Source organism: Legionella gresilensis (assembly GCF_900639865.1).
GTDB classification, from domain to species: domain Bacteria; phylum Pseudomonadota; class Gammaproteobacteria; order Legionellales; family Legionellaceae; genus Legionella_C; species Legionella_C gresilensis.
Genome location: NZ_CAAAHX010000004.1, coordinates 180,851 through 238,521, shown reverse-complemented (window position 1 = coordinate 238,521; position 57,671 = coordinate 180,851). Strand labels below are relative to the sequence as shown.

Genomic DNA, 57,671 nt, shown 5'->3' with positions numbered 1-57,671 from the left:
ATAAAAAAGTTAATTAGCATACTTATTTTTTAATATTCGCTTGCCCTAAAAACCTGATCGAAATTAATTATATTTAATATTTTGTTAAGCCAAAAATTGTACAATATATAAACACCCTTTAATCATGTTTTAATTTATGCCTCTAACTAGAAAAAAATTTGTTGAATTATGCAACCAAGCAATTTTCTATACACGAGATCACATTGCAATCAATAATCAAAAAAGCGGTTATCAAAAGTTTCACCGTGAAATTAAAGAAAATAATTATTTTTCAACTATTGCTCGTCCCCCTCTAAAGAATTCTCTGGAACATGCATATATTTATCGACATGATTTTATTGAATATACAGGTATAGGAAATTGTCATGAATTAGCAGACTATCTTCTAGTTGAAATCGGTAAGAGAATTGAGGCATATAATGCAACCGCAAGACTGCGTGTTGTTAAATCAAAAGAAGTCGACCATGTCTACATTGAAGTTCTTATTCAATTAGAGAATGAAATTGAGTTTTCTCGCTGGGAAGTCGATGCTTGGGATCCGCGCATTATAGATATAAGTACTCGCCCTGATGGGTCAATAAAAAATTCAGAGTATCTTAATTATGGGTATGAAGTTTCTGTTAAAAACTCAATTTATACCGACGAAATTAATTATAATCGGAAATATACCTTCTTTCATACGCCTAAACCCATACCAGGGCCACCTAATCAAGACGCAACACCAGAAAGAGAAATTCTCACTAAACACCCTGGCCTTTATAGGGATTACACTCTACAGAAAGCAATTGCGGCAGGAAAATTAGATGAAGATGGAAAAATTCACTATCTACAAAAAGCATCAGATTGGCAGTACTAAAGAAGTAATAAGATAGTTTAATTAATGAATAATATATTTATTGAAATAGTCTCCAGCCTTCCAGCTTGATGTGTAAAACACGCGCAAAAACATGTATTTTTAGAGATTATAAGGGTAGCTCTTTTTGGCGCCTTAGCAGGTGCGTAAATTATGTAGAGATAGAAGATTTTTGCTCTCACCATCGCGATATCCTCATAAATCCTTTCAATAAATATAACCTCTTTTCTGCTTCTATTAGCCTACTTCTATTACAGCAATCGCTTTCACCGGAGACTGCCTATTAATTTTTTGTCCTGCGCAAAGCTAAAAAAATTATTTTAATACTCAATATAAGGTAATAAATGCGTGATTAGTTTATCTTAATTAGTGACGGTAAAAGGGTAAACAATGCATTTTTTAGAGATTTAAATCAGAAATTAAAGTTTATCTTATGATTTTCTTATTTTTTCAATACAATTAGCAATAAAATATCTATTTAGTGGAGATAAATTAATGCAAGTAAAAGCAGCTGTAGCATATGCAGCAGGACAACCGCTAACTATTGAAATGATTGATCTTGATGGCCCTAAAGCGGGTGAAGTTCTGGTAGAGATTAAGGCAACAGGCGTATGTCATACCGATTTATTTACTTTGTCAGGTGATGATCCAGAAGGGCTATTTCCAGCTATCTTAGGCCATGAGGGTGCAGGCATTGTGGTAGAGGTAGGCACAGGCGTCACTTCCGTAAAACCTGGTGATCATGTTATTCCTTTATACACACCGGAGTGCCGTCAATGTGAATATTGTCTTTCTCAAAAAACAAATCTTTGCCAAGCAATACGTAGCACTCAAGGACAAGGGTTAATGCCCGATGGAACCAGTCGTTTTAGTATGAATGGTAAAAAATTATTTCATTACATGGGTACATCAACCTTTGCTAACTACACAGTATTACCAGAAATAGCTGTAGCAAAAATTCGTGAGGATGCTCCTTTTGAGAAGGTATGTTATATCGGCTGCGGTGTCACTACAGGTATTGGTGCCGTAATCTACACAGCCAAAGTTACGCCTGGTTCTAAAGTAGTCGTTTTTGGCTTAGGTGGTATTGGACTTAATGTCATTCAAGGAGCACGCTTAGTCGGGGCAGAGCAGATTATTGGTGTTGATATTAATCCAGAGCGTCAGATTCTAGCAAGAAAAATGGGCATGACTGATTTTGTCAATCCTAAAGAAATAGGTAATAAAGATTTAGTTGCCTACCTTGTTGAGCTTACTAAAGGTGGCGCTGATTATAGTTTTGAGTGCGTTGGAAACACGACTTTAATGCGCCAAGCCTTAGAATGCTGTCATAAAGGTTGGGGTGTTTCCACCATTATTGGCGTAGCTGGCGCAGGCCAGGAAATATCCACTCGACCCTTTCAATTAGTAACGGGTAGAGTATGGAAAGGTTCAGCATTTGGGGGCGCACGAGGACGTACGGACGTACCTAAAATTGTTGATTGGTATATGGATGGGAAAATTAATATTGATGATTTAATTACGCAGGTTATGCCTATAGAACAAATTAATGATGCGTTTGATTTAATGCACCATGGAAAATCAATTCGTACGGTAGTTACTTTTTAAATTTTTATATTGAGGTTGCATTTTAATGACTATGGAGCTTATTGAAGAACATTTTTGTTTTGGTGGATGGCAGCGTGTTTATGCTCATCAATCTATAACCACGCAATGCACTATGCGTTTTGGACTTTTCTTGCCGCCTCAAGCGACTAAACATCAAGTGCCAGTCTTATATTGGCTTTCCGGGTTAACCTGTAATGAGCAAAACTTTATTACCAAAGCAGGAGCGCAACGAGTTGCAGCTGAACTGGGTTTAGCACTTGTTGTTCCTGATACTAGCCCTCGCGGGATTAATTTACCTGGCGATCAAGACAATTATGACTTTGGTGTTAGTGCTGGATTTTATCTTGATGCCACCCAAACACCATGGTCAACATATTATCGCATGGCTACTTATATTCAGGAGGAATTACCTAAGCTTTTGCAAGCCTATGCGCCACTTAACGAAGAGGCCTGTGGAATTTTTGGTCATTCGATGGGAGGTCATGGCGCACTTACCTTGGCTTTAAAAAATCCAGAGCAATATCGTTCTGTTTCTGCTTTTGCGCCTATCTGTGCGCCAAGCCAGTCCCCTTGGGGACAAAAGGCATTCACCGGTTATTTGGGAACGAATAAAGCAATTTGGCAAGAATATGATGCCTGTGAATTAATTATGGCTAGAGGATGGCCTCATCAAGTTATTTTAATTGATCAAGGAAAACAGGATCCTTTTTTAGAAGAACAGTTAAAACCAAACCTATTTCAAGAAGCTTGTAAGCAGGCTGATGTTACGCTTAATCTACGGATGCAAGAGGGTTATGATCACAGCTATTATTTCATTGCTAGTTTTATCGAAGATCATTTACGTTTTCATGGAAAAAGATTAAAAGAAAAGTAAGCAGGGTTAAGTTAGCTGATGTACTAGACTTCTTTCGAAACTCGCAAGTGAAGTCCTTCTGATTTTCACTTGCTTAAAAATAATAGTTCAATATTGCTAATTAGCATGAGACTTAGCTTTAGAAGGTTGTAACGCCATTTGAGCTACCAACAATAACTTTGTCAGCTAAACGCTGAGCAAATAACCCATTTTCGACCACGCCGGGAATGATTTTAATTGCTTTTTCTAACGTTTGAGGTTGATTAATGGTTAAATTGTAAATATCTAAAATAATATTACCATTATCGGTAATAAAACCCTCACGATAAACCGGATCGCCTCCCAATGCTACAATTTCGCGTGCTACGAAACTGCGGGCCAGAGGTAATACTTCAACCGCAACTGGAAATTTACCTAGCTGTGAAACTACTTTTGCTTCATCAACAATACAAATAAACCGCTCGGCAGCAGTTGCTAAAATTTTTTCACGTGTTAAAGCGCCACCTCCACCTTTTATTGTTTCTCTTTGCTTATTTACTTCATCCGCGCCATCAATATAAAGTGGTAGTTCACCAGCAACATTTAAATCAATTACGGGAATACCAATAGCTTTAAGGCGAGTTTCAGTCGCTTTAGAGCTTGCAACACAGGCATCAATACGATGTTTAATATTTGCAAGTGCCTCTATTAAGAAATTGACGGTAGAACCTGTCCCTACACCTAAAATACTATTGTCCTCTATATAATCTAATGCAGCTATTGCAGCTTTTTGTTTTAATTCATTCATAATTATTACTACTATTAAAAATTTTAATTGTGTTTATACCAGTTATGGTTTTATTTTCCTGAAAGTCTACCAGTATAATATTTTTTTCCTAACTCAGATATTATACTGGTTATTAATAGCTACTGTAGTATTTGATTAATAGCAAACACTATAAAATAAATTATATCTAGTTAAGCGCTTACTGAACTGCAGGCGTCATTGTAGGTACTATTGGCGAATCTAAAGCACTTCCTGCTGTAGTACTTGCCTTAGGCGCTGTCATGGCTGCAGAACTTACACTGGAATTGCTAGTATTACTAGTATCATTAGATGTAGCTGCTTGTGCCGCATTTGTTGTTGTGTTAGCTGCCCTAGTCCTTATAACTGATGAGCCGTAAGTTGGATTACTTTCAACTCTAGATGTTCTCTTATTATATTTATAATTATTCTGAGAATTAATATTCTTAGGATTTGAATAATAAGGTCTATTATTATCGCCCCATAGACTTGGTAATGCATCACAACCTACAAGCAACAGTGGCGCGCCAAATAAAGCAGCATAAAAAGTCCCTATAAATAAATGATTTTTTTTCATAGTATCATCCTTGTTATTATTTATTTTAAAGTTTAGTCCTACTGTTAGCAGATGTAAAATTACGAATAAACTATAATTTATACTATCTACTTAATAGTATAAAAATGAGCTAAAACACAAATGTAAAAAAATAAACGGCTGGCTTTTATAACGGCATTTATAACGTCATCCACTAAGCTTTAAATAAGGCGCAAATGAAACAAGGCAAAGGATTGTACATAGGAGTACTGTACTTCGCCGAATGAGCTTGCAACGTATTATAAAGCTTAGTGGGTGACGCTATACTTCAAAGAATAAGTTTATAAGGGAAGATTATGTCATCGAACAAATATATTGATTACTTAAAAGATCTCTATGCAAACTATAGTGAAGATCGGATTGCCGTATTTGCTGCTGCCCTAGCTTATTATACTGCATTTGCATTAGCCCCCTTTCTAATTATTTGTACCTCCGTAGTAGGCTTAGTTTATAGTCATGATGCAGCCCAAGGACAAATAATTGATCAAATTCGTTCATTAGTAGGCAAAGATAGCGCTGATTTAATTCAAACAATGATTGTCAATGCTAGTAAGCCTAGCTCTGGCATCACAGCACAAATTGTAAGTATTATTCTTTTAATTATTGCAACTTCAGGGGTATTTGGACAAATACAGATGGGTTTAAACTATATTTGGGGTGTTGAGCCTAAACCAGGACGCGGCGTATGGGGAATTATAAAAGATAGATTTTTATCATTTACTATCGTATTAGGTGTCGCTTTCTTATTGCTTGTATCACTGATTTTAAGCGTTGTAATTACTTTTATGAGTGATTATTTAAGCCACATATTACCAGGAGGCGATTTAATTGCCTGGGGTTTAAATTTTGCTATTTCGTTAGCTGTAATTACTCTTTTATTTGCTATGATTTTTAAAATTCTACCCGATGTAGAATTAACGCTGCGCGATGTTATTTGGGGCGCGTTTTGGACAGCTGTTTTATTTACTATTGGTAAGACGTTATTAGGTATTTATTTAGGACAAAGCCATGTTGCCAATGCTTTTGGCCCGGCCGGCTCACTCATTGTTATTCTAATTTGGGTTTATTACACAGCTCAAATCCTTTTTATTGGCGCGGAATTAACCAAAATGCATGTAACTAAACATGGAAAAAAGGTTAAGCCTGATGTTGATGCTTATGTTAAAGAAGAAGAAAAACAACATTTAACAAATAATTCATAAAAGTTACTAATTTTAATATGCGGCAATCTTTTTGACCGTTATACTATTTTTATATTTATTATTCATGGTCCAATTATGATTTATCAAAATATTCTTGAAACGATAGGTAAGACGCCAATAATAAAAATTAATCGACTCAGCGAAGGACTTGCCTGCGAGCTTTATGTAAAATGTGAATTTTTTAATCCAGGTGGTTCCGTTAAAGATCGGATTGGCTATGAAATGGTAAAACAAGCTGAGCGTGATGGTGTCATCAAACCAGGTGATACTTTAATTGAGCCAACCTCGGGTAATACGGGAATAGGCATTGCGTTAGCAGGCGCTGTTTTAGGGTATAATGTGATTATTACTATGCCTGAAAAAATGAGTCAGGAAAAACAGTTTGTTTTAGAACGCTTAGGCGCAACGATTTATCGAACCCCTACTGAAGCTGCTTGGAATGATCCTGATAGTCATATTTCGCTTGCAAAAAAATTACAACAAGAAATTCCTAACGCGCATATTTTAGATCAATATGCCAATCCCTATAATCCTAATGCCCATTATTATGGTACAGCTCAAGAAATTATTGATGATTTTGGTACTGATTTACATATGGTTGTTGCAGGTGTAGGTACTGGGGGAACAATCACCGGTATTGCTAAGCGTTTAAAAGAATTTAATCCAGATATCAAAATTATTGGTGTTGATCCTATAGGTTCAATTTTAGGAGGAGGCCAAGAAGTTAAACCTTATCATGTAGAAGGGATAGGTTATGATTTTTTTCCTGAAGTATTGGATAATAAATTAATCGATGGGTACATTAAAATTAATGATACAGATTCTTTTATAACTGCTAGACGCCTAATTCGTGAAGAAGGCCTCCTCATTGGTGGCTCAAGTGGCGCTGCAATGTGGGGTGCTTTGCAAGCCGCTAAAACATTAAGTAAAGGCCAGAAATGTTTAGTAATTCTGCCGGACTCCATTCGAAATTACATGTCTAAGTTTGTAAGTGATACTTGGATGAAAGCGGAAGGTTTTTCTGTTTCTTAAGTTTAGCCCTGATTTAGCATAGATTTATGTGGCGCTCTTTCTAGGGAATCGGAAATAGAATCTGCATTTAGCTGGCCAATACTAATTGCTCGTGCTAACGCATGAATAAGGCCTTGGGTAACAGAACTCTCAAAGTTATATGTCTGAGTGGTGTCTTTAACTAAGCCTTTTTGTTTCTGATGCTGCGCATTTTTTATTGCACTAAAGAAATTTTCATAACCATGTTCTATACCAATATATTTACTATTAATACGACCCTCTAAATAGTCACTATGTTTCATTCCTTCAATATAGACATCTATTAATTCATCTACAGAGATTTCATTGTCATTAATGAGATTTTCTAACCAGACTTTATTCTTTTCAAAATCCTGTATTAAACGCTGATCTTCGGCATTAATACGCTCTAAAATAGTTTCTAAAGGGGGATCCATTACTTCATATTCTTTTGGCTGTAATGGATTCGTATCAGCAGGAAGGGCTTGAAACCTATTAATATTCCGTAAATAAGGCTTATAGTGCTTTTTTTCTACCTGAATTATAATACCTTCAGGCTGGTTCAATTGCGATCTTGGACCATATTCTGTTTTTAGAGCTAATTTTTTTCTCCATCAACAAAATTCACGGTAATAGAAATATTTAACGCTTCTGCTAAAGCAGCAATAGCGGTTTCATCAATCCAAGTATTTGGTTGGCGCATTTGTTGGGCAGTAGCTGATATATCTCCATCGTCATCTATAAATGCACCACGATACCGCTCTGGATTATTAGATATTTTATCTACAGCAATCTGTCTTAAAGTATAAGCAAATTCGGTTAAAAATTTTGACATTGCGCTAGGTCTATCAATAAGCTGCAGTAACCTTTCAATCGGCGTTAATAAGCCTGCTGCCTGCGGTAAATTAAAATATTTACTATGCTGCTCTAAAATTGCAACGAGCAAGGGTTGGTTTAACCTACGTCGAGTTAAGACATTATCGATAATGGCTGCAGCTATAGCACGAAAGCCACAATCTCCGTTTTTACTGCCAACGTCGACAAAAGCTCGATGTGGAAAAGTTCCCTGACTTATGAAAAAGTTAGTTGCCATAACCCGCTCATTATAAAAGTTATATCTATATTTTATTTCATTAAGATTAAGAAAATATTAATTCTAATCTTTTTAATACCTTTTAAAAAACAAACAAATAGATTATTTTCTAAATAAAATCATTACCCTTGCACTTAATTTATAGTTAAGAAGTCTTAAAAAGACAATATTTGTGCATAAATTTGTTAATTATACCAAAAAATTGTTCATCCCAAAGATCATTGTGCCCTCTTTTTTCAATATCTATAAATTCTTTAGGCTCATTGGCTTTTTTATAGAGCTCAAGCCCTTGCGCGTAAGGCACGATATTGTCTTGTATACCATGCAAAATGAGTATAGGCGCCGTGATTTCATGAATCCGCTTAAGTGAATCAAATTTATCCCATACAGGAAGAGGAGACCAAGGATAATGGGCTTTCGCTAAAGCCTGAAGACTTGTATAAGGCGACTGTAATATTACTGCACAAACTTTATATTGGGAACCCATTTTAGTAGCTATACCTGTACCTAATGATTCACCATATAAAATTATTTTTGCAAGCAAAGTACCCTGTTCTTGTAAAAATTTAATTGCCGCCTGCCCATCTGAATATAAACCTTGTTCATTAATTCTGCCTTCATTACCACCATAGCCTCGATACTCAACCAGTAACACGCCATACCCTTCATTTAAAAAATAACGAATAAATGGCATGCGATAACCGATATGTCCTGCATTACCATGATAATAAATGATGGTCGGCATGCCTGGTTCTGCCGGTTTATACCAAGACAGGAGATTTAATCCATCCTCAGTATTTAAATAAACTTCTGCCATATCATTAGCAGCAAAAAATTGGCGAATTGGCATTAGTCTTGCTGGAAAATAAATAAACTGACGCTGAAGCAAATACATACTTATCATTGCTACAATGATAAAAGTTATCAAAAAAATAAGCGTTTGCTTTAGCATAGTTTTCTCTTTTAAAGGAATTAATCATCCGTCTTCATGTAAATAATAAGACAAGAAAAGTTTAACTTTTTAAAAGATAGATTATTAATCTGCAGGTAACAAATATAATTTCATGGCACTATTAACAATCACCCTAAGGTATTAACACTAAACAACAATAGGAGAAGAATTATGGAAGCACTTCATGATTCTGATATATCAAAATTAAAAGAACTATTACGTCACTTAGGGGAATTTATTGCCTATTTTGAAATAGCTGAATCTAAGATGATAGCCTGGCAACAAGAACTAGAAACCCATGCTCATAGACAGGAAAAAAAAATAAATTATCAACTGCAACACTTACACCAAGAACTTGAAAGCTTACAGGAAATATTAACTCATGCAGGGGTGGCAAGGTTAAGATTTAACCTTGAAAAAGCATTAAAGGATGGTGAATCACATCTTGGGTTATTAGAGAAAACTAGCCAAGAAATCTTAGCTAACTTAGATTTAAAACAGCAAGAAGTTAGCAATCTCATGATATTAGGACATAAGCAAATAGAGCAGTATACTTTGCAAGCACTCAAACAGATTAATAGTCAATTAGCAGCTTATGATATTGATCATTTTCGGCGAATCTCAAGTGAAAGTTGTCTTCATGTAGAAAAAGTAGCTACTTTAACTATGCGTAAAAGTGCTGCTCTATTAAAAGCTTTTCAATGGCGCTCAATTGCCTTGGCTTTAGCGACTACTTTTATAACTGCGTTTGCAATTAGTTTATATGTAAGCAATGAGACACCTTGGGAAAGCCATCAACAGGCGCTAAGTGAGCGGCAAGCAGGACGAGTTTTAATGAAAGCTTGGCCACAGCTTTCTCATCAAGAAAAAGATAAAATCTTAGCTAGCTATATGCAACAAAAAAGTTAACATGTTAATTATTTTAATCAGCATAATACTAATAAGTCTTATTCTGCTATTTCTTTATCAGAATAGAACAAGTAAAGCGATAAAAAAGTGGCAACGCGCACTCCAGCTTCATATTCATCAGCCTATCTTTGATAAATTATATGAAGATGTTAATGGTTTTGTCCTTTCTAAAGCAGCGCGAGCTCATCATGATGCTATTGAATATACCTATGGCGAGATTGAATTCGAATCATTTATTGCTCTATTATCACTGTGTAAGCTGCAACCAAATACCGTCTTTTATGATCTTGGTAGTGGTACAGGTAAAGCTGTTATTGCCTGCACTATGGTATTTGATATTTGTAAAAGCTATGGTATTGAATTATTTTTGCCTCTCCATAAGTGCGCTCAAAAACAACTACAACGCTTAGCTCAAATAGAAAGCTACCAAGATAAAGCTAAAAAAATAATTTTAAAACACGAAAATTTTTTAGATTCATCTATTCAAGATGGAACTATTATTTTTATTAATGCAACGACGTTCATTGCTGAGCTTTGGGAGCAAATAAGCAAACATGTTGAACAAGTCAAACCAGGTACATTAGTCATTTCAACGAGCAAGTTACTTACCTCAAAATGCTTTGCTGTAACAAGGATTGTACCGCTTAAGGTGAGCTGGGGAGTTATCAATGCTTATATTCAACAACGTATAGAAGATTAATAAATTTCCTTATATTTAAAAAACGCTTTAACATTAATAAACAGTTGGATTTGTTTATTGTGTAGTGAATCTTGCTCAAATCCTGCGCATTTTATAGGATAACATTGGTTTAGCGACATAAAGAGCCTTTAGCTCATTTATAACGAACTTACGTTAATTATATTGCAATAATAAGCAAAGTATTGTTACAGTTAATTGATAAATTGAATAATTTTGTTCTGAGTCTATACTAAAGATATTGATAACTGCTATCTACTATGGTGTCTTAAGGGATAGCGATATGAAAACGCGGCTAACCGAGGTGGGTATGATTAAATCTGAACTCATAGCAAGCCTTGCTTCCAAAATGACACATCTTCCTGAAAAGCAAGTCACAGATAGTATTAATCGCATACTTGAATTAATGAGCGATGCTTTAGTAAACGGTCAAAGGATTGAAATTCGAGGATTTGGTAGTTTTTCTCTCCATTATCGTCCTCCGCGTAATGCTCATAATCCTAAAACAGGTGAGAAAGTGGTTACTGAGGCCAAATATAGTCCTCACTTTAAGCCAGGGAAAGAGTTACGTGAACGCGTTGATGCTTCACGTGATAAAATTGATTTAGAGGCTGAAGAATAGTTTTAAAGCCATTAAATTAGAAGAAATCCTATGGCAGCTATTATGCTAGCGCATAATCAATCACGGGTACTTTAGTACCTTGGTCAAGGATTGGACTTGGGAGCAGGTTGCACGAAAATAATTTTGAAAAAGCACAGCATAGCTATCTATATGAGCATCCCTATCTACAGGGGGACAAGCTTTGAGGGGTTATTTTCGTGCAAGATGTACTAACAGCTCTTCGATAGTAAGAGCTGGTCGCTGATACTAATATTACGTATATTACGTACGGGGCAAAGTTACACCTGTCTGCCCTTGATACTTGCCACCCCTATCTCGATAAGAGACAGCACAAACTTCGTCTGACTCTAGAAACAACATTTGAGCTACACCTTCATAGGCATAAATTTTTGCGGGCAATGGTGTCGTGTTAGAAAATTCTAAAGTAACATGCCCCTCCCATTCAGGCTCTAAAGGTGTAACATTCACAATAATACCACAACGTGCATAAGTGGATTTTCCTAAACAGATTGTTAAAACATTTCGGGGAATCCGGAAATATTCTATCGTTCGTGCTAAAGCGAATGAATTAGGAGGTATGATACATACATCAGACTGAATATCCACAAAACTATTCGCGTCGAAAGCTTTAGGATCAACAATAGCAGAATTAATATTAGTAAATATTTTAAATTCATCAGCACAGCGTACATCATATCCATAACTAGATACACCGTAGGAAATAATACGCCCCCGGTCATTTTCACGTACCTGACCTGATTGAAATGGAGAAATCATTCCATGTTCGCGAGCCATTTTTTCTATCCAGCGATCAGATTTAATTGTCATATCTACTCCATCTACATAATTAACCTAAAACTATCAACTAGACATTGTATTTCAATGAATCAAGCGATAACGGTAAACAGACTTAAGCAAATGTAGCCATCTTTCTATTTAATATTTACTATTATTTAAGTCGTTACACTAAGCTTAAGCCCCTTATACAATCTAAAAGTATACACCTATCTGAGCAACTACCGCATCAGAAGCACGACCAGTTCCGAAAGTATTAGCATTGATAACGCCTGGTGGTGCAGCGCCATTTGCATAACTATTGGCACCATAATCTATATCATGACGATACTCAATACTTTCAACAGTATCCTTCCAAATTGATATATTAAATACACCACTAATGCGTTGCTTCGGTAAATTTAGTGCCAACGCTTCTTTTGATCGTTGATAACCGATTGCTACTGATGCTGGTTTATCAAAGGCCCTAAAAGTCATGCCTGCTTCAAGCTGGAATGCTTGCGGTTTAGCCCCGCGTCCATTGTAACTTAAGTCCTGTACCCTAAATGACTTAGCCGCTCCTACCCACTCAGCAGTTAGACTATAGCGATCAAAGCTAACATTGCCATGTAAATTTAAACCATTAACTTTTTTAACATATTCAGAGCCATTTGTAGCCGATCCAAAGCCACCAAAAGTAGTCAGTGGAGGCGAACCATTAATTTGCATTCCCTGTGAATCATTCAGAGAGCCAATTAACCCAGCGCCAAGCTCACCAAGGAAATCCCCCTCACCAAATATATAACCTAAGTTAACGCCACCTACTCCGTCATGACCCCGTGTCGTATCAGATACAAAACCATAGGCTGCAGCATAAGGCCCAGGATCATTTTGTGATTTATAACCTAAAATAAAGGGCCTAGTTTTAGTGCGCGCCAAAGTCATTGTAAGTGGTGCGCTAATCATGGAGCTTGCATATTTCCCAAAGGGTGCATAGAGTTGTCCGGCAGTAAAGTAAAAAGGTGACTTATCTAAATCGCCAATATTAACGAACCCTAAGTTTAAACTAAATGCCGAATTTGTAATTCTCGGCCCGCCTATGGCAGGTGGGGATTCGTCATATGCAATTGATATGTACGCCTCTACGTCTTTATTTAAAATTGCAGCAACGTCCAACTCGCTAGAGCCTAAGTTAAAATCACCTTGAGAATTACCACTTTCTGTTCTATTTAAAGTAGCAATTGGTTCGGATTTGCCGCTAACAGCAATAATCGGAATATTTGGGATAGGATAACCTATTTGCTGATAAGCACGAAATAAACGTCGGCGTTGTTGCATTAATCGAATATCACGATTAATACTAGAAATATTGACAATATAATCAGAACCATCAAAAGCAGGCCTGTCCCCTAAATAAGGCGATGTTACAACAGGAGTTCCAGCTATATAGGTAATAATACGATTATCGGCTATTAAAGCGGTTGGATAAAAACTAATTGACTCTGGATGCGACTCAAGCGTATGGACTACAAGATGACTTTCTTGAAAATTAACTATCTTATTCCCTTTAGCTTTAGTTTGCGCCTCCGGTGCAGGAGATGTTGCCTTATTAATTGGAGCAGATAAATCTTGTGCATTTTTACGCGATATGGATTTTTTTACCTGTCTAGGCTCAGTACCATTTGCATCAGCAGATTTTTTTACTAGATGTTTTTTTAAATCCTTTAATTGAGTCTGTAAAGTTTCTGTCTGTTCTTGCAACTGTTTAATCTTTGCTTGCAGTTGATCTGAGTCGGCAGCAATAAGTGTTGAAGAGAAGGGAATAGTGGCTAAGGCCAAAATAATTGCTTTAGGTTTCACGCGCTATACTCCTGACTTATTTTTTTACTTCTTGGTCATTGCGCTTGCCAATTGATTGCTTTCTAAAAATATGACTTATACATATTTTGGTTAACTAAACAAATTTTTAACAAAAACGCCGCTAGATTATATACCTGATAATGCCAGTTGTGCGAGTTTTAGTCGCTTATTTTAGAATTAATTTATTAGTCGTCATTGCTCACATTATTTTTTAGACCAAATACAAATGTAATAAATAGAGAATATGTCATCGACTTGACAAAAGATTTGATTAAAACCAGGTTGAGCGAAAATAATGTTAAAAATGGACAGCATAATTACCTATATGAGCATTTTAAAACATTATTTTCAAGTAAGAAGCCGCAAATACAGCCAGTCGGCGGTGGCGCTAATACTTTACTATCAAATTGATTGAGTGACCTAAGCATTAAATTAATTAAAGTTTGCACTCAACCATCAAGATATTAAGTTATGTAAGAATTAGGCAAGACCTAACCATTTAACACCAACGTAAGGGCCATGCAATCCAAAATCACTATTGGTAAGCAATGTCGGTGCTACCAATGAAGGACCTTGTAATGCATTGAAATAGTTCAGAGCTTGATAACCACCTTCAATCTTTAATAAGCCTTGAGCAACGGGGTAATTATATGCCGCTCCAACTTTAGCTTCGAGGCTTGGTACTACTTGCTTACGACTTGCATACATAGAACCGACAATTAGACCATTGTTGTAGATATTCATCGATTCAATTCGAGCTGTTCCATATAAAATAGAGCCAGATGCATTTGCAGTGAGACTAAATCCATAAGGTAGTATATATGCGTAATCAACACCTATGGTGGGTCCAAAACCATTAAAGTCTGAATTAACAGGGCCTCTTACACCGCCAATTGCAGCAGCAAAAATTGGGCTAATATTGTAAAAACATTCTGCGTCAGCTTGAATATCAGAGTACTGACCACCTGCATAGAAACGGATTTTCTTAAATAATCCGAAATCGACATGCTGACCCAAAACTAGATTAACTTGTTCTAACTTATTAGAAACAAAACCCCTAAAACTAGCTGGAAGTACTACAGCCGAACCAGTGGACAGCAACTGCACATACTGACCACTAAAAGTACCTAAGTTATCATCATCAACATCATAATGTAACCAGTTCATAGTAATATCATTGCCAGTACTAAAATGATAGGAACCTTCAACACGATAGCCCCACCCTCCATTTGGCTCAACAGCTTTTAAACCGCCAGGAGCAGGTAAGTACGCGCGAGAGCCATTGTACTCAGTTTGTAAATATAAAGCTTGTACTCCAAAATTCCATAAACTAGCTTCACAAGGTACCGTGACATCACCTGGAACACAAGTAGGAACAGGAGGAGTAGAATACATACCAGCCGCGGCAATTCCACTTACCGATAAGCCTAGTATCATTAAAGATAATTTCTTCACCATTTTTACTCCCTTGGTAAAAAAAAACCCATCAGCAAGTGATGGGTTAAAAAGCTTTTAAGTTAGATTAGACGTTGCCAACCCATTTTAAACCAGCGAATGGACCATGAAGAGCAAAGTCACTAGTTGTAAGAGCTGTATGTTGAGCGTTAAAGTAGTTAATCCACATATAACCTACGTCTAAAGTCACATCACCTTGTGGCATTGCGTAAGTATATGCAACTCCTAATTTAGCTTCTAATTCAGGAACTAATGCATCTCTTTCACCATAACCAGCGCCAGAGAATGTACCTAAAGTAGTAACGCTATCGCGGAACTTAGATTCGCCAATTAAGAGGGCGCTAGCACCTTTACCATATACCGCTAAACCATTACCTAGGTTGAAAGTCATGTCCGCACCAATTCGAGGACCGAAACCGTCAAATTTAGTGTAGCCAGCAGCAGTTGCAGCTGGGAAAGGACTAACTGCAGATGGGAACGCAGCTATGCCAAGCTCATGCTTAATACGAGCGAATTGAACACCGCCATGGAAACGAATGTCTTTAAATTCACCAAAGTCTACATGTTGACCTAATTCAACGTTAACAGCATCCCATGAAGGCTCAGCGCTTACACCAACAGGATAGTTACCAGCAGCGATAGGTAAAGTACCAGGAGTACTTATAATTTCTGGGCTGTAAACTAAATAGCTTGAGCGGTTATCATCGCTCTTGAAGTGGTACCAGTTCACGTTAAGATCGTTACCAGTTCCGAAGTGATAAGAAGCTTCTAATTTAAAGCCCCAATCCCAATCTGGCTCAACTTCATTATAATGACGGCCACCTAATGGGTCTAAATAGTAACCTGCATAGTGATCAACAACAGGTTGGAGGTACAATGCTTGCACACCAAAATCCCAAGCCATTCTTTCGCAAGGAACAGTAACACTGCCGGGGGTGCATACAGGACCCATTGTTCCAGCAAATACTGCACTGCTACCTAAAGCAAGGACAGCTACTGCTGTTTTTTTTAGATTTAACATGCTTCATCTCCACTTTTTTATTATTAATTTCCGGTTTTTATTGCCAAACCAAACATGGTGTTGACCGCAGTACGCAATCATCGCTCTAACCGAGAACGTACATGGGCAAATTATCAAACGCCACTTTCGCAAAGTCAACACTATTTCGCTTGAATTTCATCATAAATTTAATTAATTAGATATTGCAAGCCAATATATGTCTCTTTTATGCGCATAGTTATTAATTGCCCGCCATCTATAAAATTTACATCTAACTAAAAGTAAGCTATTTAATGTACAATCTCATATTTTAAATTCTTAAATTAATACTTTTTAATTTAAATAAAAATACAAGTTGTTGAAAATTTGGTATTATCTTTTCTTCATGCTATAAGAATTTATAAAAGATTAATTTAAATTAGTAAATAGAAATTTTTAAATTAATGAAAATTTTTTTTAGCAAGGTTTATTTCTTAACATATAGGACTTACGAAAAATAGCCAGATCAAGGCAAAAAATAGATTTAATGAGGGATTTTAGATTAATGACCGAATTAAACCTGTTTTTTAACGAAAAGAGGGCTGTTTTCCATAAGTCCTATAATAAAAAAATTAATAATTCTTTTAATATTAGGTAATAAGTTTTATGTTGCAACTAACTATTAATCGTCCTGATGACTGGCATCTGCATTTAAGAGATGGGTTAGCTTTAAAGGATACAGTCTTAGCGACTGCTAAATATTTTGAGCGCGCACTAGTGATGCCTAATTTAAAACCGGCATTAACATCACTCAACAGTCTGTTAGCTTATCGAGAACGAATTTTATTAAATACCCCTAACAAGTATCGCTTCACGCCCTTAATGACTTTCTACCTTAATGAGGAAGTAAGACCCGAAGATCTTATTGAAAGTAAGAACTATCCTTTTATTACTGGAGCAAAGCTTTATCCTGCAGGTGCAACAACAAATTCAGAGGCTGGTGCACGTTCATTAAAGAGCCTTTACCCCCTACTTGATCTTATGCAGCAACTTGACTTAGTTTTGCAAATTCACGGTGAAATAGTGCATGGTGACATTTTTGAACGCGAAGCTAATTTTATAACAGAACAGTTGCAGCCCATTATTGCAAATTTTCCTAAATTACGGGTCGTTTTAGAACATATCTCTACCCGAGAGGCCGTTGACTTTATTAATACTGCGCCGAATAATGTGGCAGCAACGATAACGCCACATCACCTTCTTTATAATCGAAATCAATTATTAGCTGGCGGCATTAAGCCTCATTATTACTGTTTACCTATTTTAAAACATGAGAAAGATCAAAAAGCTCTACAGCAAGCAGCAGTAAGTGGAAATCCCAAATTTTTTGCAGGCACTGATAGTGCGCCTCATAGCCAACAATCCAAAGAAACTGCCTGTGGGTGCGCAGGTATTTATTCAGCTCCTTATGCTGTAGCACTTTATACACAAATTTTTGAAAAATTGGATAAACTTGACAAGCTTAATACTTTCATGAGTCATTTTGGTGCTAATTTTTATGCTTATCCTATTAATAATCAAAAACTTATACTTGTTAAACAAACGCAAAAGGTGCCAGACGCCTTGCCTCTAGGTGACCAGCAAGTTATTCCTATTGCGGCGGGAAGTACTATACCTTGGAGTATCCTAGATGAAAGGGCATGACAGTAAAGTTAAGCGAACTTTAAAACGGCGTTTCCGAGGGTTCCTACCTGTAGTAGTAGATATAGAAACGGCTGGTATTGATCCATTCAAAAATGCATTACTTGAAGTATGTATTGTTTTAATTAACAGAAATGAGCAAGGCTTGTTTAATCGAGAAGCGACTTATTTCGAGCATATTATTCCTTTTGAAGGCTCAGAGTTAGATGAAAAATCTCTAGCCTTTATTCAGGTTGACCCTTTTCAACCTTTACGATTTGCTATTAGTGAAACGGAGGCTTTGCAAAATCTATTTGCACCTATTGAACAAGCGCTAAAGTTAAATCAATGCCAACGAGCTGTTCTGGTTGGACATAACGCTTGGTTTGATCTCCTTTTTTTAAAGGAAGCGATTAAAAGAACTAATATAAAATCGCCCTTTCATGCTTTTACCTGCTTTGATACAGCAACCTTAGCAGGTTTTATGTATGGTCAAACAGTATTAGCTAAAGCGGTAGAAGCTGCAGGGATTCCATTTGATAAAAGTGAAGCTCATTCTGCTATTTATGATGCTGAGAAAACGGCTGATCTTTTCTGTGCCATGTTAAATGCATGGGAGGAAAAATTTTCTTGAATACTTGACTAATATAAATACCATGTTTAAAACATGGTATTTACTGGCTTTAAGAGTCTACGTCGTCTTTATTATAATTCTTCAGAGTAAGTCGTTAAATATTCAGCTACGCCTTTAGGAGAAGCTTTCATGCCTGCCTTTCCTTTTTCCCAACCAGCAGGACAAACTTCACCATTTTCTTCAAAAAACTGTACCGCATCAATGATTCGAATTAGTTCGTCAATATTACGGCCTATGGGCAAATCATTAACGATTTGTGAACGCACTATACCTTTATTATCGATAACAAAAGCACCACGAAATGCAACGCCTGCGATTGGGTGTTCAACTCCATAAGATTGACAAATATTATGAGTAATATCTGCAGCTAAAGTAAAGTTTACAGGTCCTATACCGCCATCCCTTAAAGCTGTATTACGATAAGCATTATGCGTAAACTGCGAATCAATAGATACTGCGACCACTTCCACATTACGACTTCTAAATTCTTCCATACGTCGGTCTAAAGCGATCAATTCGGATGGGCATACAAACGTGAAGTCAAGAGGATAAAAGAAAATTAACCCATATTTATTAAGTAAAGCAGTATGTAAATTAAATTTATCAGTTATCTCACCGCTGGCTAGTACAGCGGGCACAGTAAAATCAGGGGCCTTTCTGCCAACTAAAACGCTCATCTTATCTCCTGGGTTAAGTGCAAATTGCACTTTACAACTTAAAACAATTTATAGCTTTTGCTTATATAAAGATATAAAAACGATGGATTTAATCTATTTAAGTAAATGAATTAATAATCAGAGAGCCACAGCTTCACGTAATATTAATTCTAATTCACCTTGTTGATAAAGTTCAGTAATAATATCAGAACCCCCAATTAATTTACCTTTAACATAAAGCTGAGGAAAAGTAGGCCAATCGGCATATTGAGGTAGCGTTTGGCGAATATCTGGGTTAGCTAATATATCAACATAAGCAAAGTCGACACCGCAAGCATCAATACACTGAACTGCACGGGCAGAAAAGCCGCATTGCGGTAGTTTTGGCGTACCTTTCATATAAAGTAATACTGCATTCTCAGCAATTTGCTGTTTAATTTTATTAAGTGTTTCCGTTGTATCCACTGAAGTCACCTCTACGATTAAATGGTCCTAATTATGGCGAAAATACGAACAATTCGCAACTAAAGATTGGCTACGAAGCTAAGCTACATACTTGAAATTGACTGAATGAAGATTCGATACCACCCTCTTATTATAGAATAAATTAAGTTATTTTTTTATTACAACTCTTCTATTAGACTTGTTTCGCAACTCGCTACTTATCTTTATCTACATTGAATATGTTTAACATCCTGCTAAACTTAACACTTTAACTTTTATTGGAGATTCTTTATGGCCTTTACTCTTCCTCCTCTGCCTTATGCAATGGATGCTCTTGCACCTCATATTTCTAAAGAAACACTAGAATATCACTATGGCAAGCATCACAATACCTATGTGACGAATTTGAATAAGTTAATCACTAATACTGAATTTGAAAACTCAAACTTAGAAGATATTATAAAAAATTCAAAAGGTGGCATATTTAATAATGCGGCCCAAGTTTGGAATCACACTTTTTACTGGAACTGTTTAAGTCCAAATGGTGGTGGTGAACCACAAGGAGAACTTGCAAATGCTATTACTGAGGCGTTTGGATCCTTTGATGAGTTTAAAGAGAAATTTACCCAAACGGCCATTACCACTTTTGGTTCTGGATGGGCTTGGTTAGTTCAAGATAAGGAAGGAGCACTACAAATTATTAGCACAAGTAATGCAGATACACCTATGACTAAAGGCCAAAAAGCATTACTTACTTGTGATGTCTGGGAGCATGCTTATTATATTGATTATCGTAATGCAAGACCTGATTACGTAAAAGCTTTCTGGTCTCTTGTGAATTGGGATTTTGTATCAAATAATCTAGCTTCATCTTACTAATATAAGGCATACCGTTTAAATCTATTTAAAAATAAATATTGATTGATGATAGCTTTTTGTATATAAAGGAGTTGTAATGACATTGATTACGAGCTATAGCCCGCTTCCTATTACTTTCACTCATGGTGAAGGTGTTTGGCTTTATGATGAGCAAGGAAAAGCCTATTTAGATGGTTTAAGCGGTATTGCAGTATGTGGTTTAGGACATGCGCATCCGGATGTTACGCGTACAATCCAACAACAGGCAGCTAAACTACTTCATACTTCGAATCTTTTTCAGATCAAAGAACAACAACAGCTAGCTGAAAAATTAACTTCACTTACTGGAATGGAGCAGGCTTTTTTTGCTAATTCCGGCGCTGAGGCCAATGAAGCAGCCATTAAACTTACCCGACTTTATGGACATAAAAAAGGAATAGAAACACCATCTATTATAGTTATGGATAGAGCTTTTCATGGACGCACAATGGCAACATTAACTGCCTCTGGAAGCCGTAAAGTTCAGGCGGGTTTTGAGCCCTTAGTACCAGGCTTTATAAGAGCACCTTTTAATGATATTGAGGCATTAAAGATAATTGCACAAAATCGCGATGATATTGTTGCTATCATGATTGAACCCATTCAAGGTGAGGGCGGTATTTATGTAGCTGATGATTCCTATTTACGTGCTGTAAGAGAACTATGTAATCAGCATGAGTGGCTTCTTATTTTAGATGAAATACAAACAGGTAATGGTCGTACAGGAAAGTTATTTGCCTACATGCATAATAATATTTACCCTGATATATTAACAACCGCAAAAGGTCTAGGCAATGGAATACCTATTGGCGCCTGTTTAATGCGTGATAAAGCTTGCAATCTTTTTAAGCCCGGAAATCATGGTTCAACATTTGGTGGTAATCCTCTAGCTTGTGCTACTGCTCTTACCGTTTTAAACGTTATTGAGCGTGATAATTTATGTGAAAAAGCGAAGCACAATGGTAACTTAATTAAAGAAAAATTAATGCAAGAATTAGGCTCAAACTTATGTGCAATTCGTGGTCGAGGTTTAATGCTTGGCATCGAACTTGACCGACCGGCAGCAGATGCAAGGAAGATTGGGCTTGAGCATGGAATTATTTTTAATGTTACCGCTGATAATGTTATTCGCCTATTGCCACCTCTTATTATTAGCGAAGAAGAGATTGATGAGCTCGTAAAACGTTTGACGAAAACTTTGCATCAATTTCTGGAACTTTAACTAGTTTAGATAGTGCTACTTACGCACTTTAGAGTGAGCGTATAAGGTAGAATTTGGTAGCACTATATTATTCTTCTTTAAATATCTCATAATAGTTACTGATAGCAATCATTAAAGCTCTTGCAAGAACTCTATTTAAAATTAAAACTTTGACCTCTAGTTACGAAGCCCAGGAAACCGTCCGCTTTAGCATCAGGTAAAGCTTGCACATTATTATAATGATAAAGCCACATTTTACCCTTAATCTCAGCTGGTAATTGTCTTAACTCACTATAATGCGCATGCACGCCAGACTTAATTTCTTGAGTCTCACAATCATGAAAAAACAAATCTACCTCTTTATTTAATTGTTGAATTAAATAAGGGTTATATTGCGTATCGGCTGAATAAAATATACGAAAAGAACCACAAGAAAATAAAAGTCCATAACAAGGTAATAAGTGATAGTCACTATATACATGAATAGCTTGTATTAACTTAAATTTAATTTTCTGCCAAGTAAAAGAATGCTCCTCACCGATAGCTTGTACATTAAAATAAGTATTTAAAGAAGCTTGTTGATAAGCTAAGGTACTAAGTCCTCCAGCCAGAGAACACCAAAGTGCTTGCATTAATTTTTCTTCAACAATCAAAGTTGGTTTTCCTGGATAAGCGTCATCAAAATAAGTGGCTAATGCAAGCCACTCTAGGCCGCCAATATGATCACTATGTAAATGGGTAATATAAATATTACGAATATCGTGATAATTGCGATTTAATGCAAAAAGCGAAAGACGTAAATCAGCACCCGCATCAATTAATAAAGAATCGCCATTGCTTTCCAACAGTACGTTTGATTGGAAGTTATCATCTCCTGTAGTAAATGCTGATCCTGTTCCAAGAAAGGTTATTTTTAATGGCATAATTTAATCCTATTTATAAATAACTAATCCTGTATATGTTTAACTTAGTTATTAGTTATATTAATCTGGATCCCGTACAAATGCTTCGCATTTTACGGGATAACGTTCGTTTAGCGACACAAAAGCATCTTTGTCTCTTTTATGCCGAACTCACGTTAAACAGAAAAGCATCATAACAATAGCTAGGCTCAGATAGTTAAATCAGAAGTCCTAAATACAATTTCATCATTTTCAAACCAAGCCTTAGTAATTGAATACTCAGGCAGCTCAATCCAAGTAGTCCTATCAGCAGTTAATGGTTCAGAAGCAAATAAGATATTTTGCCGTTTGGTACTACCAGACATTTTATAAATACCGCCACTACTACCATAAGACTCCCCAAAAGTAGCCCATAAGCTGTGATATCCTAAGTGAGCTTTTTGTACACTATTTTCATTATGGCCAAAGTTATAAACAAAACGAGTGACAATTAAGTAATTGCCATTCGTTAAAAATAAATTAACCGGTGAAGCAATTTTAATACCGCATTTCTTCCTAATATGGCGAACAATAGCTAAGGTTTTAATAACCGCGTTAAAGGCTTCATCTAAAGTAACCTCAATTGTATAGTCGGTTAATTGGGATAAAAATAAAGCATATAGCCATTCGCTATCTGTTGTACCTCTTATTTGAGCAAAGATAGAAGGCTTCATTTCTTGACTTAAGGCATATTTCATTTCAGCCATATTAGCCAAACTACCATTATGAGCAAAAGCAATTTGTGTAGTCTCTAATTTAAAAGGGTGTATGTTTTGCTCCGAAATAACTTCGCCAATACTATATTCAACCCCTCTTACATGAGCCAACAAACAATTAGCCCAAATTTTCTTAGATAATCGGTATAAATTCTTATCAAAAAAAGGTAATGATGTTGTTTTATAATAGAAAGGAATAAGTGGCTCAGGCGGGCTAGATGACCATGCGCAAAAACCTAAACCAGCTAAATTTTGAATATGTTGCATTAATTTAGGCGCATAGCTCTGATGAGCCAAAGCGTTATCAGGCCCATATAATAAATCATATAAGGGCACCTGTTGTTTACCTAAATAAATAAGAACCCTACACATTTTACCCTCATGAAATGGAATTCATGTATTCACAATCAATTCTTATGAACTGCCGATTTATCATATAAAGCGAACGCACAAAAGCCGTATGAATGTATTGGCTTAGTTTATAAAAAACTTCTTGATCTAAATGCCTTAATTGCTGATATTGCTGAATATCTAGCTCTAAAATGATACTTTCCTCACATGTCGCAAATTTAAAAAACGACTTTAAATTTTGCGCCAATAAGGGCTGTAAAAATAATTCACCTATGCTCACAATACCTATTGATTTAACTAATTTAGTTTGATTAGTTAAAAAAAACATTACCGCGCCTGAAAAAACTAAACTAATCTTTCCTAAGCTTTCTTGATCTAATTGATATCCTTTTTCATATAAACGCGCTCGCATTATTATAAGAAGTTCGTCAATTTGTGTTTTGGTTAGTCTGTTTAAAAATGCTAACTTATCTAAAAGCTGCCTATTTATAGAGTTAATATTTAAATCCTGATAAGTCGCTTCTTTATTTATCAAGTATTCTGTATGATCGGCGCGTAAATTATGCTTAGCTTGCAAAGTTAGAAGAAAATTAACTAATTTTTTTCCATTGTTAATAATTTTTTCATTAGTTTGCTTAACAATAGCGCATTCAATTTTAAAAGAAATTTCTGGGTGAGTCAGACGTAATGCTTCTAACACAGAACGTTTAAGCAAAAAGCAATAAACCGGTGTTTTAGCGACAATAGTTGTAGTCATTAATTCACTACTAAGAAAAGCTTCTTCGCCAAAAATTTGTGGAGCAGTTAAAATAGAAGTAGGTTTTATAAGATCACCTGGCAAAGTAATAAAAACATCAACGCTACCTTTTTCAATAATATAAATGCAATCACCAACACTACCCTGTGAAATAATTAAATCGCCCGGATCAAATGATTTCCTACTTATAAAATTAACAAGAAAAATTAATTCTTTTTCCGTAAAATTTTGGAAAAAAAATTTAATTCTATTGATTTGACTTACAATCCCCATATTAGATAGTCCACCGTGCTATAGGTAATTCTTGATACTGATTATTCAGATAGCTATCTAGCATATTGTGAAAATCGCAACCGTATTTATTTATAAATTGGCACTGCCAAGCGCTTCCATTCATTCTTGTTGTAATACGTTCATCTATAATGTTTAAATATAGCTCAATATCAGCATAATTTATGCCTAATGCTAATAATCCTTGGCGAGCTAGGGGAATTAATTCTTTTAATAAAAGCGAGGCATTAATCTTTTTTCCTAAAAACCAAACAAACTCTGCATTAAAACCGTATCTTGCTGCCTCAAAGAAATTTTTCTTTGCTAAATAAAAAGGTAATAAATACTCTATAGGCGTCGCCTGTAAAGAAAAATAACTTAATAAACCATAAAAGAAAGCCGCATTAGCAATCATATCTACAATTGTAGGCCCAGATGATAAACCCCGATGCTCAATTCGTAAGTGTGGTTGACCTTTATCATTAAAATCGATGACTGGCCTATTCCAACGATAAATGACTCCATTTTGTCGCCTTACATGAAACATTTTATCTTCAGACGATTTATAAGAGATTTCCGGTATAAGCCTCGGAAAAAAATGATAATTTTGATCAAATAATTCGAAGAAAGAATTTTTTAAATAACCAATCCCAAAAAAACAGCATTTAAAACCGGAAGCCCTATCAAAACGAGGTAAGGTCATCGCTTGCTCGAAGAGAAAAACGCGAGAATCTGCCCAAATATGTTTACCTAAAATAAAGGGGCTATTACACGCTAAAGCTAGCATTGGGCCTGCAATAGCTTGAGCAATATTATAATATTTAACGGATTGACTTAATCCAATTTGAATATGTATTTGAAATGCTGAAATCAGTCCATTAACAGTCAGAGAATGCAAGGGAAATTTAAGTTGTTCAGCACCGACAAGATTAATTAAGATTGGCTGGCCTGCACACTGATCTTGAATACTATCATTAATAAGATGATAACGCTTTTTATTGGTCATGTATTTTATATCAAGATGTTTTTCGGTTGCTGTAGGTAATGTGCCTATTAACGCTAAATGATATTGATTTTGGCGAGCAATATTGCAGCATTTTCGCCATAAATCTAAAATATCTTGATGTAACTTACTTAAGCCATCTGTATATAGATGTACATGACAAGAGTTAATTTCTAGATGAGAGGCTCCTACTTCTGGAATAAGTGCCGGTTGGTTAACTTTTTTAATAAAATTTAAATTATTAGGCGCTGGATTGTACTGATTATCTAATAAAAATAACTCAATTTCTGATCCAGCTTCTAACTCTCTTTCAATAAAAACTTGCTCAATAAACCATTGCTCAAGGAGATTAGTTTCAGCAAGAAGGCGCTTGTCAAATTCCTGATACCGTCTTTGATTAATATTTATATTTCCAAGCTGGGTCATATTAGCCTTTTATTAGTATTATATATACTTAATGTACTCACAATAGGCCTCTTTCTAAACTAGTATTGATAGCCAATCACAACCGAAAAAATGTCTTCAAAGCTTGTCCCCATGGAGATGGGGGCCTGTCCCCATGTAGATGGCGATGCTCCTGTACACTGTACTTTTTCAGCCCTTTTTTCGACCGGCCTTGCCTTATTACTGATAATTTGGAAAGAGGTCTAATAACTTAAAGTTAAGCTATGCTTGAAATTATAGTATATTGCTAAGGAACAAGCTTAATAGAGTACGTGACTAAATTTCATTTAGACAGTACGTTGACGAACTACTTCATATAAAGAAACGCCAGCAGCTACAGAGACATTCAAGCTTTCTACATTTCCTAACATAGGGATAGAAAATAACTCATCGCAATGTTCGCGTGTTAAGCGGCGCATCCCTTGCCCTTCAGCCCCGAATACCAAGGCAATAGGTATTTTAAAATCCAGCGTGTAAATCGTTTTGTTAGCTTCGCCAGCAGCCCCATAAATCCAAACACCTTCCTGCTTTAAAAATTCTAAACTGCGTACTAAATTTGTCACACGTACTAACGGTATCGTTTCAGCAGCACCACACGCTACTTTACTTACTGCTGGTGTCAGGTTTGCACTTTTATCTTTTGGCAAAATAATAAAATCAACGCCTGTTGCATCCGCAGTGCGTAGACAAGCACCTAGATTATGTGGATCAGTAATAGCATCTAAGATTAATAACAAAGGTGGCTTTTTACTTTTTTTTAGTAAGGAAGACAAGTCATTATCACTAAAAGTAGGCAATGCCTCTACATAGGCCACAATACCTTGATGAGTAAATTGAGCAAACCGTTGATTCATCTGTTGAGCTGTTAATCGCTCAATAAAAATATGACGAGCCGTTGCTAAGTCAAGTATTTGCTGCAGACGTTGGTCACGGCGCTCCATATTCAATAGAAGCTTTTTTACAGGCCGTTGCTCTTGCTTTAATAGAGCAGTTACAGCATGTATGCCATACATAATTTGCTCACTCATTATTAGCGTCCTCAGCTTCAGCTAATTCAAAATCAATTTTTCGCTCATCTAAATCCACTCGAGATACAAGTACAGTAATTTTGTCGCCAAGTCGGTAAGTTTGGCCACAGCGCGTCCCTCTTAAGCGATGTTTAATAGGATCAAATTCATAGTAATCATTTTTTAAAGAAGTTACATGCACCAAACCCTCAACAAATATTTCATTTAATTCAACAAAAATTCCAAACCCGGTAACCGCTGAAATAGTCCCCTCAAATATTTGTCCAAGTTTATCTTGCATATATTCACATTTTAACCAGGAAATCACTTCTCGAGTTGCTTCATCCGCTCGTCTTTCAGTCCCTGAACAGTTCTTACCAAGTCGACTCATATCCTCCTCAGTATAAACAAATTCTTCAATCGGTTGATTATCAATGAGATGACCAATAGCGCGGTGAATAAGGAGGTCAGGATAACGCCTGATAGGCGAAGTAAAATGGGTATATGCAGGATAGGCTAGCCCAAAATGGCCATCATTTTTTTCAGCATACTGAGCTTGCTTTAAAGAACGTAAAATAACTGTTTCTATTAGATGCTTTTCAGGTTTATCACCAATAGAAGCAATAGTAGCTTGGAAATCTTTTGGATGCGGTTTTTTGCCACCACCTAAGCGCAAACCTAATTCTCCTAAAAATTGCCGTAATGCCATAATTTTATCTTCATCAGGCGTAGCATGCACCCTATATAACGCTGGCACACCTGCTTTCTCCAAAAAACGAGCCGTTGCAACATTAGCAGCTAACATACATTCTTCAATTAATTTATGAGCGTCATTACGCACAACGGGTACGATTCGCTGAATTTTCCTATTTTCATCAAATTCTATTGAGGTTTCTGTTGTATCAAAATCCATTGCCCCGCGCTTTTTACGTGCTTGAAGCAATATTTTATAGAGGCTATATAAATCTTGTAAATTTGCCCAAACTGCTTGTTTATCTGGGTCAACAGTATTTTTATCTAACCAATTTGCCACTTGCGTGTAAGTTAACCGGGCTTGTGAATGAAAAACAGCTCGATAGAACTTAGAGCGAGTGATTCTACCTTCTGCATTGATTGCCATTTCAGCAACTATACATAATCTATCAACATGTGGATTTAAAGAACAAATTCCATTTGATAAGGCTTCGGGGAGCATAGGAACAACTTTACCTGGGAAATACACAGAGTTACCACGGCGTGCAGCTTCTTTATCTAAAGGCGAACCGATTGGAACATAATGACTTACATCAGCGATAGCAACATAAAGTTGATAACCACCTTTTGGCTTCTTGTAACAATAAACAGCATCATCAAAATCTTTAGCATCTTCACCATCAATAGTGACAAAAGGAAGATGTCTTAAATCGGTACGGCCAACACATTGCTCTGGTGTCACATGTTGTGAAATTTTAGCAACAAAACCCAAAACATCTTCAGGCCATTGATGTGGAATACCATGAGCAAAAATAGCCACTTCAATTTCCATACCAGGCGCCATATGCTCACCCAGGATATGAATTACTTTTCCAATCGCTTGGTTTCGTTTACTAGGAAATGCAATCACTTCCACTAAAACAATTTGGCCATGTTTTGCATTATTAGCAAACTCTAGGGGAATAGAAACATCTTGAGTTAAGCGTTTATTATCGGGAATAACGAAACCCACACCTTGCTCAGTAAAAAAGCGGCCCACAACTGTTACGTTGGCATGTTCAATAACTTCATGAATTTTCCCCTCTAGCCGCCCACGTCTATCTTGGCCACTTTGATAAGCAAGGACCATATCCCCATGCATAACTGCCCGCATCTCGGTTGCTGATAGAAGCATATCATCGCTACCATCATCCGGGATAAAAAAGCCATAGCCATCAGGATGCCCCTGAATTGTTCCTTTTTTTAAATTAATGCGCTGCAAAAGACAAAATCTATTACGACGATCTTGCATGATTTGCCCATCTCTGAGCATCGCTTTTAAGCGAAAACCTAATGCCTCTTGTTCATTTTCTGAATGAATTTCTAGTTTATTTATTAATTGATTACGTGACATAGGACGACCATATTCTTCTAGCACTTGCATAATTAATTCTCGGCTAGGAATAGGTAAACCATATTTCTCTTTCTCACGTTGATAGTGAGGATCTTTTTTCTTTTTACTCACAAGCACCACATTTTTAAGTTCATTATAAATAGTTAATTTGTACTTTCAGGCCATTGTTTATTATTTATTGAGCGGCTGGTAATTGAAAGCCCCTTCCTCCTAAGTATGCACTTAAAGATTCTAAAGTCATATTTTCACCAGCCCAAAAAGTCCCGGTGGCATTTGATGGTAACTTTACCTTTGGCCAATGACATATAGCTAATATACCAGTACAAGGAATTTGCTGCTCATGCCCAGGTCTTGATTCAATACAGCTTAATTCAAAAGAATTCTTATCCAGCGCTAAGGCCGACCAATGCTGCGCTTCAAGGCGACTACTCCACCCAGCACTAGCACTTGGCTCTGAAACAGGATGCGTAATCCACAAATCATTAGAGGAATTATTGTAAATTAAATAGAGCGTTGGCTGTTTAGTTTTTAATATGACTGTTTCACCTTCTACAGCAACAGGATTACAACTCGTAGGAAATGCAACTTGGCAATAAGCTAAAGTATTTACAAACAATGATAGCAGCATTGTGCCCCAAATTTTCATGAAAATCTCCTTCTGTCTCTTAATTAACGTAAATTCGACATAAAAGAGCCTTTGTCTCGTTCATGTCGAACTCACGTTAATTAAGTCATTCTATAAATTAAGATAACGTTCAAATACGTTACCAATTTAGCTTCTTAAGTTATAACAAAATTTAGTAATTTTATTAATACTACACTTTTTGCGCAGAAATTGGTAATTAACACCGGTAAGCCTTTATTAAACCTCTTTCTAAACTGTCAAAGGCAAGACATGCTCTTAGAAAAAAGGGCTGAAAAATCGCAGTGTACGAGAAGTACATAAGCATCCCCATCTACATGGGGACAGGCCCCCATCTCCATGGGGACAAGCTTTGAAGCTATTTTTTCTAAAGAAATTGGCTGCTTATGGCAGTTTGGAAAGAGGTCTATTAAAGTTTATTTAATTTCTACAATTTCCCATTTAAAAATATGATACACTGAAGCTTTTCACAGTAATAAACTAATTATGAAAATTAATGTATTAGTTGCTGAGATCGTTAACTTACATCGTAGTTGCATTATCGCATGGAAAAGCAATGAAGTAACTTATAGTTATAAAAACTTTCTTGCTTTAGTTGAAGAAAACCATGGGTTTAACTATAAACTTTGGCATGCTGAAGACAAAGCGCGCCGTGATGACATGGGTTATGAATTTGTTTATTGCGCCAAACGAGAGATTGATTATTACAACCAGCAGCGTAATAATCGAATGGAAGCAATTGATGAATGGCTTTTTAATTGCTTAAAACCAGCCCCTTACGCAGATAGCTGTCCTATACATTCTGAAACACCCGGCATGATTATTGATAGGCTTTCTATTCTCGCTCTTAAGATCTATCACATGAAACAACAAACTTTACGTCAAGATGTTGATAAAGAACATATTTTTCAGTGCCAACAAAAGCTTAATATTTTAATACAGCAACAAAACCAATTATATCTTTGTTTAGAACAACTACTTAACGAACTTAAAAGCCAGACACGAACATTTAGAATTTATCGACAATTAAAAATGTACAATGATCCTAATTTAAATCCACAACTCTATCAGCAGGAAAAGACATAACTAAATAATTATAACATAAAGCTATTTTAAAACTGCCTAACTAACCTGGTGTTATAGCACCTATAGTTGGTGGAATAAAATTTTCTTTCCTAGAAAATAATGAAAAGCCAGATAAACCTAGCCTAAAAGACTGAGAAAAATTTTGTTTCTTAGCTATGCGCATATCGGACTTAGGGCTAGTCATATTAGCTTGTTTAAGTGTTTCTACCTCTTCTCTCGCAACGCTATGTTTACCAGAAAAACTACTATTTGTTGTTATTTTAATTTTTTCTGTTTGGGCCTTTGAGCTTCGATTAGTATGAAAGAAGGAGGTAGAGCGGGGTATTTGAACTGGCTGGGTTGGGGTTTGAGTGGTATGTTGAATATTTTGAGAATTATCAGGCGCCCTCCCAGCCACTATCGAATCTTGGCTTCCTGAGGGCGGCTGTAGCAGCTGTTCCGAAGGCAAAGTGTCTTCTGCGTTAATTTGGCGAATTATCGGGGGAGTATGATACGGTTTGTCATCTTTGGATGGGACTGAGTCAACTTTAGGATTTGTTTCAACACTAGCTGTCTGTTTAGTGATAGAAGATTTAGGCTGCGATATAGGAGGACGGCCAAAGCTTCGAGCGTGAGCGCGTAGCGCCATGGTAAAGGCATATAATGCTGAGGCGGCAAATGAAATACCTATCATAACTGGCGTATCATGATAATGTCCGTCACTTGCTAACTCTTGCAATGGATTCAGTGTATAATCTACAGCTTTATTACCTTTACTTAACCCCGAAAAAAAAGAGCGTATTGTTTCAAACCATTGTTGAAAAACAAATTCAGGTGCAGTTGGCACTTTTTTACCATCATCAATAACTTTTTTTACTTCCTCTTTAAAATCCCTCGTTTTTTGAGCATGCTCTGAATCTCTTATTAGACTAATATTTCGTTGCTGTATTTGTTTTAACTCTTTTAACATGTCATTTAGCTGTTCATAAGGTTTATCAACAATACTAACTTCCTTCTTTCTATGTTTATAATGTTGATACATTGAATAAGCAACAAAGCCGGCTAGAAATATAATGCCCACAGAAATGCAACTGATAATTAACGCTGGCGGAAATGTCGCTGTGCTAAAAACAATGATTGTTGCAATAGCAAACAGCACACTAGAAAGAGCGCCATAAGCAGCTAATCCATGTCTCATTCCTTCTAAACAAGCTTGTATTGGTGATAAGGTTGATAAAGACTTAAGATGCTCACGTTTATTTTTAAGCTTTAATAAGGTTGCTTTTATATTGATGGTTAATTTATCTTGCTCTTCAAGCAGCGCTTGCGTTTTATCACCTAGCGCGATAAGTTCAGATATTTCTTGTAATCTTCCAAAATTAGCTTGCAAAATTGGCGTATTTTCTTTAATAAATAATGCGAGATCAATTTTTATTTGCGAAATTTTAAGCTTACGCTGATTGTCATATTCCTCATAGATCCGTGTTGCAATACAAACAAGAGAATAAGTAATACAAAGGCTAGCCATCGCTAATAGTAATGGCCAATTGAATGAGCATAATGTGAGTACCCCTATATAATAATAGAGGCTATCTGCGGTACCACAATATGCTGTTACTATATAAGCGAATCGATGTCTATTCTTTACCTCTTGAGTTTGTTTAAAAATAGAGTTTCTTATTCGTTCGTAGTCTTCGCTTGATAAGTTTTCATTATTCTCAATGGATGCCAATAATATAGCATTTGTTCTCATCATATCTTTGCGCAGACCTATCATATGACGTAGCCAAATACGATTTAAAATGGTTAAGCCACTTATTGCTAAACCTATTGGAAGAATTAAAAGATTTAAATTAGTACCGCCTAATAAGTTAGCAACTTGAATCGCACTACGAACTCCTTTGTAGCCATTTTTTAGCCCTTTTAATGAATCGCGAAGATAAGGCCATGTAACAGCGATATAGCGTTTAAAAAGGTTCTTGTCGCTGTCTTTAAAATGATTAGCAAGCATTGAAAAGACAATTAATGTGATTGATTCAGTTGCTGCGACTAATATCCCTGTAGGCGTTAATGTCCATTCATGCAGCGCATCAGATGAGGAGGTTTTACTATTAGTTAAAATAACGTCGAAGAAATATTTAAGAGTACTATAAGAAAGATTTAAACCATCTAGTAAACCATACAGAAGATAAATATGGCCAGCTTCATGCAGTTGTCTAGCCAACAAGCGGCTTTGTACATCTAGCCTACCGGCGATAGCATAAATAGAACTTTCATTGTCACTTGAAGAGTCTTTATCATCCGCTAAATTGCTCTTGGTCGTCATGGAATTAATGCAACGGCTAAGATGGGCCGCATTTTACATGACTTCCACATAAATGGCAATATATTTTTCAGCTTGGCTTAAAATAAATCAGAATAACTAGTCCATCGACAATATTACCATAATTATCTAAAATTAAAAGTAAAACTTTATTATTCTTTAGCTAGCTCGCTCCTCTGTATCCTTATAATTATTAGATTAATGGCGGATATTTTTTGCTTAGTTTGCAAACTTTTTACCTATTAAATTTACTCCAATCGTGAAGTAGATAATCTTTAATAGCTTGTTCTAAAACTTCATTATTGAAGTAACATTTTTATATTACTGCATAGATATACAATTATCTCTTGCCAAATGGTCAATAAATGAGTATAAAGAAGCTACTGTGACATATAATTGCACACTTAAAATTATGCAGCTAGCTATCTTATTAATGACTAAAAAAAGAGTGACTTATAGTTTTAACCTTCGATTAATTCATGATGTGGCCGGTTAGGCCGTTTACGTTCGCTCAATATTCAAACTTTGCTCTAGCTTAAACTATCTATTGAAACCCGGAAATAGAGCCTTAGGCTAAACCTTAATTTTTAATCAGTAGGAAAATTTTTTCATGCAGCAGCAGTATAAATTAACATTAATTTATGGTTTCGCAATTTTTGTAATGTTTTTTGGGTCTGGTAATCTAGTATTTCCTTTACAAATCGGCTATACAGGTGGTTCACACTGGTTTTTAGCATTTATAGGTTTATTATTAACTGGTATTTTTTTACCCTTGCTAGGTTTATTTGTAATAAAACTTTATCATGGTAATTACCTGCGCTTTTTTAATGAAGCAGGAAAATTAGCAGGCGCATTTTTACCTTTTCTTATTTTATCTCTTTTAGGTTCATTTGGTGTTGTCCCCCGCTGTATTACGGTTGCGTATGGCAGTATAAGTTATCTTTTTCCACAAATTCCTTTAATGTGGTTTAGCTTAGCCTTCTGTCTTATTACTTTTTTTCTCTGCTTAAACGATACCTTTATGGTTAAAGCATTAGGAAAATGGATGAGCCCTTTACTATTATCTACCCTTATTATTTTAATTTTCATTGCAGTAATCAAAGCGCCTGCAAATGTTCATAAAACTGTAGCTAATCAAGCTTTCAGCACTGGCTTTTTAACCGGTTATCAAACGATGGATCTTTTTGCTGCTTTTTTCTTCTCATCACTCATTTTTAAGCAAATACAAAAAGATTTTCCAAAATCCTCTAATCAAGAAATTATTCGTTTTGCAATTAAACCAAGTATTTTAGGTGCTACTTTATTAGGACTTATTTATTTAGGTTTAGTCTACCTAGGCTCTCATTATGCGGTTTTCCTCGCTGATGTTAGGCCTGAGTTAATTTTGCCTACTATTGCTGCGCAAGCGTTAGGTAGCCAAGCTACTTTGTTTATGGCTATTACGATGTTTTTTTCTTGTTTAACTACTGCAGTCGCTCTAAACAATTTATTTGCGCGTTACCTTGCTACAACCTGCAAAGTGAACAAGGATAAGTTTTTTATTTTTTTAATACTTACAACAGGTTTTGCATTTATTATATCTTTATTAGATTTTAAAGGCATTGCAGCTTTTCTAAATCCTATTCTACAACTTACTTACCCTGCTTTAATTGTATTAACCGTACTGTGCCTATTTTTACGTAAAGGACAACGCTTTAAAATGGCAAGTTTTTATTTTATTACAGGATTAATTGGACTTACTTCTTTGCATTTAGCAAATTAAAGAACATCGTTAGCTGCTATAAATAGAATTTTTTCGGACGAGATCGACCTCCAATGGTAGTTTGAAGAGGTTTAATGAGATTTTTTTTAAATTGAAAATAATTTTCCTGTATTAGCCTTTTTTGGAAACCTGGGCATAGTGTCACTAAACTGGTAAGATTCATAGATTTAACTAACGAGAGTTCAGTATAAAGAGATAAAGTTTCTCTTATATCGTTAAACGAACGTTATCAAAAGCGAGTGTAGCATGACAGATTATAAGATCTGTTACATTGCACTCACGTTAACTAGAGAGAAAGAGATGAAGTTATCTACATTGCTCATTTTAGTTTGCATAATATTTTCAGGATATACAATGGCTGGAGAAAACAAAATTGTTTATGGATATGTTGAAAAAGCCATCCTGGTTGATAAAAATCTTCCTTTATCAGCGAAACTAGATACAGGTGCAAAGTCAGCTTCCCTTAGTGCGATTCATATTGAACAAGTGGAACAAAATGGCAAAATCTATTTAAGTTTTCTTGTTCCTACCAAAGAAGGTGACATACCATTTATCGCTGAATATTTAGGAGATGTAAAAATTAAAGTAAGAGCAGGTGAAAATTTAAAATCTAAAAAAGATCCATTAAATAGGCCTGTTGTACTTGTACGTATTCGATTGGGTGATAGAGAACGAACTATTCCTGTTAATTTAGCTAATCGTAAACGCTTTTTATATCCTCTTCTGCTAGGAAGAGATGCTATTAAAGCATTCTCAGGATTAGTAGATCCAAGTATTACTTTTAACGTTAAACCAGCAGTGTTGAATAATAATGAAGTCAAATAAACATCATGTCTACGGTTTAATTATAACCTTATTTGTTCTAGGCATAGGATTATTTTTATATCGCCATTTATTTTTAGATGTACCTCTTACTGATACTGAAACTGTTAATAGCTGGATGGTTGAAGCAAATCTTCGTTTCACAGCCGAACGAAATACGCCAGTTAAAGCGAATTTTATTATTCCTTATATGCCCCCTTATTTTGCTATTTTAGATGAGTACTTTGTTTCACATAACTATGGCATTACAACAAATTTAGTTGGTTATAATCGACAAACAGTCTGGTCATTACGCCGAGGCGCCGGTGATCAATCACTTTATTATCGAGCAATATTTCGTGAAACAGATACTAATGAAGCAACTCTACCTAAACCACCCGCTATTAAAATGCTGTCTCTGGCAGAAAACCAAAAATCGGCGGTTAATAATATTACTAACTTAGTTCGTCAGTCTTCGGCAGATATTCAAACCTTTGCCCAAGGAACAATTAAAGAACTCAATAAAAAAGAAGGGAATGCAAAACTTTTAATCGGTAGTGATTTCTCTGAAGATAATGTCCTTAATGCAGCAATATTGATATTAAATCAAGCTAAGATTTATGCCATGCCTGTAAAAGGCGTTTATTTAAGCCAGCAAAATAAAGCTGAATTTAAATCTTTTATGGCTGTTTATAACGGTAAAGAATGGTTATATATTAATCCCCGCACTGGCAGTGCCGGCTTACCCAAAAACTTTTTAGTTTGGCAATATGGTTCTGAACCTTTATACACTGTCGTAGGTGGTAAACGAGTGGCATTTAATTTAACTATCTCACCTACGCCTATAAATGCGTTAACTATTGCTAAAGCTCGGGGCTTACAAACAGATTCGGAGATGTTACGATTTTCCTTACTTCAGTTACCCGTTAATGCCCAAGAAACTTATAAGATTTTACTTACCGTCCCCATTGGCGCTTTTATTATTCTGTTATTGCGTAACTTTGTTGGCTTAAAAACATTTGGGACATTTATGCCTGTGTTAATCGCACTTGCCTTTCGAGAAACACATGTTATTTGGGGTATATCACTATTTATCCTTATAGTCTCTTTTGGCCTATTAGCTCGCTTTTACTTAGATCAGCTTAGGCTTCTTTTAGTCCCAAGGCTTGCAGCTATCTTAACTATTGTTATTCTTTTAATGATCTTTATTAGTGTGATGAGTCAAAACTTAGGCCTTGAATCTGGCCTTTCTGTTGCACTATTTCCTATGGTTATTTTAACCATGACTATTGAAAGAATGTGTATAACCTGGGACGAACGTGGTCCAAGTGAGGCCATTAAATCAGGGCTAGGTAGCTTATTTGCAGCCATTATTGCTTTTGGGGCTATGAGTTATTCTCCAATTCAATACTTATTTTTTGCTTTTCCAGAATTATTATTAGTTTTATTGGCTTTAATTTTATTTGTTGGCCAATATAGAGGCTATCGGCTCTTTGAACTATTCCGCTTTAAAGTGCTGGCTGGAGCTGGAGGTCCTTAATGTGGCATGTTTATCGTCGTTTGAAACAGAAAGGCATTTTAAGTATTAACCAACGTAATAGTGATTATGTACTACGTTATAATCACCGTAAGCTCTATCCGTTAGTAGATGATAAATTACAAACTAAGCACTTGGCTTTAAAAGCAGGCATTGCTGTTCCGCCACTTTATAAAATTATAGAAACAGAGCATCAGATAAAAGAAATTAAACAACTTTTATCTCCTTATAAAGATTTTGTCATAAAACCTGCCCATGGCGCCGGAGGCGATGGCATTATTGTTGTCACGGAGCGCGTCTTTGGACGTTACAGACAAATAAATGGTAAATTACTCACCGATCAAGAACTAAGCTATCACCTTTCATCTTTGTTATCAGGGGCTTATAGCCTTGGTGGCCATGCTGATTATGCCATTATAGAACATCGTGTTATTGTCGATTCAGTTTTTAAAGAAATAAGTTATGAGGGTGTACCTGATATTCGTGTTATTACTTTATTAGGCTATCCAGCTATGGCCATGGTTCGTTTACCAACACGCTTATCAGGCGGTAAGGCCAACCTACATCAAGGTGCCATTGGCGCAGGAATTAACCTTGCAACTGGAAAGACCTTAGGTGGGGTTTTTCATAATGACGCGATTGATTATCATCCCGATACCTTAAATCCAATTGTAGATATTGAGGTTCCGCATTGGGATAAAATTCTTGAGATTGCTGCAAGTTGTTATGAGCTGACTGGACTAGGGTATTTAGGTGTGGATATTGTCCTTGATAGAGATCATGGCCCTTTAATGCTTGAATTAAACGCAAGGCCAGGGCTAAATATACAAATTGCTAATCGAGAAGGTGCTGTTAAACGCTATAAATTAATTGAGGCACGTGCAACTACTAAAGAAACTATTCTTGATAGAGTGGCCTTCAGTAAGCAAGAATTTGCACGTTAAGTTATAAACTTAAGGCCCTAAGACTTAACACGTAGGGCCTTAATTAAAAATACCTTGTACTAACGAAATAGTATTGGATACTAAAAATTAAATTAATTTTATTTTCTAACTATTAAATTATTTTGTACACCTTTTACGCCAGGCACTTTAGTTGCTAATTCAAGAGCTGTATCACTTTGTCGAATAGTTTTAACATATCCACTTAATTCTACAATACCATTAGTTGATTGTATCTCAATGGGTATTCCTGCAAGTTGATTATTGTTAGCAAAAGTAGCCCGCACTGAATCAATGATTGCGCTATCAGAATTCATAAAAGGTACGCTATTGCTGGAAAGTATATTATTTTGGCACCCAAACAACGACATCAGTAACGTTGCTATAACCGCTATCTTAAAGCAATTTTTCATGGGTTCTCCTTAGTTAAGTCAACTGTCAGACCTTATCATGACTACTTCATATTAACAACTTCTCATTAGTTAATTGAATTAAATCAATGATTGATTATAATTATTTGCTTGTTTTACGTGTTAAAGTGAGGAATAAGATGCTTATTTCGCAGGAACCTGCTGCTGAAAAGAAGACCCAATTTCGTATTAGAATAAGTAAAGCAGTGTATGACGAAATAACAGAATACTGTGAACGTGCTGGTATCCGCTATAGAGACTTCTTTATTGAACATGCATGCCGCTACATTTTTAAACATGATGAGGATTGGCAAGCATTTAAGGCAAGCAAGGAAATTGAATAATTATTAGCCAAATAGTTATTGCTGCTATATCAACATTTTAATAAGTACTAATACTGTTAAATGCAAAGGATAATAAATCCAAAATAGATATCGTAACCTTGGAAAGTGAATATCTATTAAAGTTGCTAAAAAAATAATGGGGATTGTTGCCATAGCCCAGTTGTTATTATTGACTGGGTTTAATAAAAGATATGAAATTAAAATAAAAGTAGCAAATAATATTGAAGGTTTACGCAAGTAAAGCCAAAATGAAACACTTAAAGCCACCCCAGGCCAACTAAATTCAACAAATAAACTTCCTACGAAAAATATACAAAAAGCCAGAGGTTGCCCTCCTTTCTGCGAATAAATAAAAATGGTTGTTGCAGCGACCCAGAGTGTAAACATTATATTTAAGGGCAGAATGCTTTTTAAATGTAGCATCATGATATAGCCAGGAGTTGCTAAGAGCCCGAATAATAAGAGCCTTCTACTCATTTTTAAATAAATTTTACTGGTAAGTTTTACAGGCCTGGCCAGATTATAAGCAAAAACAAAAGCAAATAAAGGCATTGCTAAGCGCCCAATACAAAAGGCAGGATAATAACTTGGATTAAAAAAAATGCGATTAACATGATCGATAGTCATAAATAGCAAAGCTAGCCATTTTAAAGCCTCAATCGTGCCATCAGTAATTTTTATCTGTGGAAATTTAAACACAGCAACACTTATAAAATTAAACCTGTATCATAGCAATAATTTTTGATTAGTTAATAAATTTATAAATTCCCCGGTTAAATCTGTATAATGATTTATAATTAAGTTTATATAATAATTAGCTGGTCAAGAAACGTTGCTTGCTTAGAAAGCTAATGTTAATTTAATACTGTAAGTAGCAAAATTTAATAAATTTCAATAGGACTTACGAAAAATATCTTAGTCAAGGCAAAAAATATTTTAATGACGGAGTTTAAATAGACTAAGCGACTGAATTAAAAATATTTTTTAACGAAGAAATTGGTATTTTCGTAAGCCCTATAGATTTTAAATTTACTATCATACTAATTGAGGTAAGGCTATGGCACTAACTAATAAAAAAGTTGGTATTTTAATTGAGAATGACTACCAAGAGTTAGAATTTTGGTATCCTTATCTACGCTTACAAGAAGAAGGGATAGAACCTTTAATTATAGGAAAAGAAATCAAAAGTTATACCAGTAAACTAGGTTATGAAGCAAAAGCGGATATTACGGCAGAAGAAGCAAGTAGTATGTATTTTGATGCCATCATTATTCCAGGAGGTTATGCCCCTGATAAAATGCGTGTGCAACCGGCCATGGTCCGTTTAGTGAAGAATACCTACGAACAAGGTAGGATCGTTGCAGCTATTTGTCATGCTGGTTGGGTACTAATCTCTGCTAAAATTTTAAACGGAAAAAAAGTAACCGGTGTTAAGTCTATTCAAGATGACTTAATTAATGCAGGTGCTCAATTTCTTGATGAACAGGTGATAGTAGATAATAATTTAATTACTTCAAGAACCCCAGTTGATTTACCTTTTTTTTGTCAGCAAATCATTAAGAAATTAAAAGATAAAAAATAAGTTTCAATTGTACTTTATCTTAAATGATTATCTGATAGCCTTAAAAAAGCTTAAATAAAAGTAAGCCTCTATTTCTTCTCTTTTTCCAGCTTCTGATCATTTAAATATTACTTATTACGTTCCTTATCTCATTTCTTCACCTACTTTACTTAGCTTATTAGATAGGCCCGTTACTAAAAATTATTTGTTTAATATTTGAACTTAATAGTTTACCTACCTATACTGCTAAATGATGACTGCTTATTTTTATTAGCTCATTGAAGACTTAACAATTATTTAAGGAGTCGGATATGAAGATGACAGAAATAGTAAAAATTGCTGTTCTTTCTGGATCATTTATTATAACACCTGTTGCTTTCTCCAGTTCTAATCAAGCCCTTTCTACAGGGAATAAGATGATGCTAGCTCATTATGGGCATAAACATTGGAAATATAATAACTCTTGGAAATATAATAAATACTGGAAACATAATAATTCCTGGAAATACCATAACTATCCTGGCAAAAAGGTTTGGTGGGATAATGGTTATCATCATGGTTGGCATAAAGGCTACAAGTATAATAATTGGTACTATAAAGGCAAATATGGACCATCTTATAAACACTGGAAACATTATTCACCCTACCCCTATTAAGATACCAATTAAAGAGTAGATCTCAATAAACACATAAGTAGTTAAACTGGCAGCTACTTAGGTGTTTATTGCCCCTTTTTAAGAATTGCTTATGTTTATCACTACTATTATTAAATAAAAGTAGGTATAAATAATGATACTAAGCCTTTTTGTGAGGATTACTTCATTGCAGGAAAATAATTTATAAAAAATATAATGATTACTTTATTGAGTACTCATCAATAGAAGATCATATAATTATCAAATAACTTATCATCAAATGGATAAAATCTACAAACATTGTCAATGTAAAAAGTGGAGGTTAGCCATGAATATGCAAATAGTTAATACCGATGATGTTATTGGAGCTGATGTTAAAGATTCACGAGGCAAAAACTTAGGCATAATTGAAACACTTATGCTTGATAAACTACAAGGACAAGTCGCTTATGTAGTATTATCGTATAGTGGCTTTTTAGGTATGGGCAAAAAATTATTCGCTCTTCCTTGGAGCTTATTTTCTTATGATTTAAAACGAGAATGTTTTATTGTACCCATTGATAAAAAAGTTTTAGCAGCCTCACCTGGATTTGATAAAGAACATTGGCCAGATATGTCTTCTAAGGCCTGGAAAAAAACAATGACTGATTATTACGGAAGTTATTTATCTCACCCAAATCAACATTGATAAAAGATAGCGCTAAAATTCATTTTGGCACTATTAAACATTTTAAAATTAAATTACAAGGAGATAGTATGAAAAAAAAATTACTCTCAATATTGGGAGCTACTTTTGCTATACCTCTACTAGTTCATGCAGACTTACAGCCACCTACAGCGAGTCCTACTGAGAAGGACACTACTACACAAACAATGCCAAAGGTCGGCAGTAAGTCTCCAGAAACTGCAAAGAAAGCTGAAAATAAAGATGAAAAAACCGTGGATGATAGCATGGTAAATGAAGATGCACCAGCAGGCCCTGTTATTCCACCAAGTAATAATATAAATGATTCACCTGGGCCTTAAATAACTCTTACTGCCAAATAAATACTATTTGGCAGTAATTAATACCTACCCCGCCCTAGGGAAATTTGGGAATGGTATTATAGTCGGAATAAGATGGAAGAATTGCAAAATGTAAATAAGTAACAAAATAAAAACTAAGAAATTTAATAAGCCTTTTATCATAGGTGCCATAGGAATAAATGCATTAATCCCCCAAAGCACAACACCTACAATAATAATTAAAATAATTAAATGTAAAAGCGTCATAGTTAAATCCTTTTCACCAAAAGAATAAACACTCTAACTAACCTTTAATAAAAACTCAATTAAAAGTATGTACCCTTTCATTAAATATTAATAAGTATACAAAAATCACTAGGTTAATGATTGAGTTGTTTGATATTTTTTTTAAATAGAGAGTTGTCTGCTGAGAAAGTAATTGACAGTTAGAATTAAAAGTCATAATTCCTTATTATCTAAATAAAGGTATTTTAATGTTAAACTTAGATTTATAAATTTAATAGTTCAGTTTAGCTAATGTAAGTGAGCTCAATATGAGAAAATTTAGTCTTCTTGATCAAATGATCCATGAAGTTGACGTGGCCTTACGTACACTTTTGCCGCCACAAAAACGAATTAGTCAGCGCTCATCTCCAACTGAAAATAAGAGTTTTACAGAGACATTAACAAATAATCAGCAAAAACATGTCGCCGGCCTTATGAGAGTAAACCATGCAGGTGAAGTTTGTGCGCAAGCCCTTTATCAAGGGCAAGCATTAACAGCGCGTTTAACTGATGTAAAAGCACAAATGATAAGTGCAGCAGAAGAAGAAATTGATCACCTAGCTTGGTGTGAAGAACGTCTAATTGAATTAAACAGCCAACCTAGCTTATTAAATCCAATCTGGTATATTGGTTCATTTACAATAGGTGCGCTTGCAGGGTTAATAGGCGATCGATTTAGTTTGGGCTTCTTAGCAGAAACAGAATTACAAGTAAGTGCTCACTTACAAAAACATTTAGAAAAACTGCCTGCAGAAGATAAAAAAACGGCACTTATTTTAAAGCAAATGCAAGAAGATGAAGCTCATCATGCGGACATGGCTAAACAAGCAGGCGCGGTTGAACTTCCTAACATTTTAAAGTATTTAATGAATAAAACATCTCAAATAATGACTAAAACAAGTTATTATATTTAATTATGATCAACATTATTTTGATAATTGTTGGCCTTATTCTTGTTGTCCTTAATGCCTTTTTCGTAGCAGCAGAATTTGCTATGGTCAAATTAAGGTCCACAAGAGTGGCGATTATTGCAGCTCAGTATCCTTGGCGCGGTGTCATTTTAGCTCGCGTACATAAACAACTAGACGCTTATTTATCTGCATGTCAGCTAGGTATTACTCTAGCTTCTCTAGGTTTAGGATGGGTAGGTGAACCTGCCTTTGCTAATTTACTTTCACCTTTATTAATATATCTTGGTATAACTAAGCCAGGGCTGATTGAGTTTATTAGCTTTACTTTCGCTTTCACGCTGCTATCTTTTCTTCATATTGTTATTGGTGAATTGCTTCCTAAGTCTTGGGCAATAAGACAAAGTGAACGCATTAGTCTGTGGACAGCAGTACCTCTGTATGTTTTTTATTGGCTAATGTACCCCATTATTTGGCTTCTTAATTCTTGTTCTAATTTCTTTTTAAAAAAGCTACGTTTAGATGAAGTGCACCCTGGTGAGCAGTCACATTCTACTGAGGAATTAAAACTTATACTTCGTTCAAGCCAATTACATGGCGAGCTTACCTCGCAGGAAAGTAATATCTTAGCTCACACACTTGAACTTGCTAAATTACAAGCAATTGATGTCATGTGTTCTTATCATGATATGGTAATGCTAGATAGCACAATCTTAGAAAAAGAACTTCTTGAAACATTAGAGCGTTATCGCTATAGCCGCTATCCTGTTTACAGTCAGAAAGAAAAAAAAATAATTGGCCTTTTACATGTTAAGGATATACAACCCTTACTACATAATAAGGATGATAATGAATTGTTAGATTTACGAGCTTTGGCAAGACCCATTCCCAAAGTTTCACACAGGTTACCTGCTTTAACCTTATTATGTCAATTTCAAAGTGGCATGCCACATTTTGCCTTGGTCTACAATCGCCAAGGTGATATTGCCGGTTTCGTTACGCTCGATAATTTATTACACTTAGTTCTTGGCGTTATTAAAGATGAATTTCATAAAACTCGAGATGCCTGGGTAAAACATCCTGATGGTAGTCTAACTGTTAAAGGAAATTGCCCCATATTTGCTTTAGAAAGAGTCTTACAAAGACCATTGACACTTACAAGTGAGCAAGAAGAAATTACAACAGTTGGGGGTTTAATTTTAAATCAACTTGGTTCTGTACCAACAATTGGACAACAAATTGAGTTTGTAGATTTTTTTGCCATTATTGAAGCGATGAAGAAGGCTAGAATTACCCAAATTAGAATTTTTCCTAAAGATAAAAAATTTAAAAACATGGATAGATGATGGTTTCGGACCCTTTTTTTATATTGTTTGTTATCTTAATTGCCTTTATTTTTGATTTTATTAACGGCTTTCATGATGCAGCTAATTCAATTGCTACTATTGTTACTACCGGCGTTCTAACCCCAAGACAAGCAGTTATTTGGGCAGCCTTTTTTAATTTTATAGCATTTTTAGTTTTCAATTTGACTGTTGCTAAGACGATTGGTAGTGGCCTTATTGATACAAGTATTGTTGAACCGTATTTAATTCTCGCTGCCTTGTGTGGTGCAATTTTTTGGAATCTCTTCACTTGGTATTATGGTTTACCCTCAAGCTCTTCACATGCATTAGTTGGTGGACTTGCAGGTGCTGCTTTAGCTAAAGCAGGATTTGGGGTATTAAAGCCTGCAGGTTTCCTTAAAGTATTAGCTGGTATCTTTATTTCGCCTCTTGCTGGCTTATTACTAGGGGCTTTTTTAACAACGATGATTGTTAGGTTTACCGAAAATCACAATGAACAAACTTTACAACGATCTTTTAGAGGCTTTCAATTAATTTCATCAGCTTTCTTAAGCTTAACCCACGGCGGTAATGATGCTCAGAAGACAATGGGTATCATTGCTGTGCTGCTATTTTCTTCTTCTTGGCTAGGAGATACTTTTTATGTACCTTTTTGGGTCGTTGTTAGCTGCCATTTAGTCATCAGCCTAGGCACCTTGGCAGGCGGCTGGCGTATTGTACATACAATGGGGACCAAAATTACTGAGCTAAACCCTCTACGGGGCTGTGCGGCTGAAACGGGCGCCGCTATTATCATTTTTATAGCTACTGAATCTGGAATCCCTGTATCTACTACTCATACTGTCACTGGGGCTATTACCGGTACCGGCGTTAGCCGCGGTTTAGAAAAAATACGCTTATCTATCTTAAAAAGAATATTTTTTGCATGGTTATTAACAATTCCTGGAGCAGGTATTGTAGCTGCCGCTACTATGTTGTTTTTTAAGTAGATTCTTACTTGAAAGTTTAGATATTCTCACTACTAAAGCTTATTTATAGGACTGACGAAAAACACCAAGGTCAAGGCAAAAAACATTTTTAATGAGGGAGTTTAGATAGACTAAATGACCGAATTAAAAATGCTTTTTAACGAAGAGATTATGGTTTTTCGTAAGTCCTAATTTAAAAATATTAAAATTATTAAAAAATGGCTTTAAATATAGTGGTCACAAATATGCCATATAAAATAGCGCCTAAATAAGCCACTAATAAGCACAAACCATCCTCACCTGTTAAACCCAATCCAAACAAAATGATGAGACCGGCAAAAATAAAATTACTCATAGGGATAGGTAATAATAGAAGTAGACTTAATAGAAGTAACGCAACACCATGTACTCTTTCCATAATAGGAGAAGTCATAAAGCATAAGCGTGGTTTCAATAACTTTTCAATATACTTTAAGTAGGGTAAAGTTTTTTTTATTATTTTAGAAAGCGTCTCAGTGTTAACTGCCTTTTCTGATAAGAATTTTGGTAACCATATTCGGTGCCTTCCAATAATAATATGCAATGCAACAAAAACAATGGGAAGTCCAAAAATAAAAGAGAAGCCGGGTACGGCTGAGATAGGAAGGGCACTTGGCAAAGCAAAAAGAACAATTATAAAACCTAAGCCTTGATCGCCTAATTCTTCAACAATACCCCCATAAGTCATTTTTTTTTCTTTTGCTGCGGTCTCAGCTAGTCGCTTTAATGCGCGCGACATCGGGTAAATTTTATCTTTACTGTCCTTAGCCAAAATAGATCCTTGGTCTTAATTTTTTAATTTTTTGCGGTATTCAAAGTACTATGAAACTGACCATAAACGAAGTAAATAATTAAGCCTATAACCATCCATATAACAAAGCGTAGAATTGTAACCCAAGGTAAATGGATAACTAGATAAAGACAACTTATTACTCCAAGTACTGGAATAAGAGGCATAAGGGGTGTTTTAAAAGGTCGCGGTAATTCTGGGTGTTTGTAACGTAAAATAATAACACCTATACAAACTATTATAAAGGCAAACAAAGTACCGATATTTACTAATTCAGCTAAATCACTTATCGGGATTATGGCAGCAATGAGGGCCATAAGAATACCACAAATTAAAATAATTCTTATGGGCGTTTTAGAGTGAGTGCTGGTGTGTGCAAAGAGCTTAGGTAATAGGCCATCTCTGGCCATAGCAAGAAAAATACGTGTAAGCCCATAAAACATAACAAGCATGACTGTCGTTAACCCAGCAATGGCGCCAACACCAATTAAACCTGCAGCAACCTTATGCCCTAAAAGTAACATAGCGTGACTTATAGGCGAAGGTTCATTTAATGAAGAATAATGCACTATTCCAGTTAATAACCCTGAAACGATAATATATAGAATTGTACATATAATTAATGAACCCATAATACCTAAAGGTAAATCACGTTGCGGATTGATAGCTTCTTCAGCAGCTGTTGATACAGCATCAAAACCGATGTAGGCGAAGAAAATTAATGAAGCACCATGCATTACACCTATCCAGCCAAAAGGCATAAATGGTGACCAATTCGCTGGTTCGACATTCATACTTGCTATAACTATGAATAGTAATATTACAGCCAATTTAATGAAAACCATCAGATTATTAAAACGTGAACTTGTTTTTACGCCCCAAATCAACAAGACTGCTAACAAAAGAATAATACTTGGGGCTAAAATATTAATCCAGCCACCATCGAATGGGCCTTTCAACAAATGATGGGGTAAACCTATCCTCATTGTTTTTAACAAATCATTAAAATAACCACTCCAACCAGTTGATACTGCGGATACAGCAATTGAATATTCTAAAATTAAATCCCAACCTACAATCCAAGCAATTAACTCGCCAAATCCAGCATATGCATAGCCGTAAGCGCTTCCGCACCCGCCTACTAAAGAAGCTAATTCAGCATAAGATAAAGCTGAGAATGCACACGCAAATCCTGCCATTACATAAGAAAAAATAATTGCAGGTCCTGCTTGAGTAGCAGCTACTATCCCCGTTAAAACGAAAATACCTGCGCCAATAATAGCACCAACGCCAAGAAAGATTAGATCAAAAGCAGACAAACATTTCGCTAAATGACCCTCAGAATGACTATGCTCAATAATTAATTTTTTACGAAACAAGTCCATGTTATGCTCTCTTTCCTATGTAAATATTAGCTTTATAACAATAGTATGCTAAAGTCACTTTAGCATTAAATATTCTATCTGGGAATTAAGACTAAAATTTAATTGCAAACTTATGAAACGAGCCATCATCGTGCTGTTCCTAACATTCTTTTTGCAATATAGCCATGCTGGAGAAATCGAGCATTGTGTAAATTGGCCGTATTGGTTCAAAGCTGCTTGCCAACGGCTACATCAAGTATGGGAACAAGGCGATAATGAGCTCTATTTCTCTGGGTATGCCTGGCATAATCGTTACACTTATAGTGCTAAAAAAATTAAAACTTATAATGAACACGCATGGGGTGGCGGTTTAGGAAAAGGCTTTTACGATGAAAAAGGAGATTGGCATGGATTATCTGCTATTGCCTTTCTTGATTCTCATAAGAACGTTGAACCAGCGGTAGGGTATGCTTTTTTAAAAATGGCTCATTTCAATGAACATACACACCTGGGTATAGGTTATTCGATTTTAGTCACAGCTCGCCCTGATATATTTAATAATATTCCTTTTCCTGGCATATTGCCTTGGGCGTCATTTTCTTATCGCCAATTAACTTTATCAGCGACTTATATTCCAGGTGCCGAAGGTGCCGGTAATGTATTGTTTATCATAGGAAAATGGACGTTCGCTCATATTTAAAATTTAACAAGTTAATCTTTGCTGTTAAAAATTTTAAAATTATTTCTACCTGCCTGTTTAGCTTGATAGAGTGCGTAATCAGCATCTGCCAATAACTTAGTATGGGAATCTTCTTCTCCTCTATAAAAAGCAAGACCAATACTTGTGGTTATCACTAAAGTCAGATCATTAAATTTAAATGGGTCACTAACTTTTTTAATAAGTTTATTAGCTATAATAATAGCATCTTGCTGGGAAGTTAATTCCTCTAAAAGAATGATAAATTCATCACCACCCAAACGAGCAAATATATCAGTATTGCGTATACCGCGCTTAACACGTGCGCTAAATGCCTTTAATAATTTATCCCCTATCACGTGTCCATAGGTATCGTTAATTGATTTAAAATAATCAATATCTAAATATATTAAACCTAATAAGCAACCATGACGTTTTACATGTGCCATTGAGCGCTGCAATATATCATCAAATGATTTTCTATTAAAAATTTGTGTTAAATAATCATGATGAGCTAAATAGGATAATTTTTCTTGTGCTACTTGTAATTGTTTTAAAGTTTTGGTTCTTTCCTTTAAAATACGTTCATTGGTTTCATGTAAAATTTGATGTGCCAAACCTGAAGAAATAAAACCAGCCATTAATTGTAATATATGAATATCATTAATAGAGAAGGCGCGTGGTTTATCAGATAAAATCTTAAGAATTCCAATGGGCTGGCTCTCATAAATTAAAGGAGCAACAACAAGCGAACGTGCCCGCACTTTTCTACAAGCTTCAATATTAACACGCTCATCTTGCTCCGTATCTTCTGAATAAAGCACTTCATTTTTTGCAACACATAAACCAGAAATACTGCTCTGTCTACTAAGACGTAAACCTAGATGATTAGCAATCAGGCCCGTTGCCGCTCGATAAACTATGTCATTTTTTTCAACCAATTCAACCACCGCACCTGTTGCTGGCGTAAGTAATTGTAATTGTTCAGCAACAAGCTGCATAAATGCATCTAAATTAAAATTTGCTTGCCCTAGTAAGGATTGGGTTTTAATAATTTGTTTTAGGTAAGCAGATTCTTGCTGCAAACTAGAATTTTTAGCTGATTGCTTTATCCTCATTAATCACGCTCCTTGAAGAGCAGTTTCTATAGTTTTATAACTTAAATCTAATACGCATCACGCCTTACTGCTAATAAATTATTTGGAGTAGGCGGTTTAAATACCTCATATTTATTTTACTGATTAAATTTTGCCCTGTAGTCGTTTATTAGATAAACTATCTGCTAATTTATTCTAATTAAATTAATAGTAGCAGCAAACGTTAATAGCTGCTTGTTTATTACTCTAGATTTGGACAAAAAGGCCATATATTTTTTACAAGATATATTAATAAATGTTTTATAATCAATAATTAAGGTAATAAACGGGGGAAATTATATGAAAGCTTTAATAAGTGCTGTTTTACTTTTATTTACAAGTTTTACTTGGGCGATTAATAGTAATTTTTTATTTTTACAACAATCAAGCACAGGTGAGCTTATTAAAAATAAAGATCATAGCTATAGCTTAACCTTACGAGATGTACCAACCTATATTAGTTATTTTACTGATAAACCAAAGAAGCAAGCGGGTATTTTACCGTTATCGCAATTTATTGAATTATTGGCGGGTAAAAATATACGTAATCACTTCTCTGCTATCCCTCCTAATGCAACGATAGTTATGTTATCCACCTCTGGCCACCCACAAAATTTTATTGCTCTTCTATCAAAACCACATTATGTCGAGAACGCTACTATCACCTATCAATTAAAAATAATGAGCAAGGATCCAATTCTTACTGGCAATATGAAATACATTAATATGTTTATTGATGATGTGCATTGGCAGCCTAATAGAATGACTAATTAATAGACTTCTTCGGACACTGCTATTGACAGCCAATCTCATCCGAAAAAAGTCTTCAAAGCCTGTCCCCCTGTAGATGGAGATGCTCATGTACTTCTTGTATACTGCGCTTTTTCACCTTTTTTCGACTGACCTTGTCTCCTCACTTACAGCGTCCGAAGTCTAATGTAAGTTTAAAAATTTATATTATCTCTTTTTTATTGTATGTGCTTGTTTTTGCTTATAGCCATATAAACAATTTGATACCGTAAAATAATCACGGTATCAAACAAGGTTATTTAACTATTGCTTATCTATGAGGGTGATAAGAGTGGTTATGAGTATGGGAATTATGCCAATCTTCTTGTGGATCCCGTCTACTATGGTTTCTAAGGGGTGAATTGTAATGTACAGGTGCCTGCGTGTTAGTTACATAGTGATGAGGATGAGGATTAGAAGTCGGCACTATAATTTGTTGCGGTTGTACTGTTATAGGATATTGGCGTTGGTGGTGATGATGGTTCCTATTGGCTTGCGTAACGACAACCGTAGGTGTTGGAACAGAATTTAAGCCAACTAAAATAGTACTAGTTGATTGTTGCGGATAATTGGGTCTGCTCATTTTAGTCCTCCAATGTCTAAAGAACAGACTATATAATTAATTTTACAATTATGCAACATTCTTAACATAATTGTAAAATTCAGCAAGATGGCCTCTTTAATTAACCAAATAAATTAATTTTTTCATAACTCTAATTAACCTTAACTACGATGAACCTAATCTAAGATTCTAAACGTTTAATTAAAAAACAATGATGAATACGTTTATTACGCTTAAAATCTAGATCAAGTGTCTCTGCAGTAATATTTTGCACTTTATATTTTTCATTAATGGCAGGAAGCAATTTAAATTGGCGAAAATTAGTTGAAAAATATAAGCTGCCATCAGGCGCAAGCAAGCGCATTGCACTATCAATTAATGTCTCTTGATCTCGTTGAATATCTAAGGTAGTCGTCATGCGTTTGGAATTAGAAAAACTAGGGGGGTCAAGGAAAATAACATCAAATTTATCACGAGTTATTTTTAGCCATGTTAAGCAATCGGCTTGAATAAAATGATGTTGAGTCAAATCTAAATTATTTAATTTAAAATTTTCTTGGGCCCAGTTAAGATATGTTCTTGAAAGATCAACGTTGGTTGTTAGAGCACCCGCTAGGGCTGCATGAATGCTAGCCGTAGCGGTGTAACAAAAGCAATTCAAAAAACGTACCCCTTTAGCTAGGGTAGCAAACTTTAAGCGTAATAAACGATGATCTAAGAAGAGGCCGGTATCTAAATAGTCATAAAGGTTAACTTTAAATTTTGCTCCTCCTTCATTCACAACGATTGTTCGCTTTGTTTGGTTTATTTTCTGATACTGATTTGTTCCCTTCTGCTGCTTGCGTTGCTTAACGACTAATTTATCGGCAGTAATTCCTAACGCCTTTGGCACAACTTGCATAACTTCTAAGCTTCTCTTTTCTGCTTTATGAGGCGCAATAGTTGTGGGGGCTGCATACTCTTGTAAAACAGCGTAGTCATTATAGACATCTATAGCATATGCATATTCAGGAAGATCAGCATCATAAACGCGGTAACAGCTAACTTGCTCACGCTTTGCCCACTTTTTGAGATGCTGGTAATTTTTCTGTAAACGATTGATAAGCATTTGAGCGCCACTTGAAAGAGTAGCTACATTAGCATTATTTTTTAAGCGATTTTCTGTATTTAAACTTAAACAATATAATTTACATTCTAAAGGCCCATTAAAAAAAGTATATTGCTTGACAGCACGTAATCCTACCGCTTTAGCTAACATGGGATTAGAAGTTAAGAAGGCCATTTGCCAACCCTGAAAAGCGCTATAAGCTGTTGTACCTATTTGTTGATACAAAGGAATAAGTTGTGTAGCATCCGCTAAACGTTCTCCATAAGGAGGATTACAAATGAGCAATCCATGTGCACTTTCTGCACGACAATCTTTAATTGCCTGTTGGGTAAAAGAGACTAGAGGCAATACACCGGCTCGCTCTGCATTAGCTTTTGCATGAGCAATTAGCTTAGGATTAGTATCCGTTCCCTTTAATTTAAATTTAGCGGGCTTGACTTGAGTAAGGGCATGGGCACGCAATTTTTCCCATAAAGTAGGTTGATGCTTGACCCAATAAATTAATGATTGATCTTGACGCAATAATCCTGGCGCAATATGACCAGCCATCATTGCAGCTTCAATAACTAAAGTGCCTGAACCACAGAAAGGATCATGAAAAGCATAACCCTTATCTGCTAACTGTGGCCAATTAGCACGCAATAATAGGGCAGCAGCTAACGTTTCTTTTAATGGTGCCTCCCCTGATTGCAAGCGATACCCACGCTGGTGAAGACTGTAGCCTGTTAGGTCAAAACTTACGGTTAATACATTATTTTTTAAATGAGCATGTAGACGAATTTGTGGTTTATCTTTATCAACAGTAGGACGCTGTCCACTTAATTTGCGAAAATGATCAACAATCGCATCTTTAATGACTTGAGCGCCATACATAGAATTACGAATATGTGTTGAGGTACCATGAAACTCAATGGCCAATGTTTTATCAGCAGTAAAAACTGTTTGCCAAGGAAATTGATGACAAAGTTTGTATAAACTTTGCTCTTCAAAAACTTGGCCACTAAATAATATCAACTGAACTCGATTTGCAAGACGCGACCATAAACATATTTGGTAAATCATAGCCTCATTTGCTTCCCCATAAACACCCTGAGGACTGATACGCGTAACTTGTAATCCAATTGTTTTTAATTCCGCTTCAAGCAGATATTCTAAACCTTTTGCACAACTAATAAATAAAGAATAATTCATTGTAGATAAGACCTTAACAAACGAAATAATGCCTTGCTTGCTCCCTTAGGTTGACCCTTTATTTTTTCATCCATGGCTTTTTTAATTGATTGGCGTAAAGATTGCGCATCTGCATTAGGATAGGCATTAATAAATTCAGTAAGTGCAGACTTACCCTCACCAATTAAACGATCTCGCCATTGTTCTAATTCATGAAATGCAGAAGTTTTAGCACTTTCCTCTGCCTTTATTTCTGAATAGGCTGCCATTATTGCCTCACTATCTACAGAGCGCATTATCTTACCAATAAGCTGTGTTTGTCGCTTTAAAGCGCCATGGCTTTTAATCGATTTCGCATCCATTATTGCTTTACGTAAATTATCCGGTAAGGGAAGAACAGCCAATTTGGCTGCAGGTAAAGACATTAATTCCTTACCCATATCCTGTAGCGCATGCGCTTCTCTTTTCCGCTGCGATTTACTTATAAAATCATCTGTCATCAATAAACCTTTCTTGATTTTTTACTCGGGTAATACAGGTTGTAAACCTGCCTTATCAATTAATATTCTCACTTGCTCGGCTATTATTTTATGAACAGCTGTTGTGGGATGAACTTGATCCCAAAAAACATAACTTCCACATTGCATTTCTTCTTTTTCATTTGCAGGTAACAAATTATACAAATAACTGGTTAAAGCTGCCTCATATAATTGAGGATTATCTTTTATTAATAACCATTCTGTTTCCGTTAATTTAGGTGAACGTGCTTTTAAACTTGCAAACAAGGTTTCATCATTTGGTTTTAAAGTAGTTAGCCAACCTGTATAACTTCCTAAATAACAAGGCTCATCTGTGTTTATAAAGCCGTAATCTTCGGAATGATCAATAGATTGATTAAAAAAATTATAAGCATCAAAATAAAGGAATAAAACGTCAGGATACTTTAATTTTAATTCGTCAATGCGAGCCGTTAATTTACGATTATGAGTTTCAGCTAAGTAAGTCAATAGCCATTGTCTCGAGGAATTTTTAGCATGAGGCAAACGAGCTAAATCTGGGAGATTAATTAGCACAAATTTATTGCCACCTTTAGCAATGAGCCGGTCTACAGCATTACCAATTGCATTGACAACACCGGTTGTTAAATCTTCGACGTTCGTTGGTTCATTAATATAATTATTAGCGCCAATCCAAATAGTATATAACGTAGTATCTTTTCTACCATAGGTATGCCAATAAAAGTAATTGTTTAATTCTGCCGCAAGTGTAAAGGGTAAATTTTCTTTATAAGAGAGTACAGCCCCCGCTCCTCCTACGGCATAATCTTGAAAGCCTTCTGTATAATTTGCAGGAAAAAGATCGGCATAAAGATATTCGGTCCATATAGGCCCATCACTAAAACGACCTAAATAATAAGGTGGTGACCAAGGTAAATAATGCCACATGTAATTATATAAATTACCATTATCTGACAAGCTATCACCAAAAATTACCATAGTATCAAAGCGATTATTAAATGCATAAGTATTTAAAGTTAATAGCAAACTGAAGCAAAACATTATTATTTTTTTCATGGATCATCCTTAAATCACTAAATACAAAGGTTAATTAACGTGAATTCGACATAAAATATATTTGCTATATTCTATGTCGAGTTTATTTACATTTAATCTGGATCCAGTATAAATGCTTCGCATTTTACAGGATAACGTTCGTCTAGCGACATAAAAGAGCCTACGTCTCTTATATGTCGAACTCACGTTAATTATAAGCTCGCTACTTGTCCTTAAAATAGACCTCCTTCTACACTACCACAGATGAGCACTCTCGGCTGAAAAGAGATCTAATGTAAAATAATTTTGCTCTAAGCACTAAATTTTAGTATAAGAAATTTGCACTTTAGTCAAGTAACTCACAAAGACGATAAGAGCTTTTTTGACTAAGGTCAACAATATATATTGTTAAAATTAATCCACTACTGTCAAAGGCATGGTTGCTTTAGCTTCAGCCTGCAAAGATTTATTATAAAAATAAGTTCTGCTAATTGCATATAAATTATAGATCATGATGCAAAGTAAAAGGGAGTGTAACCAAGTGACAGTTAAATGCGTAAATATTTGTAGCGTTAGTAAAACGCCAACACATCCTGCGATGCTTAAAATTAATGTCTTCTTTAAAGGAATTTTATTTTGTTGTAAAAATACAAGTGTAGTAAGAGGCTGCTGCATAGCGCCAGCAGTCGTCATGATTGGAAAAGCCACTAGCGGGGACACATTTAGCAAAAATAAAATACCTTGCACCATGACAAATAGACCTATGCCAACTGATGTTAGACCACCGCAAATTACCATAGCAATAAACGCTATTATTAGTTTCCAACCATGTAATGCTACTAGATCACCACCAATAGGCATAATACGTAATTGATGACAAATAAGTAAAGCAATGATAACAGCAAAGCAACACATCATGCCTAAACGTATTGCTTGCTTACTTAATCGGCTAACGATAGTGCCGCCAATTAAGCCACCAATACAAGCACCAATAACCAAGGTCAATAGCGTATTTAAGTCGACATCAATAAGTTTCATAAAGAAAAATGATTCAATAACGCCGGGGATAACTTGAGCGCCATTATTTACAGCTGGCAATTGATCATCAGGAAATGTATTTAATAACTTAGCTAAGGCAACATTAACAGCAAAACTACCTATTCCTAAAGTATCAGCAATAAAAGCGATAATACCACTACCAATTAATTTGATATAATCCAAAATTGATAAGTTTATAGAGCTCTGCTGTTTTAACTTATAAAACATGCCTATAACACAAACTAAACTCAGCAGCAAAATGATATAAAATATTAATGTTATCGCCATGACACTCTCATATAGATTTAACCGTAATAGATGAAGCTGCAGAGGATTTAAACCTTAATAATGACGATTAGCAGCTCTGTGTGCACAGCGATTATACATCATTTACTTGGCAGAGCCAAGATAATTTTATTTAAAAATTATACTTTACGGTTATTTTTAGAACAAATATAGAGTGGACTTAAAAAAAGTCATCTTGAAGAAATAAATTAAAAACGTTGATTACGAAAGTCATCTATTGCTTGCATAATTTCTTCGTGAGTATTCATTACAAAAGGTCCCAAGCGAGCAATAGGCTCCTTTAGCTTTTTAGCTGCAATAAGTAAAAGATGAGCGTCCTTCTCAGCCTTAAGAGTTAAATTTTTACCCGGGCTTAAAATAGCCAATTGATTTTTTTCAATATTTTTACCTTTAATACTTACGCTTCCCTCTAAATTAAATAAAATAGATTGGTGGGTATCGGCAATAAAAGTGGTAAAGTGGGTATCAACAGGTAATTTAATATCTAGAAACAAGGGCTCTGTTGCAATACCTTGAATAGGCGATTCAGTACCACCTATCGTTTTGCCAGCAATAACCTTTACTATAACACCATTATCGTGATGCTCTACAGGTAATTGGTTTGCTGCATATTCTTGATAGCGCGGCGGCGACATTTTAACAGCTGCAGGTAGATTTAACCATAATTGTAGCCCTGTTAACTTACCCTCAGTTTGCGCAGGCATTTCAGAATGAATCACTCCCTTGCCGGCTGTCATCCATTGCACATCACCAGGACCAATTAGGCCTTGATGCCCATGGTTATCTTCATGTAGTAAGTTACCTTGCAACAAATAAGTAATTGTTTCAAAACCACGATGAGGATGGGCTGGAAAACCGCCTAAATAGTCTAAAGGCTCACTGCTATCAAAAAAATCAAATAATAAAATAGGCTCATAGTGATTGGTTTGCTCAAGACCAATGTAACGATGTAATTTCACTCCAGCACCTTCTCGCATTAATACACCGTCTAAACATTGACTAACTTCTATTTGCGGCATAACCAGTTCCTAGTTTTAGAATAATAAAATTAGACAATCATTTAACAGGTTAGTTGTCATATAGAACTAGAGTTAACCTTCAATAGCTTTCTTTAGAGAATTTATTGTCTGGCCGCCATATAAAGCTTCTCGAAAATTTCCAGCTGGGTCAAAAACAAAAGTTGCAGGAACGCCTCGTAAATCACCTAACTTTAACATGGCTCGTGGATCATGA

59 protein-coding genes (1 of these 59 cut by a window edge) are annotated in these 57,671 nt (G+C 35.5%); 27 read left to right on the top strand and 32 right to left on the bottom strand.

Features of this window, described 5'->3' with window-relative positions; translation table 11 throughout:
- Window positions 1-136: 136 nt before the first annotated feature.
- The 3 genes from E1P04_RS06440 to fghA all read left to right on the top strand — a co-directional run bounded on the left by E1P04_RS06440 (window position 137) and on the right by fghA (window position 3,335).
- Window positions 137-856 (top strand): hypothetical protein, encoded by a 720-nt coding sequence (locus E1P04_RS06440; protein ID WP_131782095.1) that lies wholly within the window; start codon window positions 137-139, stop codon window positions 854-856.
- A gap of 492 nt (window positions 857-1,348) precedes the next feature.
- A complete protein-coding gene (locus E1P04_RS06435) occupies window positions 1,349-2,461 on the top strand; it encodes an S-(hydroxymethyl)glutathione dehydrogenase/class III alcohol dehydrogenase (RefSeq protein ID WP_131782094.1) in 1,113 nt (370 codons plus the stop codon).
- 25 nt (window positions 2,462-2,486) lie between these two features.
- Window positions 2,487-3,335 (top strand): S-formylglutathione hydrolase, encoded by an 849-nt coding sequence (gene fghA / locus E1P04_RS06430; RefSeq protein WP_131782093.1) that lies wholly within the window; start codon window positions 2,487-2,489, stop codon window positions 3,333-3,335.
- Window positions 3,336-3,453: 118 nt separating this feature from the next.
- Here fghA and rpiA read toward each other — a convergent pair whose 3' ends face one another.
- Window positions 3,454-4,101, bottom strand: a complete 648-nt coding sequence (gene rpiA / locus E1P04_RS06425) for a ribose-5-phosphate isomerase RpiA (protein WP_131782092.1) — start codon at window positions 4,099-4,101, stop codon at window positions 3,454-3,456.
- Window positions 4,102-4,279: 178 nt separating this feature from the next.
- Window positions 4,280-4,675 (bottom strand): hypothetical protein, encoded by a 396-nt coding sequence (locus tag E1P04_RS06420; RefSeq protein ID WP_131782091.1) that lies wholly within the window; start codon window positions 4,673-4,675, stop codon window positions 4,280-4,282.
- Window positions 4,676-4,989: 314 nt separating this feature from the next.
- On the opposite strand from E1P04_RS06420, the gene E1P04_RS06415 reads away from it, so the two are divergent.
- Both E1P04_RS06415 and E1P04_RS06410 read left to right on the top strand, forming a co-directional pair.
- A complete protein-coding gene (locus E1P04_RS06415) occupies window positions 4,990-5,895 on the top strand; it encodes a YihY/virulence factor BrkB family protein (protein WP_131782090.1) in 906 nt (301 codons plus the stop codon).
- A gap of 75 nt (window positions 5,896-5,970) precedes the next feature.
- Entirely contained in the window at window positions 5,971-6,927 is a 957-nt protein-coding gene (locus tag E1P04_RS06410; RefSeq protein ID WP_131782089.1) for a pyridoxal-phosphate dependent enzyme, read from the top strand.
- Window positions 6,928-6,929: 2 nt separating this feature from the next.
- Here the strand turns inward: E1P04_RS06410 and E1P04_RS06405 are convergent, their stop codons facing one another.
- The 3 genes from E1P04_RS06405 to E1P04_RS06395 form a co-directional block, all read right to left on the bottom strand.
- On the bottom strand, window positions 6,930-7,490 hold the full coding sequence (locus E1P04_RS06405; RefSeq protein WP_131782088.1) for a hypothetical protein: 561 nt from the start codon (window positions 7,488-7,490) through the stop codon (window positions 6,930-6,932).
- A gap of 32 nt (window positions 7,491-7,522) precedes the next feature.
- Window positions 7,523-8,017, bottom strand: coding sequence for a hypothetical protein (locus E1P04_RS06400; protein ID WP_131782087.1), 495 nt, complete (start codon window positions 8,015-8,017; stop codon window positions 7,523-7,525).
- A gap of 145 nt (window positions 8,018-8,162) precedes the next feature.
- The gene (locus E1P04_RS06395) at window positions 8,163-8,969 is read right to left on the bottom strand and encodes an alpha/beta hydrolase (RefSeq protein WP_131782086.1); all 807 of its coding nucleotides are present in this window, start codon (window positions 8,967-8,969) and stop codon (window positions 8,163-8,165) included.
- A gap of 171 nt (window positions 8,970-9,140) precedes the next feature.
- Between E1P04_RS06395 and E1P04_RS06390 the strand changes: the two genes are divergently transcribed.
- The 3 genes from E1P04_RS06390 (at window position 9,141) to E1P04_RS06380 (ending at window position 11,197) form a co-directional block, all read left to right on the top strand.
- On the top strand, window positions 9,141-9,878 hold the full coding sequence (locus E1P04_RS06390; RefSeq protein ID WP_131782085.1) for a hypothetical protein: 738 nt from the start codon (window positions 9,141-9,143) through the stop codon (window positions 9,876-9,878).
- A 1-nt stretch (window position 9,879) separates the two neighbouring features.
- Window positions 9,880-10,578, top strand: a complete 699-nt coding sequence (locus E1P04_RS06385) for a class I SAM-dependent methyltransferase (RefSeq protein WP_131782084.1) — start codon at window positions 9,880-9,882, stop codon at window positions 10,576-10,578.
- Between the two features lie 280 nt (window positions 10,579-10,858).
- The gene (locus tag E1P04_RS06380; RefSeq protein ID WP_160116132.1) at window positions 10,859-11,197 is read left to right on the top strand and encodes an integration host factor subunit beta; all 339 of its coding nucleotides are present in this window, start codon (window positions 10,859-10,861) and stop codon (window positions 11,195-11,197) included.
- Window positions 11,198-11,458: 261 nt separating this feature from the next.
- On the opposite strand, the gene dcd is transcribed toward E1P04_RS06380, so the two are convergent.
- From dcd to E1P04_RS06360, 4 genes are all read right to left on the bottom strand, one after another.
- Window positions 11,459-12,025, bottom strand: coding sequence for a dCTP deaminase (gene dcd / locus E1P04_RS06375; protein ID WP_131782083.1), 567 nt, complete (start codon window positions 12,023-12,025; stop codon window positions 11,459-11,461).
- A gap of 162 nt (window positions 12,026-12,187) precedes the next feature.
- Window positions 12,188-13,831, bottom strand: coding sequence for a FlxA-like family protein (locus E1P04_RS06370; protein ID WP_131782082.1), 1,644 nt, complete (start codon window positions 13,829-13,831; stop codon window positions 12,188-12,190).
- A 480-nt stretch (window positions 13,832-14,311) separates the two neighbouring features.
- A complete protein-coding gene (locus E1P04_RS06365) occupies window positions 14,312-15,289 on the bottom strand; it encodes an Lpg1974 family pore-forming outer membrane protein (protein ID WP_131782081.1) in 978 nt (325 codons plus the stop codon).
- Between the two features lie 64 nt (window positions 15,290-15,353).
- On the bottom strand, window positions 15,354-16,307 hold the full coding sequence (locus E1P04_RS06360; RefSeq protein WP_131782080.1) for an Lpg1974 family pore-forming outer membrane protein: 954 nt from the start codon (window positions 16,305-16,307) through the stop codon (window positions 15,354-15,356).
- A gap of 624 nt (window positions 16,308-16,931) precedes the next feature.
- On the opposite strand from E1P04_RS06360, the gene pyrC reads away from it, so the two are divergent.
- Together pyrC and rnt are read left to right on the top strand one after the other, a co-directional pair.
- Entirely contained in the window at window positions 16,932-17,969 is a 1,038-nt protein-coding gene (gene pyrC, locus E1P04_RS06355; RefSeq protein WP_131782079.1) for a dihydroorotase, read from the top strand.
- The gene (gene rnt / locus E1P04_RS06350) at window positions 17,956-18,579 is read left to right on the top strand and encodes a ribonuclease T (RefSeq protein WP_131782078.1); all 624 of its coding nucleotides are present in this window, start codon (window positions 17,956-17,958) and stop codon (window positions 18,577-18,579) included. Before pyrC ends, rnt begins: the two co-directional genes overlap by 14 nt.
- Window positions 18,580-18,650: 71 nt before the next feature.
- Here the strand turns inward: rnt and E1P04_RS06345 are convergent, their stop codons facing one another.
- Both E1P04_RS06345 and grxD read right to left on the bottom strand, forming a co-directional pair.
- Window positions 18,651-19,256 (bottom strand): peroxiredoxin, encoded by a 606-nt coding sequence (locus E1P04_RS06345; protein ID WP_131782077.1) that lies wholly within the window; start codon window positions 19,254-19,256, stop codon window positions 18,651-18,653.
- A 117-nt stretch (window positions 19,257-19,373) separates the two neighbouring features.
- Window positions 19,374-19,700 (bottom strand): Grx4 family monothiol glutaredoxin, encoded by a 327-nt coding sequence (gene grxD / locus E1P04_RS06340; protein WP_115329579.1) that lies wholly within the window; start codon window positions 19,698-19,700, stop codon window positions 19,374-19,376.
- A gap of 270 nt (window positions 19,701-19,970) precedes the next feature.
- On the opposite strand from grxD, the gene E1P04_RS06335 reads away from it, so the two are divergent.
- Together E1P04_RS06335 and E1P04_RS06330 are read left to right on the top strand one after the other, a co-directional pair.
- Window positions 19,971-20,558 carry a superoxide dismutase gene (locus tag E1P04_RS06335; protein WP_131782076.1) on the top strand — a complete coding sequence of 196 codons (588 nt, stop codon included), beginning with the start codon at window positions 19,971-19,973 and terminating at the stop codon, window positions 20,556-20,558.
- A 76-nt stretch (window positions 20,559-20,634) separates the two neighbouring features.
- On the top strand, window positions 20,635-21,798 hold the full coding sequence (locus tag E1P04_RS06330; RefSeq protein WP_131782075.1) for an aspartate aminotransferase family protein: 1,164 nt from the start codon (window positions 20,635-20,637) through the stop codon (window positions 21,796-21,798).
- A gap of 131 nt (window positions 21,799-21,929) precedes the next feature.
- Here E1P04_RS06330 and E1P04_RS06325 read toward each other — a convergent pair whose 3' ends face one another.
- From E1P04_RS06325 to E1P04_RS06295, 7 genes are all read right to left on the bottom strand, one after another.
- A complete protein-coding gene (locus E1P04_RS06325) occupies window positions 21,930-22,700 on the bottom strand; it encodes an MBL fold metallo-hydrolase (protein WP_131782074.1) in 771 nt (256 codons plus the stop codon).
- 188 nt (window positions 22,701-22,888) lie between these two features.
- Window positions 22,889-23,806 (bottom strand): class II glutamine amidotransferase, encoded by a 918-nt coding sequence (locus E1P04_RS06320; RefSeq protein WP_131782073.1) that lies wholly within the window; start codon window positions 23,804-23,806, stop codon window positions 22,889-22,891.
- Window positions 23,807-23,813: 7 nt separating this feature from the next.
- Window positions 23,814-24,815: a cyclic nucleotide-binding domain-containing protein gene (locus tag E1P04_RS06315; protein ID WP_131782072.1), complete on the bottom strand. Its 1,002-nt coding sequence runs from the start codon at window positions 24,813-24,815 to the stop codon at window positions 23,814-23,816.
- A gap of 1 nt (window position 24,816) precedes the next feature.
- Complete coding sequence (locus tag E1P04_RS06310; RefSeq protein ID WP_131782071.1) at window positions 24,817-26,241, bottom strand: glutamate-cysteine ligase family protein; 1,425 nt, start codon at window positions 26,239-26,241, stop codon at window positions 24,817-24,819.
- A gap of 305 nt (window positions 26,242-26,546) precedes the next feature.
- Window positions 26,547-27,287 (bottom strand): 23S rRNA (guanosine(2251)-2'-O)-methyltransferase RlmB, encoded by a 741-nt coding sequence (gene rlmB, locus E1P04_RS06305; RefSeq protein WP_131782070.1) that lies wholly within the window; start codon window positions 27,285-27,287, stop codon window positions 26,547-26,549.
- Window positions 27,280-29,463: a ribonuclease R gene (rnr, locus tag E1P04_RS06300; protein WP_131782069.1), complete on the bottom strand. Its 2,184-nt coding sequence runs from the start codon at window positions 29,461-29,463 to the stop codon at window positions 27,280-27,282. Before rnr ends, rlmB begins: the two co-directional genes overlap by 8 nt.
- 64 nt (window positions 29,464-29,527) lie before the next feature.
- Window positions 29,528-29,998 (bottom strand): hypothetical protein, encoded by a 471-nt coding sequence (locus E1P04_RS06295; protein WP_131782068.1) that lies wholly within the window; start codon window positions 29,996-29,998, stop codon window positions 29,528-29,530.
- A 483-nt stretch (window positions 29,999-30,481) separates the two neighbouring features.
- Between E1P04_RS06295 and E1P04_RS06290 the strand changes: the two genes are divergently transcribed.
- Complete coding sequence (locus E1P04_RS06290; RefSeq protein ID WP_131782067.1) at window positions 30,482-31,081, top strand: DUF4254 domain-containing protein; 600 nt, start codon at window positions 30,482-30,484, stop codon at window positions 31,079-31,081.
- 40 nt (window positions 31,082-31,121) lie between these two features.
- On the opposite strand, the gene E1P04_RS06285 is transcribed toward E1P04_RS06290, so the two are convergent.
- The gene (locus tag E1P04_RS06285) at window positions 31,122-33,386 is read right to left on the bottom strand and encodes a hypothetical protein (RefSeq protein WP_131782066.1); all 2,265 of its coding nucleotides are present in this window, start codon (window positions 33,384-33,386) and stop codon (window positions 31,122-31,124) included.
- Between the two features lie 607 nt (window positions 33,387-33,993).
- Here E1P04_RS06285 and E1P04_RS06280 point away from each other — a divergent pair.
- From E1P04_RS06280 to E1P04_RS06265, 4 genes are all read left to right on the top strand, one after another.
- Window positions 33,994-35,145, top strand: coding sequence for a branched-chain amino acid transport system II carrier protein (locus E1P04_RS06280; protein ID WP_131782065.1), 1,152 nt, complete (start codon window positions 33,994-33,996; stop codon window positions 35,143-35,145).
- 354 nt (window positions 35,146-35,499) lie between these two features.
- Window positions 35,500-35,970, top strand: a complete 471-nt coding sequence (locus E1P04_RS06275; RefSeq protein WP_242604395.1) for an ATP-dependent zinc protease family protein — start codon at window positions 35,500-35,502, stop codon at window positions 35,968-35,970.
- Window positions 35,957-37,486, top strand: a complete 1,530-nt coding sequence (locus E1P04_RS06270; RefSeq protein ID WP_131782063.1) for an inactive transglutaminase family protein — start codon at window positions 35,957-35,959, stop codon at window positions 37,484-37,486. Before E1P04_RS06275 ends, E1P04_RS06270 begins: the two co-directional genes overlap by 14 nt.
- The gene (locus E1P04_RS06265) at window positions 37,486-38,427 is read left to right on the top strand and encodes an alpha-L-glutamate ligase-like protein (protein ID WP_131782062.1); all 942 of its coding nucleotides are present in this window, start codon (window positions 37,486-37,488) and stop codon (window positions 38,425-38,427) included. Before E1P04_RS06270 ends, E1P04_RS06265 begins: the two co-directional genes overlap by 1 nt.
- A 98-nt stretch (window positions 38,428-38,525) precedes the next feature.
- On the opposite strand, the gene E1P04_RS06260 is transcribed toward E1P04_RS06265, so the two are convergent.
- The gene (locus E1P04_RS06260) at window positions 38,526-38,837 is read right to left on the bottom strand and encodes a BON domain-containing protein (RefSeq protein ID WP_131782061.1); all 312 of its coding nucleotides are present in this window, start codon (window positions 38,835-38,837) and stop codon (window positions 38,526-38,528) included.
- Between the two features lie 137 nt (window positions 38,838-38,974).
- On the opposite strand from E1P04_RS06260, the gene E1P04_RS06255 reads away from it, so the two are divergent.
- Complete coding sequence (locus tag E1P04_RS06255) at window positions 38,975-39,178, top strand: hypothetical protein (RefSeq protein ID WP_115329549.1); 204 nt, start codon at window positions 38,975-38,977, stop codon at window positions 39,176-39,178.
- A gap of 24 nt (window positions 39,179-39,202) precedes the next feature.
- Here E1P04_RS06255 and E1P04_RS06250 read toward each other — a convergent pair whose 3' ends face one another.
- On the bottom strand, window positions 39,203-39,877 hold the full coding sequence (locus E1P04_RS06250) for a TraX family protein (RefSeq protein WP_131782060.1): 675 nt from the start codon (window positions 39,875-39,877) through the stop codon (window positions 39,203-39,205).
- Window positions 39,878-40,235: 358 nt separating this feature from the next.
- On the opposite strand from E1P04_RS06250, the gene E1P04_RS06245 reads away from it, so the two are divergent.
- The 4 genes from E1P04_RS06245 (at window position 40,236) to E1P04_RS06230 (ending at window position 42,400) form a co-directional block, all read left to right on the top strand.
- Window positions 40,236-40,760 carry a type 1 glutamine amidotransferase domain-containing protein gene (locus E1P04_RS06245; protein ID WP_131782059.1) on the top strand — a complete coding sequence of 175 codons (525 nt, stop codon included), beginning with the start codon at window positions 40,236-40,238 and terminating at the stop codon, window positions 40,758-40,760.
- Window positions 40,761-41,050: 290 nt separating this feature from the next.
- On the top strand, window positions 41,051-41,395 hold the full coding sequence (locus E1P04_RS06240) for a hypothetical protein (RefSeq protein ID WP_131782058.1): 345 nt from the start codon (window positions 41,051-41,053) through the stop codon (window positions 41,393-41,395).
- Between the two features lie 307 nt (window positions 41,396-41,702).
- Window positions 41,703-42,062, top strand: a complete 360-nt coding sequence (locus E1P04_RS06235; protein WP_131782057.1) for a PRC-barrel domain-containing protein — start codon at window positions 41,703-41,705, stop codon at window positions 42,060-42,062.
- A 68-nt stretch (window positions 42,063-42,130) separates the two neighbouring features.
- On the top strand, window positions 42,131-42,400 hold the full coding sequence (locus tag E1P04_RS06230; protein ID WP_131782056.1) for a hypothetical protein: 270 nt from the start codon (window positions 42,131-42,133) through the stop codon (window positions 42,398-42,400).
- A 45-nt stretch (window positions 42,401-42,445) separates the two neighbouring features.
- Here the strand turns inward: E1P04_RS06230 and E1P04_RS18010 are convergent, their stop codons facing one another.
- Window positions 42,446-42,646 (bottom strand): Thivi_2564 family membrane protein, encoded by a 201-nt coding sequence (locus E1P04_RS18010; protein WP_115329537.1) that lies wholly within the window; start codon window positions 42,644-42,646, stop codon window positions 42,446-42,448.
- Between the two features lie 287 nt (window positions 42,647-42,933).
- Between E1P04_RS18010 and coq7 the strand changes: the two genes are divergently transcribed.
- From coq7 to E1P04_RS06210, 3 genes are read left to right on the top strand one after another with little or no spacing between them, the layout of a single operon-like run.
- A complete protein-coding gene (coq7, locus tag E1P04_RS06220; RefSeq protein WP_131782055.1) occupies window positions 42,934-43,578 on the top strand; it encodes a 2-polyprenyl-3-methyl-6-methoxy-1,4-benzoquinone monooxygenase in 645 nt (214 codons plus the stop codon).
- Window positions 43,579-43,580: 2 nt separating this feature from the next.
- Window positions 43,581-44,918: a hemolysin family protein gene (locus E1P04_RS06215; RefSeq protein ID WP_131782054.1), complete on the top strand. Its 1,338-nt coding sequence runs from the start codon at window positions 43,581-43,583 to the stop codon at window positions 44,916-44,918.
- Window positions 44,918-45,907 (top strand): inorganic phosphate transporter, encoded by a 990-nt coding sequence (locus E1P04_RS06210; RefSeq protein ID WP_131782214.1) that lies wholly within the window; start codon window positions 44,918-44,920, stop codon window positions 45,905-45,907. The genes E1P04_RS06215 and E1P04_RS06210 overlap by 1 nt, the downstream gene beginning before the upstream one ends.
- 190 nt (window positions 45,908-46,097) lie before the next feature.
- On the opposite strand, the gene E1P04_RS06205 is transcribed toward E1P04_RS06210, so the two are convergent.
- Both E1P04_RS06205 and E1P04_RS06200 read right to left on the bottom strand, forming a co-directional pair.
- Complete coding sequence (locus E1P04_RS06205; protein WP_131782053.1) at window positions 46,098-46,697, bottom strand: exopolysaccharide biosynthesis protein; 600 nt, start codon at window positions 46,695-46,697, stop codon at window positions 46,098-46,100.
- Between the two features lie 23 nt (window positions 46,698-46,720).
- A complete protein-coding gene (locus E1P04_RS06200) occupies window positions 46,721-48,100 on the bottom strand; it encodes an amino acid permease (protein ID WP_131782052.1) in 1,380 nt (459 codons plus the stop codon).
- A gap of 112 nt (window positions 48,101-48,212) precedes the next feature.
- On the opposite strand from E1P04_RS06200, the gene pagP reads away from it, so the two are divergent.
- Complete coding sequence (gene pagP, locus E1P04_RS06195) at window positions 48,213-48,779, top strand: lipid IV(A) palmitoyltransferase PagP (RefSeq protein WP_131782051.1); 567 nt, start codon at window positions 48,213-48,215, stop codon at window positions 48,777-48,779.
- An 11-nt stretch (window positions 48,780-48,790) separates the two neighbouring features.
- Here pagP and E1P04_RS06190 read toward each other — a convergent pair whose 3' ends face one another.
- Complete coding sequence (locus E1P04_RS06190) at window positions 48,791-49,894, bottom strand: sensor domain-containing diguanylate cyclase (RefSeq protein ID WP_131782050.1); 1,104 nt, start codon at window positions 49,892-49,894, stop codon at window positions 48,791-48,793.
- Window positions 49,895-50,212: 318 nt separating this feature from the next.
- On the opposite strand from E1P04_RS06190, the gene E1P04_RS06185 reads away from it, so the two are divergent.
- Complete coding sequence (locus E1P04_RS06185; protein ID WP_131782049.1) at window positions 50,213-50,686, top strand: hypothetical protein; 474 nt, start codon at window positions 50,213-50,215, stop codon at window positions 50,684-50,686.
- A 286-nt stretch (window positions 50,687-50,972) separates the two neighbouring features.
- Here the strand turns inward: E1P04_RS06185 and E1P04_RS06180 are convergent, their stop codons facing one another.
- From E1P04_RS06180 to E1P04_RS06150, 7 genes are all read right to left on the bottom strand, one after another.
- Window positions 50,973-51,284 (bottom strand): hypothetical protein, encoded by a 312-nt coding sequence (locus tag E1P04_RS06180; protein ID WP_131782048.1) that lies wholly within the window; start codon window positions 51,282-51,284, stop codon window positions 50,973-50,975.
- Between the two features lie 160 nt (window positions 51,285-51,444).
- The gene (rlmKL, locus tag E1P04_RS06175) at window positions 51,445-53,562 is read right to left on the bottom strand and encodes a bifunctional 23S rRNA (guanine(2069)-N(7))-methyltransferase RlmK/23S rRNA (guanine(2445)-N(2))-methyltransferase RlmL (protein WP_131782047.1); all 2,118 of its coding nucleotides are present in this window, start codon (window positions 53,560-53,562) and stop codon (window positions 51,445-51,447) included.
- Window positions 53,559-54,041 carry a ribosome biogenesis factor YjgA gene (yjgA, locus tag E1P04_RS06170; protein WP_131782046.1) on the bottom strand — a complete coding sequence of 161 codons (483 nt, stop codon included), beginning with the start codon at window positions 54,039-54,041 and terminating at the stop codon, window positions 53,559-53,561. The genes rlmKL and yjgA overlap by 4 nt, the downstream gene beginning before the upstream one ends.
- A 21-nt stretch (window positions 54,042-54,062) precedes the next feature.
- A complete protein-coding gene (locus tag E1P04_RS06165) occupies window positions 54,063-55,115 on the bottom strand; it encodes an SGNH/GDSL hydrolase family protein (protein WP_131782045.1) in 1,053 nt (350 codons plus the stop codon).
- 393 nt (window positions 55,116-55,508) lie between these two features.
- Complete coding sequence (locus E1P04_RS06160; RefSeq protein WP_131782044.1) at window positions 55,509-56,420, bottom strand: sulfite exporter TauE/SafE family protein; 912 nt, start codon at window positions 56,418-56,420, stop codon at window positions 55,509-55,511.
- A 206-nt stretch (window positions 56,421-56,626) separates the two neighbouring features.
- The gene (locus E1P04_RS06155; RefSeq protein WP_131782043.1) at window positions 56,627-57,457 is read right to left on the bottom strand and encodes a pirin family protein; all 831 of its coding nucleotides are present in this window, start codon (window positions 57,455-57,457) and stop codon (window positions 56,627-56,629) included.
- 72 nt (window positions 57,458-57,529) lie between these two features.
- Window positions 57,530-57,671, bottom strand: the end of a protein-coding gene (locus E1P04_RS06150) for a TlpA family protein disulfide reductase (RefSeq protein WP_131782042.1). Its footprint extends 302 nt past the window's final position; only the last 142 of its 444 coding nucleotides appear in the window; its start codon lies off the right edge, out of view; the stop codon is at window positions 57,530-57,532.

What these genes read in the sequence shown, in the direction of transcription:
- E1P04_RS06440 (WP_131782095.1), top strand. Translation starts at nt 137, where the DNA reads ATGCCTCTAACTAGAAAAAAATTTGTTGAATTATGCAACCAAGCAATT.
- E1P04_RS06435 (WP_131782094.1), top strand. Translation starts at nt 1,349, where the DNA reads ATGCAAGTAAAAGCAGCTGTAGCATATGCAGCAGGACAACCGCTAACT.
- fghA (WP_131782093.1), top strand. Translation starts at nt 2,487, where the DNA reads ATGACTATGGAGCTTATTGAAGAACATTTTTGTTTTGGTGGATGGCAG.
- rpiA (WP_131782092.1), bottom strand. Translation starts at nt 4,101, where the DNA reads ATGAATGAATTAAAACAAAAAGCTGCAATAGCTGCATTAGATTATATA.
- E1P04_RS06420 (WP_131782091.1), bottom strand. Translation starts at nt 4,675, where the DNA reads ATGAAAAAAAATCATTTATTTATAGGGACTTTTTATGCTGCTTTATTT.
- E1P04_RS06415 (WP_131782090.1), top strand. Translation starts at nt 4,990, where the DNA reads ATGTCATCGAACAAATATATTGATTACTTAAAAGATCTCTATGCAAAC.
- E1P04_RS06410 (WP_131782089.1), top strand. Translation starts at nt 5,971, where the DNA reads ATGATTTATCAAAATATTCTTGAAACGATAGGTAAGACGCCAATAATA.
- E1P04_RS06400 (WP_131782087.1), bottom strand. Translation starts at nt 8,017, where the DNA reads ATGGCAACTAACTTTTTCATAAGTCAGGGAACTTTTCCACATCGAGCT.
- E1P04_RS06395 (WP_131782086.1), bottom strand. Translation starts at nt 8,969, where the DNA reads ATGCTAAAGCAAACGCTTATTTTTTTGATAACTTTTATCATTGTAGCA.
- E1P04_RS06390 (WP_131782085.1), top strand. Translation starts at nt 9,141, where the DNA reads ATGGAAGCACTTCATGATTCTGATATATCAAAATTAAAAGAACTATTA.
- E1P04_RS06385 (WP_131782084.1), top strand. Translation starts at nt 9,880, where the DNA reads ATGTTAATTATTTTAATCAGCATAATACTAATAAGTCTTATTCTGCTA.
- E1P04_RS06380 (WP_160116132.1), top strand. Translation starts at nt 10,859, where the DNA reads ATGAAAACGCGGCTAACCGAGGTGGGTATGATTAAATCTGAACTCATA.
- dcd (WP_131782083.1), bottom strand. Translation starts at nt 12,025, where the DNA reads ATGACAATTAAATCTGATCGCTGGATAGAAAAAATGGCTCGCGAACAT.
- E1P04_RS06365 (WP_131782081.1), bottom strand. Translation starts at nt 15,289, where the DNA reads ATGGTGAAGAAATTATCTTTAATGATACTAGGCTTATCGGTAAGTGGA.
- E1P04_RS06360 (WP_131782080.1), bottom strand. Translation starts at nt 16,307, where the DNA reads ATGTTAAATCTAAAAAAAACAGCAGTAGCTGTCCTTGCTTTAGGTAGC.
- pyrC (WP_131782079.1), top strand. Translation starts at nt 16,932, where the DNA reads ATGTTGCAACTAACTATTAATCGTCCTGATGACTGGCATCTGCATTTA.
- rnt (WP_131782078.1), top strand. Translation starts at nt 17,956, where the DNA reads ATGAAAGGGCATGACAGTAAAGTTAAGCGAACTTTAAAACGGCGTTTC.
- E1P04_RS06345 (WP_131782077.1), bottom strand. Translation starts at nt 19,256, where the DNA reads ATGAGCGTTTTAGTTGGCAGAAAGGCCCCTGATTTTACTGTGCCCGCT.
- E1P04_RS06335 (WP_131782076.1), top strand. Translation starts at nt 19,971, where the DNA reads ATGGCCTTTACTCTTCCTCCTCTGCCTTATGCAATGGATGCTCTTGCA.
- E1P04_RS06330 (WP_131782075.1), top strand. Translation starts at nt 20,635, where the DNA reads ATGACATTGATTACGAGCTATAGCCCGCTTCCTATTACTTTCACTCAT.
- E1P04_RS06325 (WP_131782074.1), bottom strand. Translation starts at nt 22,700, where the DNA reads ATGCCATTAAAAATAACCTTTCTTGGAACAGGATCAGCATTTACTACA.
- E1P04_RS06320 (WP_131782073.1), bottom strand. Translation starts at nt 23,806, where the DNA reads ATGTGTAGGGTTCTTATTTATTTAGGTAAACAACAGGTGCCCTTATAT.
- E1P04_RS06315 (WP_131782072.1), bottom strand. Translation starts at nt 24,815, where the DNA reads ATGGGGATTGTAAGTCAAATCAATAGAATTAAATTTTTTTTCCAAAAT.
- E1P04_RS06310 (WP_131782071.1), bottom strand. Translation starts at nt 26,241, where the DNA reads ATGACCCAGCTTGGAAATATAAATATTAATCAAAGACGGTATCAGGAA.
- rlmB (WP_131782070.1), bottom strand. Translation starts at nt 27,287, where the DNA reads ATGAGTGAGCAAATTATGTATGGCATACATGCTGTAACTGCTCTATTA.
- E1P04_RS06295 (WP_131782068.1), bottom strand. Translation starts at nt 29,998, where the DNA reads ATGAAAATTTGGGGCACAATGCTGCTATCATTGTTTGTAAATACTTTA.
- E1P04_RS06290 (WP_131782067.1), top strand. Translation starts at nt 30,482, where the DNA reads ATGAAAATTAATGTATTAGTTGCTGAGATCGTTAACTTACATCGTAGT.
- E1P04_RS06285 (WP_131782066.1), bottom strand. Translation starts at nt 33,386, where the DNA reads ATGACGACCAAGAGCAATTTAGCGGATGATAAAGACTCTTCAAGTGAC.
- E1P04_RS06280 (WP_131782065.1), top strand. Translation starts at nt 33,994, where the DNA reads ATGCAGCAGCAGTATAAATTAACATTAATTTATGGTTTCGCAATTTTT.
- E1P04_RS06275 (WP_242604395.1), top strand. Translation starts at nt 35,500, where the DNA reads ATGGCTGGAGAAAACAAAATTGTTTATGGATATGTTGAAAAAGCCATC.
- E1P04_RS06270 (WP_131782063.1), top strand. Translation starts at nt 35,957, where the DNA reads ATGAAGTCAAATAAACATCATGTCTACGGTTTAATTATAACCTTATTT.
- E1P04_RS06265 (WP_131782062.1), top strand. Translation starts at nt 37,486, where the DNA reads ATGTGGCATGTTTATCGTCGTTTGAAACAGAAAGGCATTTTAAGTATT.
- E1P04_RS06260 (WP_131782061.1), bottom strand. Translation starts at nt 38,837, where the DNA reads ATGAAAAATTGCTTTAAGATAGCGGTTATAGCAACGTTACTGATGTCG.
- E1P04_RS06255 (WP_115329549.1), top strand. Translation starts at nt 38,975, where the DNA reads ATGCTTATTTCGCAGGAACCTGCTGCTGAAAAGAAGACCCAATTTCGT.
- E1P04_RS06245 (WP_131782059.1), top strand. Translation starts at nt 40,236, where the DNA reads ATGGCACTAACTAATAAAAAAGTTGGTATTTTAATTGAGAATGACTAC.
- E1P04_RS06240 (WP_131782058.1), top strand. Translation starts at nt 41,051, where the DNA reads ATGAAGATGACAGAAATAGTAAAAATTGCTGTTCTTTCTGGATCATTT.
- E1P04_RS06235 (WP_131782057.1), top strand. Translation starts at nt 41,703, where the DNA reads ATGAATATGCAAATAGTTAATACCGATGATGTTATTGGAGCTGATGTT.
- E1P04_RS06230 (WP_131782056.1), top strand. Translation starts at nt 42,131, where the DNA reads ATGAAAAAAAAATTACTCTCAATATTGGGAGCTACTTTTGCTATACCT.
- E1P04_RS18010 (WP_115329537.1), bottom strand. Translation starts at nt 42,646, where the DNA reads ATGACGCTTTTACATTTAATTATTTTAATTATTATTGTAGGTGTTGTG.
- coq7 (WP_131782055.1), top strand. Translation starts at nt 42,934, where the DNA reads ATGAGAAAATTTAGTCTTCTTGATCAAATGATCCATGAAGTTGACGTG.
- E1P04_RS06215 (WP_131782054.1), top strand. Translation starts at nt 43,581, where the DNA reads ATGATCAACATTATTTTGATAATTGTTGGCCTTATTCTTGTTGTCCTT.
- E1P04_RS06210 (WP_131782214.1), top strand. Translation starts at nt 44,918, where the DNA reads ATGGTTTCGGACCCTTTTTTTATATTGTTTGTTATCTTAATTGCCTTT.
- E1P04_RS06200 (WP_131782052.1), bottom strand. Translation starts at nt 48,100, where the DNA reads ATGGACTTGTTTCGTAAAAAATTAATTATTGAGCATAGTCATTCTGAG.
- pagP (WP_131782051.1), top strand. Translation starts at nt 48,213, where the DNA reads ATGAAACGAGCCATCATCGTGCTGTTCCTAACATTCTTTTTGCAATAT.
- E1P04_RS06190 (WP_131782050.1), bottom strand. Translation starts at nt 49,894, where the DNA reads ATGAGGATAAAGCAATCAGCTAAAAATTCTAGTTTGCAGCAAGAATCT.
- E1P04_RS06185 (WP_131782049.1), top strand. Translation starts at nt 50,213, where the DNA reads ATGAAAGCTTTAATAAGTGCTGTTTTACTTTTATTTACAAGTTTTACT.
- E1P04_RS06180 (WP_131782048.1), bottom strand. Translation starts at nt 51,284, where the DNA reads ATGAGCAGACCCAATTATCCGCAACAATCAACTAGTACTATTTTAGTT.
- rlmKL (WP_131782047.1), bottom strand. Translation starts at nt 53,562, where the DNA reads ATGAATTATTCTTTATTTATTAGTTGTGCAAAAGGTTTAGAATATCTG.
- yjgA (WP_131782046.1), bottom strand. Translation starts at nt 54,041, where the DNA reads ATGACAGATGATTTTATAAGTAAATCGCAGCGGAAAAGAGAAGCGCAT.
- E1P04_RS06165 (WP_131782045.1), bottom strand. Translation starts at nt 55,115, where the DNA reads ATGAAAAAAATAATAATGTTTTGCTTCAGTTTGCTATTAACTTTAAAT.
- E1P04_RS06160 (WP_131782044.1), bottom strand. Translation starts at nt 56,420, where the DNA reads ATGGCGATAACATTAATATTTTATATCATTTTGCTGCTGAGTTTAGTT.
- E1P04_RS06155 (WP_131782043.1), bottom strand. Translation starts at nt 57,457, where the DNA reads ATGCCGCAAATAGAAGTTAGTCAATGTTTAGACGGTGTATTAATGCGA.